The following is a 57,671-nucleotide window of genomic DNA, read 5'->3' on the forward strand; positions in this document are numbered from 1 at the left end:
TGTGGAACAAAAAATCACGGGACTTAAACCTGACACCGAATATAAATTTGTAGCTTGGGTATACAATGAGCCTGGGGAATCCATCGTTCTCGGTGTATTTAATTATGGCGGAAACGCAATTGATACGACTGTAAAAGATAACCAATATGTACGCAAAGAAATTACTTTCCGAACAGGCACTACAAATACGGATGCACGCGTGCGCATCTATAAGCCTGGATCAGCTGTAGGCCTTTCATATGCAGACGATACGGGTTTGATTGAAAACACGCCTTTCGATGCTGGTGTAAGCCAAACCTTCTTGAAAGAAGTCCAGTTCACGACACCGGTAAATCTCTTTACTGTTGGAGAGCAAGGGATCTTGAACTTGACCGGAACACAGCAAAATGGTTCGCCGGCTGATCTATCAACTGCCGATATCCAGTTGGTTTCCAGCGACCCTCAAGTTCTGCGTATTAATAGCGTAAGCAATGGCTCCGCTTCCGTGACAGCCCTTGCAGCAGGTCAAGTCACTGTATCGGCAACCGTCTTCAAGGACGGCATTACGAAAGCGACATCACAAATCTCGACGGTCTTCCCTAACGGTGGAACGGATACTGGGCCGGCAGGCTGGGCTCTGAAGACGTACGGTTCTAATAGCAAGGGCTTCGTCACGACGAATCCCGAGGGTACTTATTCGGTCGTAGGCGTGGGAGACAATGTTTGGGACAAAACGGATGATTTCGTTTACCTTAGCAAAAACGTTCATACGTCCGATCCTAATGCTAAAGTTACGTTTACGGCTACGATTGACTCCTTTGACTTCGCAGATCCAGCCTCGGTCGGCTTGATGTTCCGCGCCAAGGACACGGCGGATTCCAAGCATGTTCAGTTCCGTACGGATGGCACCGGTAAGGTGCTCCGCTATGTATTCCGCAATAGCGAGAGTATTCTGGATTCGCAAAATCCGCCTGCCCAACAGAAATATTGGGGTTCGTCGACAGGCCTGCTACTGGACTATGCGGGCAAGAGCATTAACACCCCGTTCCAGATGAAATTGGTCAAAGAAGGCAATAAAGTAACGGGTTATTATTATAAAGAATCGCAGTGGTTATCTATCGGCTCCACTACGGTAGAATTTGAAGGAACCGACTTCCTCGCGGGGATAGGAATGTTCTCGGGTAGCGGGAAGCCGCCGGTTAAGGCAGTGATCTCGCAATTGGACATACAAGTTGAAGATGTGCTTGCTTCCGTTTCGATGACAGCGGATAACATGTTTGTAGGAGCTGGAAGCCCGGCCTCACTAACGGTGACTGGCTATGTATCCGATGGATCTCTTGCCGATTTGGGCCAGGCAACCATCTCGTACAGAAGTGACAATAACGCAGTGGCTACTGTTGATAGCAATGGCAAAGTAACCGCAACTGGGGAAGGCATTACTTCCGTTCATGCATCGGTTACCCTAGGCGCTGTAACGAAGGAAACGAGCGTAGGTTTGCTAACTGATCTCAGGGCTCCAAATACAGTAGCTGAGGCTGTCTATGGGACACAAACGACGGTGGTGGCCCTCTCGGCTACTGATAATTTGTCCGGCGTCGCTAGAACTGAATATCGGCTCGGTGATAATGGGGCTTGGAACCCGTATTCGGGACTTATCATAATTCCTCAAGGTAGTGCAAATTTAATCCAGTATCGTTCTGTCGATAAAGCAGGCAATGCAGAAGCAATCAAAGCTATCGTTATTGGCAGCCAAGACATAACTGCTCCTTCTTTGTCCGTCACGCTAGATAAAACAGTGATTTGGCCGCCAAACAAAAAAATGATCGCCATTAAAGCCACTGTCAACGCTAGCGATGCGGATTCGGGCTTGGCGTCGGTCATCTTGACCTCTATCACTTGCAGCGATCCCACCAGCAGCCCAAGCGATATTCAAGCAGCAATCGGCACTTCAGCTACATCGTTCAGTCTGCGTGCCGAAAAGGTTCGCAGCTATACCATAACCTACACAGCTACTGACAACGCTGGCAATAAAACCGTTGTTACGAGCGTTGTCACTGTTCCTCATGATATGGCCGGGAACTAAAAATGTATTCTGATAATGGAATCCACAGTGAATTGTGCGTGAGTTAGATTCTTGCGTATTGACTTTTTAGGTTGGTTTGTTGGTTGGGAGCACATGGTGACTACCGATTCATGTTTAGATGTATAAACTACAGCTAAATCCCTCGAACCTGACGCATTTCCTTGATTTGATGGAAAAACTACATTTAATTTGGATGGAAATTCAAGAGTAGAGATAATCGAAGGAATTTACCTACAGGAAATACAGTTAATCTTTCGATTTCGATAAATCCACTTTAAATAGTTGGAAAAAATCCAGTTAGTTTACAGGAAACGGAAATAAGAGGCTATCTCAAAAAGTCTACTATGACTTTGAGACAGCCTCTTTGCTGTTGGCAAGCTAGTTCGGTATCAATTCATTCGATTTTTGCCCTCACAATGGCATTTCGTTGCCCCAATCGATCCGCATAGCATGTCCCGACGCCATGGAAGCATCCGCCCGAAACCCAACGAGGTGCCCGAGGATGGCATGCTCTAAAGATGTGGAGAATTGAGCGGAAGTGTCTCCTCGCACGACGCGCACAAAATCTTCAACGAGTCGGTAATCCCCGCCACCATGCATATCCCGACTAACCGGAATATCGACACGTTGCTCGCTGTAAACGCCGCCTTCCCGCAGATGCGGGTGACGCACCACGAAGAAACCTTCCTCGAGCTCCCCATAGATCTCACCCTTGGTCCCCGTAATATGCACGGTACGACAGGCCTTCGCTGCTCCTCCCACCAGATTGTGAACGGCGGTGCTTCCGTTCTCAAACTCCATCATCACCGCTTGGTGATCGGCGATGTCGTTATCGCACCGCCAGACGCAGCGACCGAACGGATTATCCGTGCGCAGGCTTTCCAGCTTCTCCTCGTAGCTGAGCCTCACGCCGTCTAGGTAGCGCGGCCACACGTAAACCGGCCACAGCGGTTGGTCAACGTAAAGCTTCTTTGCTGAGTATACGCAGTTCTCTTCGATTGCACAGTCAGTCAAGCAGCGAGTGCCCGATCCTTGAGGAGCCCGCGGCTCGCGAAAGTACGAGCGTCCGCCGTAGCTGCTCACCTTAACAGGCAGCACCTTAGATTGAAACCATGTGATGAGATCGAGATCATGGCAGCATTTTTGCATGAGGAAAGACGAGCCTCCGCGCTCCTTATTCGCGAATTTGCCGCGAACGAATGCCGTTGCCATGTGGTGAAAGTCGACATTCTCTTCGGTCTGAATGTGCAGGATATCACCAATTGTCCCTGCCTCCAGCTCCTTTTTCAGCTCCACATAGAATGGGGCATAACGCAGCACGTGGCAGATCATGACCTTACGACCATACGCTTGGGCTATACGATACAGCTCCAGCACCTCGTCCTCCGCAATTCCGATCGGCTTCTCTAACAACAGGTCGTAGCCCTTCTGCAGCAGCGGCAAACTTGTCGACACGTGCTGCGCGTCCAAGGTCCCGTTAATCGCTGCATCTGCCAGCTTCGGCCGTGCTACGAGGGCTTCCACATCTGCGAATACCATGTCCTCCGCTAATTCATATCGTTCAGCCGTATGCGCACGTCGGAGCGGATTCGGATCCACCACCCCAACTACCCGCATCTGTTCCGGATGCTTCAGCGAATAGCTCGCATAATTCATACTGCGGCTTCCTGCTCCAACGATGATGACTTCTATCGGTTTATTCTCAGCTTTCATGACGATCTCCCCTTTTGGTTAACTCCGATGCACCACTTATTGCCCGATTGACTCTTTCCCGAAGCCCAAGCAGCCACTGCGCATCTGAAGGATACTGGCTAAAGCTCAGAGGTTCCGTGAGTCCGTCCTCGATCAAAGCCAGCACCTGTTCGCGCCCGACTAAGCCCTCTAACAGTTGCAGCGCCCTAAGGTCCTGCAAGCCCTCATAGAACACTTCCATGCGGATCGACTCTATCGGTCCTTTCGCCCCTGGGTATACGAGGAACGCATCGCCAGATGGAAAGGTTCGGCCGGCGTCCGTCACACGATACGGATCAATTGCTTGCAGCGAATACTGCGTATTCCAGAAGTTGTAGCCCCAATGCAAGAAGCCGACAATCTGGAACTTATATAGCTGTACGCCGATCACTCGGTTTCGGGCTGATGGCATGTTGAAGAACCGATTGGATACTTGCCTGTACTGTACGCAGCAGTAATACGTCCACAGCTTAGGTACTTGTCGCTCAAGGAACGGTTCGATGTGATCGTTCGCTGGAATGGGCCCTTTTACAAGCCCTTGTTCATAGTACTCCACATTAGTCAGCGCATCGATAATTGGGAAATTCCCCAAGTGAGCTTGCATCAACTCGCTCGCACTGCGATACCAGGGCATATGTTCAAGCAAAGGCTCATCCGAAATATGAAAATAGCACCGATTCTCAAGCCCTTGCTCTCGAAGGAACACCATTAATGCCGGCAGATATTGATTTAGAAACGACTTATATGCCTCTCCAGCCGCGTCCGTCTCCCAACCGAAAATGCGCCGCAGCTCTCCCTGCTCCACCGCCTCTACCTTTGGGGCGTGCTTTGCGCCCCATTGGGTGAACAGGTGCGAGAATTCCAAATAGTGAATGCCAACCCGATTGCAGAGCTCGATCCAACGAAGCAGTCGGCCGAAGCCGAATTTGTACGTGCCGTCCAGCTCTCTCTGCACATCCACCAGTTGAACCGTCGGGCGCTCACCGCCGACTTGGGTATCCAACGGTGGCGTGAAGTGGGGCGTGAGTACCATGTTCATGCCATGCCGCACAGCGGTTTGCATGTATTGCTCGATCAGCCCCCAGTGTGCATCACTGAACACCTGGACCCCGTAGTAATTCACCAAACAGTCGGCATGAAACCACTCCGTATGAATCAATGACTGAGGCGGCAACATGGCCGGGATGACCTCCAAGTGAAAGCTTTCTTCACCGAGCAGCTCCCCGGTCAGCGCTGCAAACTTGACTGTTATGTCATATTTGCCCGCCAGCGTCTCCTCGTCTACTTCCACAGTGACCCATACAGATCTCCATTGATAATGGATACCTACTACACCCTGCTCTTCATCGATAGGATAAAGTGGATCAGGATAAAGGCCTGGAGTGACCCGCAGCACGTTGTCGTCATGGCGGCGCTGGCAGGGGAGTTCCGATGGTGCCAAGCCAACTTCACGCAAAGTAATGGCCGCCTGCAAGGTAGAAATGACACTCACACGGATCGGCTTGGTCAAAGCAGGTGCCCGATAAGCAACTTGGAAATCGAACGTCTCCCCGCGCAAGGCGGAGCCCCGTGTATAAGACTCATCCCGAAGTTCCTCGTCCGGAAATACTTTTACTAAGGAATGAAGACACTGTGTCTCAAACACAAATACATCTTGCATATCTATTCCCCTTTGTTCTCTCGACATAGGTTCAGCGTAACCCCCAGAAAAAGCAAAAGAAAGTGCAAGATTCGCACTTTCTTTCACTAAATCAATGAACAATTTGAACTTTTATGTACGATGAAGATGGGAATAGCTTTCCCTACAGTGACAGTGATTTCTTGATCCGGTAATCCTTCGGCGTCGTGCCGAAACGCTTCTTGAACAACTTGAAGAAGTAGCTCGGGGAGCTGAAACCAACTTTCTCGGAGATCTCATTCACCGGCAGGTTATTGTTCTCGAGCAGCATGACCGATTTCAGCAGCCGAATTTCGTTGATATAATCTGCAACAGAGATTGTCTCCTGCTTCTTGAAGATGCGGCCAACATACGCAGAGGACATTCGAAGCATATCGGCGATCTCCTGCAGGCTTAGATTTGGATCGGAGTAATTCGCCTGAATCATGTCTTTAATCGTATCGATGATAAAATGATCTTTCGTCTCCGTTCCGCGTTTCTGATCCTCGAAGATCGCGCTGAGGATGGCGCCGAACTCCGAAAAGATTTCATCCAAAGTCTCCTTCTCGAATACGAGGCGATCGATAGAACGAAGGTCGATGAGCAGTGGCGACAGCTTGTTCTGGTTGATTTCACGGACCGTCTGTTTGATCAGGATGCCGAGTTGTATCACGGATTGCACGACGGCGTCGGAACTCATCCCGGATATCAGCTGGCGCAGGTGCTCCAGCTCCTGGAAGACGCTGTCTGGATGACTCGCCTTAATTGCCTCTGCGAATTTTCGCTCGAGCTCAAGCGGGATGTGTGCCTCAAGATTGGCGAGGTTACTCTGCACCATCTCCGGCGTAATCACGGAGCCGTGGCCAAAATTCATTTTATATAGATGGTAATCGAGCGCTTTCTCGTAGCGAGCCGTCAGTTCGTGATAGTGGGCCGCAACATCCCCCAGCGCTACCGTGAAGGTGACGTGGTAATAATCGCCGATGACTTGCTGTGCCTGCTGCAGCAACTTTGTAATAGCCGTATAACTTTCCTTCGGGCGCGTACCGGCTTCGAAGATCAACACTAGATGCTCACCACGAATGTCGACGACGTCCCCTCGTAGCTCCTCCGAAACAAATTCCCGAATAATATTGGACACGGCAAATGTCAGCAGGTTCATATCCACACCGAGTTTTCTTTCTTTCAAGTCTTGGTAATGATCAAATTTAAGAACCCCTAAGATGCTCTCCTTTTCCAAATCGACGTTCATATACCCGCCCCGAACGCATTCTGCCAATTCCTCAGACGTAAAGGATCGGCTGTCGGTCACGAGTTTGCGCAGGTAGTAAGAATTCACAATGGCTTCGTTGCTGTCGTGCTTCGTCTGCTCGCTCATGAGCTTCTCAATCAGATGGTTATAGCTATGCGAGATGTAACTGATCTCGTCCCCCCCGTTCGTACGTTCCGGCTCACCGCCGGGCAGCCGCTTCGTTTGCTTTAGCAGCACATTAATCGGCGAGTACAGACGGTTAGAGATGATCAAGGAGGCAACAACGGCGAGAACGAGACAGATGGCGGCAACCGTAATGAAGACGATCTTCAGCTTATCTACCGCAGCAAGTACGCCAACATAAGGTTCAACATCGACGATCACCCAGTTGACAGAGCGGTTTACGATGTAGTTGACGATTTGCTTCTCGCCGTTAGCCATATACGTAAACTGGGATACCTGGCGGCCCGAGGAAGCGATCTGCCGATACACTTCCTCCTTCAAGTTCCCCAGATCTTTGTCGTCTTGAATGTTCGGACTGTACATTTCTTTATTCTGGTCCAGAACGAAAATACGGTTGGCCCGATTCGAGGACTGCCTGTTCATCAGCTCCAACTTTTCAAACAGCCATTCTGGCTTAACATTAATAATGAGCGTGCTCTCCTTTTTCGTATAAGCTTCTAGAGAGTCATATATAAACAGAGAGAATACTTGCTGTGAACGCTCCGGATGCTTAAGGTCCGGGACGTAGCGGAGGGGCATCATCTGCATTTTATAAATGGGTTTGCCACCGCTCATATATTCACCGATTCCATTCATTAGGTTGCTGGTTGAGCTCGTGATCGCATCGTCACCACTCGTGAAGTACATGTTCCGCTTGCTGTTATAGAAGACAATGGAGTGAATAAAGGAGTTATATGCGATAGTCTTGGTCAACTTGTTTATACGGTTGGTATCTTCAAATGTGTCTTGTTCACCGCTGAATAACAAATGGGCCATATCCGTATCGTAGAACATAGAGATGGCGAAATTTTTCACCGTGTCATTCATGTAAGTAATGTTGTAGTTGATCTGAGATAGTACCTTCTCGTTGGCTTCTTGCTGAGAATCTAAGCTGATCTTCTTTGAATACAGAAAAGCGGACAGCAAGGAGGCCAGCATAACGGAAATAATAAGCAGATTGATCGACAGAATGATACGCATGAAATATTTCCGTTCCCGGTACTTACGCAAGTAGTTGTTCATCGGTGCATCCCCTTATCTCCGAGTTCCTTTACAAGTTCGAATCACTTCAGCAACCATTTCACGCTTAGTTGACCTTTACATAGTTCAACATGAAACGCGTAGTTCCTTTTCATACATATACACCCCTCGGATGACCGAAGGGTGTACGTTGATGCAGCTCTACTTGCGCTTAGTAATTACGTGTCAGTTGCAGATCCGTAATGACCGCCTTCGCCTCAGGCCGGCCAGCGCCGGAATATAGCGCAATCCCAGCAAGAATGTTGGCGCCATCCGTGAAATTGACCGTCGTTTGGCCGAACAGAACGTATTGGTTGCCGTCCAGATAGAAGCCTTTCACGATATTCCCTTCTTTGGTCAACATGATAGGCAACAGGCGAGGAATTACCCCTGTAGTAGCCGGTATTTGCTTCACGCCGGTTTTGTAGTGGTTAATTAGATCGGTCGAACCCGATGCTGTATTTCGGAACACGATTCGGAGAATATCGCCTGCCCCGTCCATCCGGAATTCCGCATGCTCGGAACCGGCCGTGTCCTGCTCCCGGAACATAAGACCGATGGAAGCTGGGTCGTACGAACTGAATTCGATGTTCGCCTTCAGCGTTAGCTTGTTGCCGGCTGCATTGGAGTTAAGTACCGATTTCTTCAAGTAGACGAAGTCGTCAGAGGTGCCCCAGACGTTATCCCCTTTGCCAACGAGCGTGTACGTATTCGTTGTGCTATTCAACGTCGTAAACCCACTTGCATTTGTTCCGTATGCCTTGGCGGTGAAGTCCGTTGCAGGCGGCGATCCAAGAGGATATACGGTGACGATTTGGCTTGTCGCCTTGGCGATAATCCCTTTCCTAGCAATCGCCGATACGGTCGCCTGACCTGACCCCATAGCTGTGTAAGAAACAACACCTCCGGTGGAACTGTCAATTCTCACTATGCTAGGATCGCTCGAAGCAAATGTGATCGTCGCTCCTGTCCAGCTAGCGCTACTACCGTTCTGAAGCGTTCCGTTCAATATCATGCTTCCTGTAGCACCCGCGGTTGTGCTTGTAGCCGGTGCTCCGACGAATGCCACGTCCTTCAGGTTGTTACCGTCGCTAAGCCCCGAGTTGAACATTCCCGATTCGATCAAGCCGACATCGTCCGCGAAGGAGTAATGGTTGGCGTACGACTTGTTCTTGAAAATTTGCACGCGAGGTTTAATCGTGGTTCCGTTCGCAGCAGTAAGCGACCCCGTTGTAAAACTTAGCTCCTGGCGCACGTACTTTCCACTAGTCGAAGGTATTGACACTTTCGGCATGGTCGATGCAGTAGCATCATAATTCTCTGCTCCAAGTAAAATTGTTTCCGTCGAAACCGGTGTCGCTATATTCGGATCGGTTGGGATGTTGTAGATCCAGGCGGAATACGTATACGCCGTATTGGGTTTAAGACCTGAGATGGATTGCTCGATCCCATCTCCTACTGTTGAACCTCCTGCAGGGCTGCTGCCATCTCCCAGCCGAAGCTTGTTATTCTTGCCCCGGTTGATCCAATTTGGCTTTGTCGGCATTGGAGAAACTGGAATGGCATATTGGGTATCGGAGCCGACCGTCGTTTCCGTTCCCGCTGACGACCAGGTCAGCCAATTGGTGAGACCTCTTTCGAAAGCGCTATTCGTAATCCGATTCATGTACAGCGTGTCAATTAACTGCCAAGTAGGTGAAACCGGATAATTGGAGTGATTGTAAGACGGAATCCAGTTGGAACTATTGGATCCACCCCCCAACTCATAAGCACCGGCGTCAGGTGCGGTCCCGCCCCAGGTGTACGTACTGGTAATGCCTGCGATCGCCGCCCCGCTGTCAATTGCCGTGGAGCCTGTTTGCAGCCGGAAATCGTTGCCGTTTCCTCCTGCCGGGTTGATGAAGTTCAGACCGACAGACGAAATAGCATTGTAACCCTGGGCGACGGTAGTAGGAAACAGCTTGCGGTCCGAATCAATCGCGAAAGCTTTATCTGTCAAAATGTTGTTGTAGAAACGGGTGCCGTAGAAATCATCTGGATAACCAGCCGCTCCGTGAAACCCGAAGCTTTTATCATTATTGACAATTGTGTTGTTGTGGACGAGTTTGAAATTGCCTGGCGCCCCCATTTGAATCCCCGTATCATTGTTATAGATGACGTTGTGATGGATAATCGCGTTCTCCGTGTAGTTGTCAAAATACATGCCGACACTCGTGTCGTCTCCCTTACTGTCGTGAATCCAATTATGGTGGAATTCGCTATTGCCGAGATCAGAACCCCAAGCATAGATCAGACCGCCGTCACGGGAGAGCTTCATGCCCCGGTACATATCGTTGTAGCTGATCACTCCACTGCCTTGGTAGATGGATAGGAGTCCTCTCCCAGATTCGCGGATCTCGTTGTGATCGATGACGTTCTCGGCTCCGCTTGATAAACGGATCAGCGAATCGTGCGTAGCCATGTAACTTCCGTTATGAATGCTATTGTTTAAGATCCGATTGCCTTTGCCAGCTAAATGGATCAGCGTTCCCGTGGAATAGGCAATCGTGCTGTTTTTCAATTCATTGTAATCGCCTACCATATTGATGCCCCGCTCGCGTTGACTCTCAATCGACGTGCCGTGGCTGTAATCGGAGAAATACAAATATTCCGCTTTTATCTTGTCGAGCACATTATATGAGGACGGCGTGCTGCCTACCGTACCCATCAAAATGTTCGCCGCCATCGTTCGGATGCCGGAGATGGTAATGTAGGATTTGCCTTTTAGATTAAAAGCGGTTTGGCGTGTCTTAGCCTCAACATTCGCGGGAACACCGCCAGACGGATCCCACAAGTAGAGGTTTGTTGCGTCTGTATGCCACTCACTTGCTACGTCAAGTGCTCCTAATACACCGGATAGGAAATACGTATTTCCTTGTCGTGGCGAGTAATACGATTGGTCATTCGTGACCGGATTCATCGTGAGTGTTTTGGTTACGTTGTTGAAGGCGGAAATGGTCGAAGTTTGCCCGGTGTAGGCGTCCCCACCTCGCTCCCAGATCGTAGCGCCGGTCCAATTAATGTTAGGCAAAGTGCTGTCCGTGACTGTGTAGTAGGTAGTCATATTCGTGGCTGACTCTATGTAGGCCATCTTGTCTTTTAACGCGTTCAGGTTGTAGGATGTAATATTGGGCCAACGGGCTTCCCAGAGCAAGGTTGGATCAGCTGATAAGTTCCCATTTGCGTCCTTAGGAACAATAAAGAACTGCTCCTCAGTCTCATCTATAAGCGAGCTCCTAGTGTAAGGCGTTTTGTACACCGCAGGTGTTCCAGCAATCCCCGCGGATGTCCATGTACCGGTAATCGGATCGGTGCCGCTGACGACAACATTCGCTCCGCTTGCCGCCTTAATCGTGATCCGAGAAGCGTCCGCAGTTCCGCTTGGCGGCGTAATGGTCTCGCGATAAATACCGGATGACACTTCACAAGTGTCTCCTGGTTGCAATTCGTTCGCGCAGCGTTGAATGGTCTTGAACGGAGCCGACAGGGACTTCCCATTATTTGTTGTATCGTTGCCTATTGCCTGTGATACGTAATAGGTGGTTACCTCAGCGGAAACGGGTTGAGCGGGCAATGCTCCCATGACCAATGCACAACTCATCATAGCGGCAAGACCTATGCGGATTGTAGACGTTACCTTCATCAATTAGCCCCCTTTTCATCACTAATTACAGTGTTTCAACCTTGTGTTTGTGTACTCTCCTTTTTCTCTTGATGAACTGAAAAAACCTGCAACCGTATGCTAGAAATAACGATAACGGGATTTCTGGTATCTACTTGGGCTGAAATCTGAAATGTCGGATTTCCCCAGAAATAGATACCATTTTTCCGGATATTTAGGAAAGGCAGAGCTGAGGCCAGCTCAGTATCCCGATTCCATGGCTCTGCTGGTAGATGAACTGGAAAAAATACAGCTATTTTCGTTCAAATCGCGAGAACTAATTCAATAAGTGGAAAATATCCAGTTAAATGTCACCCTTTTCACGAAAACGGGCAACTCGCCTGAAATTAGCTGTATAAAATCCAGTTACTTCTCCCATTTCAGCAAAATGAGCACAATTATATGTACATTTTCCATCTATTTAGGTGCAGGGAAATAACAGTGCAGATGGAATTTTGGTACAGGAGAGACAAAACCGCAAATGCAATGCAGAGGCTCGACCTCAAGCGAGCAGATGCATCTGCTCCGCCCGCACTTCGCCACTTAAGGGGCGACCGTCGATATATGCCCGCAGATCACTTACTACCGCCTTCGCAATACGGCCCATGCCATTATTGACTGCACCTGCGATATGTGGAGTCAGAATCACGTTCGGCAGCGAACGCAGCGGATGATCTTCTAGCGGCGGTTCCGGATCCGTGACATCGAGACACGCGAATAATCTCCCTTTACGCAACTCACCTGCGAGCGCGTCCTCGTCGATAACCGAACCGCGGGCCGTATTGATCAGCACACAGTCATCTTTCATCATCGCCAATCGTTCGGCGTTAAACATCCGGTACGTCTCCGGTAGTGACGGTAAGTGAATAGAGACAACGTCGCTCTCTCGCAGCAGGTCCTCAAGCTCCAGCTTCTGAGCGCCCATCTCCTTAGCTCGCTCTTCGCTGACAAACGGGTCATAGAGCACGATCCTGACATCGAACTGCCGAAGCAGATGAATGTAGTGGGAGCCTGCACGCCCTGCTCCGACGACCCCGATCGTGAGACCATATACTTCGCGCACCCGCGAGCCATCGCCCCAGCCGCCAGCTGCCGTCTCCCGGCTAAGCCGCCACATGTCCTTGAGCGACACAATCGTAAAGCCGAGCGCCGTCTCTGCCACTCCTTGGCCAAGCGCTTCGGTCGCGTTGGATACGCGAACCCCCCGCTGCCACAGCGCCTCCGTCACAATCGGCTTGACAGTTCCGGCCGCATGCAGCACGATCTTCAAATTCGGTGCGTTCTCCAGCACCCGCTCTGTCAGTGCACAGCAGCCCCACGATGTGATCGCCACATCTGCACCGGCAATCAAGGCACGCGCATGCTCCTCGGAGGGGTTCCCATTTTCCTCATTAAGCGAAACTTCGCCTAGCTCTCGGAGCTGAGCCAGATGCTCTGGCCCGAAGATCCGCTCTCGTTTGTCTTTTCCTTGCAGTATAGCAATCTTCACTTGAAGTCCTCCTTCATTCTTCTGTTCCACAAAGTCCATGAAAAACCAGAGCTATTCCGGAAAAACATGACTGTTTTTGGGGAAATAGCCCAGGTATCCATGGTCCGTTCGTCAAACTTTATTTCTTGCCGTTCGCCTTCAACCACGCATCAAGCTGCTTCTGACGCTCAGCTACGATTACATCGGCGCCAGCTTTTTTCAGCTTCTCTTCATAAATAGGCAAGTATTTGTCCGTTTCGAGTGTACCCGTCGCAAGAGCAGCATAGTACTCATCGTTGACCGCCTTGACGTTCGCTGTTTCCGTCTTCACAGGATCCGTATTAAAGACAAATCCAGTGAGTGGGGAAACTTCGCCTTCTGCGTTAACTTTTGCAGTTTGCTCCAGCTTGTCAGCCGGTGAACCTTCCGGTAAATATTCGTTGATGATGCTGCCGAAGATCCAGTCCGTGTTAGTGAAGTACCCGGCATCCTGGTTTATTTTGATGAAGTTGCCTGTCGTCTTCGTATAATGTTTACCTTCAATACCGTAAACGAGCGTGTTATACAATTGCTTATCTGTATTCACCAGTTCAAGGAACATCATCGCTCTTTCTGGATTTTTGGAAGTTCGGGAGATCGCATTCAGGGTGCTAGCCGCACCGCTAAAGACTGCCTTAGCAAGCGGAACAAGCACAACATCGTTGCCGGCGTTCGCTGCTTTGAACTCAACCTCGGAGCCTGGCTTGCCAGTAAAATCGAACCAAACTGCAGTGGTGCCTTTGTTATACGCATCTGCCGCATTTTTTAACGTAGCAGCGTCTTTATTAATGTAGCCCTTGGTGTACCAGGAGTTCGCCAGCTTGAAGTTGGTTTTCATTTCATTTGTCACATCTGGAAGGACTTTGAATGTCGTATCGTTTTTGTAAACTGGCCCTTTCCCATCGATGTTATATAGTGTACCCGTATAGAAGCCGCGAGTGGTGCCAAATGGTGTGATCCCAGGCTCGTTGTCCTTGATCTGCTTCAAGAATGGCTCAATATCTTCCATTTTCTTGATCGTGTTGATGTCCAGTTTATACTTATCTACAAAACGCTTTTGAATGACCAGTCCTGCTCGAGTTGCTGAGACTTGATAGTTAGGCACTGCGTAGATTTTGCCGTCCAACTTCGCATCGTTCCAGAACTTCTCTTCCAATGTTTTGTAAAGTTTCTGTCCTTGATTCTTTAACAAATCATCAAGCGGTTGGAATACACCTTTCTTTTGATTCAGATCGAATTTAAACAGCCAGTTCGATGTCCAGATAATATCCGTTACTTCGTTAGCAGCAACAATCGTGTTCAACTTCTGCTCGTAAGTACCGAAGTCTATCGGCATCAATTTAATTGTTGCGTTAATTTTCTCTTGCGTAATCTTATTAACGGCATCACTTACCAATTGCAGATCCGGATTAGCTTTGTTTTGCGGGTAGTACCACGTCAGCTCAACGGGGTCAAGCTTCTTAGGCGCCGCCGAAGCGGATGTACTTGGAGCTGCACTGCTTGACGGGGAAGCAGTGCTTGTATTGTCTGAACTGCTGCCGCAGCCGGTTACGGCAATGGCGAGAGCGGAGCTAACTGCGAGTGTGGACATCCACTGAAAACGTGATTTTATGTTCTTTTTCAATGTAGAAACCTCCCTTATTATAGTTATCAAGCTTATATATGAAAGCGGATGTGATAAGCCGATTCATTCGGACTGCCTCTTCGTTCCCTCCTTCCCGGCTTTGCCCATCCGAGGCTTGCTTCTTAACCTTTAATGGCGCCGATTGTCAGTCCCTTAACGAAAAAACGTTGAAAGAACGGGAATACCAGCAGCATCGGACCAGCCGATAGAACGGCAACAGCAAATTTAGCCGACGTTTTCGGAAAATCCCCCATATCGACGTTGAGCGAAACCATGGCCGTAGCAAACTCGGGACGCGATGTGATGAAATCAAGTGTATTCATGGTCCTTACGAGCAGCAGCTGCAGCGGCACCAGTTTCTCATTGTTGATAAACAGAAGTGCGTTGAACCATTCGTTCCAATAGTTAAAGAGAATGAACAATCCAAGCGTAGCTAGAGCCGGCTTCGAGAGCGGAAGAATCAGCTTCGTATAGATCCGCCATTCGCGCGCCCCCTCCACTTTCGCGGATTCGATGATTTCAGTTGGGATTTTCGCCATAAACCCTTTCATAATCAGTACATAAAAAGGGCTGAGTAATCCCGGTATAATGAGCGCCCAGATCGAATTTTTCAAGTGCAGTAGTTGGGTTATCAGAATGTAGAACGGCACAAGACCGCCATTGAAAAGCATCGTGAAGAACACGTAGAACGATGTGAACCGCTGCAGCCCGTAATCCTTCCTCGACAGCACGTAACCCATCGTGGAAGTCAGCGTTAGACTGATGCAGGTGCCGATGACAGCGACAAGCATCGTCACGCCATAGGCGCGAAGGATGGTCTCTGGCGTTTTTAGAAAGTAGTGATACGCTGCGCTACTAAATTGATCCGGAATGAGACGAAAGCCATTATGTAGGATCGATTGTTCGTCAGAGAACGAGATGACAATCACGAGGGTGAATGGAACGAGCATGGCAATCGTGATTAAGATGAAAATGGCATGAATGATCAACTGACTCCATACTGCTTTGGACTGATGGACTAGCACTGAATGTTCCCTCCTTAGAACAGAGAATTGTCCTCATTAATTCGTCTTACGATTAAATTGGCGGTGACAACTAGAACGAAGCCAACGAACGACTGATACAAGCCGACGGCCGAAGCCATACTCACGTCAGCAATTTCGCTAAGCGCCCGGTAAATGTACGTATCGATAATATCTGTCGTCGCATACGTCATCCCGTTGTTGTTCGGGATGAAGAAATGCAGCCCGAAGTCGCCTCGGAACATGTTCCCTATACTGAGGATAAGCAGAATAATAATCAACGGCGTCAACTGAGGTATCGTAATATTCGTTACCATCTGCATTCGCTTTGCCCCGTCGATCCTGGCCGCTTCATACAACTCTCCGTCAATTCCGAGGATACCAGCGTAGTACACCATCGCGGAGAAGCCAATCGCTTTCCATAAATGCACGATGTTTAGAATGTAGGGCCAATACTCAGCTTTAAAGTACCACGAAATTTTCTCCATGCCGGCTGATGCCAACCAACTGTTGATAAACCCGTTGTCATGATCAAGGAACGCCTGCGTGATGTAACTCATGACGACCCATGAAAGGAAAAAGGGCAGAATCAACGCGGTCTGATAAATCTTGAGCCATTTTTTCGCAATTTCATTGAGAAGAATGGCTACGGTGAGCGCTGCGACTGTCGTTAACAGCATGTAGCCCAGGTTATACAACACTGTGTTGCGGGTGATGCGGAATGCGGTTTCACTTTTAAACAGAAACTCGAAGTTTTTGAAACCAATCCATTCACTGCCCAAGATGCCCTTGTCATACCTATAATTTTTAAATGCAATGACGACCCCAAACATCGGTATGTACGACATGATGAAAATATAGATAACTGCGGGGAGCGAGAGCGTAAACAATTCGATGTTCCTGCCGAAAAACCGGAATGCCTTCTTGCGCTTCATTGGATGCCTTCCTCCTTGCTTGTAACGATTTGCTTGGCTTGCTGCCTGAGATCAATTTAGCTGAAATATCATCGATAAAACAGTGCAAAAACTGTACTTTTGTCGCCACTTTGAGTAAACGATCTGTATTTTACTAACTGAAGTCCAAGTGGGCCGCAGAATGCTGCGAGAGCACGGGCATGGAGACCTTTGGCGAAAACGCCAAAAAGACTAAGAACTACACGGTGTGGTCTGCACCGTCGTTCTCAGCCTTTACAAATATTGATTTGGGGTCACTTCTTCCCCTTCGCCTTCAGCCATTCATCCAGCTGCCTTTGCTTCTCGGATCTTATCATTTCACTTCCAGCTTTAGTCAGTTTCTCTTCGTAGATCGGCAGATATTTCGTCGGATCCACCGTTCCTGTGGCGAGCGCTGCATAATACTCGTCATTCACCGCCTTCACGTTGGCAAGTTCCGCCTTCAAGTCGTCCGTTCTGAACACAAAGTCATAGTAAGGGGATACCTCCGCCTCTTCGTTAATGCGAACAGTCTGTTCGATCTTGTCAGGTGGCGCCCCTTCCGGCAAATATTCGTTACGAATGTTGCCGAATACCCAATCCGTGTTAGTGAAATACCCTGAATCCCAATTCTGCTTGACGTAGTTTCCATCGCTTCGTGTATAGTGCTTTCCTTCAATTCCATAGACGAGCGTATTATACAACTGCTTATCGGTGTTCACCAGTTCGAGCAGCTGCATCGCTTTGTCCGGATGCTTCGACGTTCGGCTGATGGCATTCATCGAACTGACTGCACCGTTGAAAGACGGCTTTGCCAGCGGAACAAGCAAGACTTCGAAGCCACCGTCACCGGCCTTAAACTCCGCTTCAGAGCCCGGTTTTCCCGTAAAATCGAACCAAACAGCTGTGTTGCCCTTATTGTAGACGTCCGCAGCGTTCTTTAGTGTAGCGGCATCCTGATTAATATATCCTTTGTCGTACCAGGAGTGAACTAATGCAAAGTTTTGTCTCATTTCCGGCGTGACATCAGGGAGAACTCGGTGGTTAGCATCGCCACGATAAACAGACACGCGCCAGTCGATGCCGTAGATATGGTTCATATAGAAGCCTCTTGTCGTGCCGAACGGAACGATGCCTGGCTCCCCATCCTTCAGTTGTTTCAAGAAAGGTTCGATATCGTCGATTTTGTGGATCGCACTTAGATTGAGGTTGTATTTGTCGACAAACCGTTTCTGGATGACCAAGCTTGGGCGCATAGCGGCAATTTGGTAGTTCGGCACGGCAAGTTGCTTACCATCCAGCTTGCCGTCGTTCCAGAATCGTGGAGACATCGACGTCTTCAATCTCTGACCGTAGCGCTCAAGCAGCTCGTCCAACGGTTGGAACACGCCTTTCCGGGCATTGGCATCCCATGGGAACAGCCAATTCGAGGTCCAGACAATATCCATCGGGTCGCTTGCCGCCACGAGTGTATTCAACTTCTGCTCGTAGCTCGCGAAATCGACGGGTTGCAGCTTGACGCTCGCATGAATTTTATCCGCGATTAGCCTATTGACTTCGGCATTTACCAGCTGCAAGTCAGAATTCGCCTTGTTCTGAGGGTAATACCAGATCAACTCGTCCAGCTCGATGCTTCCATTGCCGTCTGTCTCTTGCCACTTCGTGCAGCCACTCACGACGAACATCAATAACGCGACTAAGCTTAGAACCGCAAACAATATGAAACGATGTCCAGGAACCGTCCTTCGGATATTCCCGACATACTTCTTGTTCAAGCTCATTCTCCCCTCTCCCTCTCCGATTTCAAAAACACTACTCCTATTATAACCTGATCTTCTCCCAGTGGACACAATATGAAGTTAGTGAATATTGATGATTCTTTAGAGACATTCTACTAAAAGGACACTGTCTCCCGAGCTTATAACAAACACAAAAATCCCCTTACAGCAGAAAGGATCTAAGTTGATTAACTTAAATACTTTCCACTATAAGGGGATGATTTATTCTAGGCTGTTGCTTCGACTTCTTCATGAACGGTTTTGATTTGAATCATAACCGTATTCGCATCCGTCAACACTTCAATGCCATCTTTAAAGATCAAGTCGGAAACGAGAAGCTTATCGCCAGTATCAAGACCACTGATATCCACTTCCATGGAAGTCGGCAAATCACCAGGCATACAACGCACTTCTACTTCATAGATTTCAATCTGCAGAACCCCACCGGATTTAACACCGATTGCCTCTCCAGAAAACTGGATAGTAACTTTGCTGTCCATAATTTCAGTCATGTTCACATGATGAAAGTCGATATGCAGTAGATTGCCCGACATTGCATCCTTTTGGACGCTTTGAACAATGACAGGAATTACTTTCTCATCGGATGTATTACCTTGCAGAATAGCTCGCGGATTTTTTTTCAAAATATCCAGCATTTCTTTTTCATTTACTTCTACAGACAAAGTATCTTTACCAATCCCATACAACACAGCCGGGATGCGTCCCTGTTTTCTTGCTTGATTCATCTGGGACTTTGTTTCACCAGTGCGCTTGTTCAGTTGAATAAATTTACTCATTTTTTGTTTCCTGCTCTCTTTGACCATAAATTCTTGTCAAAATGAGTATAACATGACCATAAAATCTAGTCAAACTTTGATGGAACCCACTCGTTACATTTCATACTCCATAAATGGATCAGGGATCTCTATTTGATAAGCCTCAGCATCGCTAACACCAACGGAAAGGACAGCTCGGCCATTGCCTGATCGTATAAGCCCACCACTAAAAATGACATCCTCTAAATCTGGCCGTTTGCCAGGACCTCTTGGAAAATCACTTCTTGTTGCAATAATTTTCATAGCTGTTTTCTCACAGGTCTCAGGGTTGATTGCAAAGACCATGGAATAATAATGCTTGTTTCCTGAGGTATCAAAGCAGGCTACATGTCCCAGAACGCCCACGTGTCCATTCCCCAATAAATGTGCTTCGTTCGCACCGCCCCATTCTTCGGGGTCGAATTGATCTCTAAGAATTTCTGCATGGATGAAGGTTTGCTCATTAAGCTCCTCCAGCGAATCGATGATCGTAAATCCAATTTGCCCTCTTCCGCCTCTTGCTCCTTGCGGTCTAGTAAATACACCTACTTTACCGTCCTTAAGCTCAATGAGTCGTATATCCTTCATTGTACCGGGTCCAGATGAGAAGTGACATAATGTATCTATGTGAAACCCACGATAAAATTGAGTAACCCATGACACAATTTTACTTGGATTATCGACTGCTATAATGACTTCAACTCCGCCAACTATGAGTTCACCTTTGATGATGGTCATACATGGATCCTGTAAGTTATAAGTGTGCGTATGTATGCGGGGACTCCAAATCTGATCCTTACATGTAAAAAAGAAGACTTGAGAGAACTCACTATCCCGTTCCTCAACTCTTCCTAAGATGACTCCCTCCCCGTCGTACTGAAACGGGGCCGTTATATTGTATACATCTCGATTTCCTACTCCGGAGAACACTAGTTTTTGCACTATTGTTACTCGAGGGTTATCATAAAACGTTGCCAGCAACTGTTTACAGCTCTCTGACTTAATCGATTTCCTTGTCATTGACGTCCTCCTGATAATCCATCGATGCATCTATCGTCCAATCACTTTCCTCATCCATTTCGATGCCAATGAGCTGCCCAGGCTGGACATTAAAATACAGACAAAGCTTCAGCAATAAATCCCTAGGATACTGTACCATCTCATCCTTATACATACGACGAACGGAGTCAAAGTGGTAGTTAATCTCTTTAGCGAGCCTACGTATCGATAATTTAGGGTCGTGATTTTCCATGACTTCTTTTAGTTTACTGCGTATGACTGACACACATTCACCTCCTACTTAAATATATAGGGTATGTCATGGAGAGTCAATAAATTGACAAGAAAAAATGGTCATGTTATAGTGAAAACAGGAAATAATTTGGAATTTTCAGATAATAAAATACTCTTTCCCCCAAAAGAATTAAAGACGTATCTTTAGATTCTTTTTTTTGTGTTCCAAAAATCGAGATCCAACCTGGAGGCTCATTATATGAAGTTTACAAACAACAATCGGAATATCGTTTTTCTAGGCACTAGCCTGCCGAGAGAATGCGGCATAGCTACTTTTACACAGGATTTATTAGATGAACTAAAACACATTAAAGGCTTCAACAAGCCTCGTATCATTGCAATCAATAACAACGAAACTTACGACTATGATGACCAAGTGATGAAAGAAATTGGCCAACATCAACTGTCAGATTATATAGAGACAGCCGATTATCTTAGCACATCAGACGTTGATCTTCTCGTTATTCAGCATGAATTCGGTATTTATGGTGGAGAAAGCGGTGAATATTTAATTCCATTCGTCGAGAAACTGACTATACCGTTTGTCGTCATATTTCATACCGTGTTAACGAAACCTTCTGCCAAGCAGCTTCACATCATGAATCGAGTTGCAGAGCTAAGTGTTAAAGTTGTCACAATGGCGCAGTCTACGGTAACCGATCTGATCTCCATTTATGGCGTTGATGCCGCCAAAATTGCTTTCATTCACCATGGCGTCCCCCATGTTCAGACCGGATCAAGAGCAGAGCTCAAAGAGCAGTATGGCTTTGCAGGTCGGAAAATTTTATCCACCTTTGGGTTTTTAAGTCCTGGCAAAGGAATTGAGTACAGCATTGAAGCTATGCGGGGAGTGGTCAAACAGCATTCGGATTCTCTCTATATAGTTTGGGGGAAAACGCATCCAGTCGTTAAACAAGAAACAGGCGAGGTATACAGACAAAAGCTGATGGATCTTGTAGAAGAATTTGATTTAACCCATAACGTTCGCTTCGTCGACAAACTTCTAACGCAAGATGAAGTGATTCAATCCCTGGTCATGTCAGACATTTATATGACTCCTTATTTAGGAAAGGATCAAGCTGTTAGCGGAACATTGGCGTATGGAGTCGGTTATGGAAGAGTTATTGTCTCCACTCCTTACCGATATGCCGAGGAAATGTTGGCAGATGGCAGAGGTTTACTAGCTAATTTTCGCGATTCGGCCTCTTTGGAAGCATGCATCCTTCAAGTATTGAATGACCCTTCTAAAATAGTTGAAATGGAAAATCGTACATTGGAACTCGGAAGAACTATGCTCTGGAACGAAATAGCAAAAACCTATGCCGCCATCTTCCTAGAAAAAATAGTAGCTTCTGAATCAACTAAAGTAAAACACTTAGGAGTGATGTAATGCAAGTACAAACGAAATTGGAGTTTAAGTCCGATTACTTGCACAGGATAACGGATGATACAGGCATTTTTCAACATACTAAGTTTGGCGTACCTGACCGGTCGAAAGGCTATACTACGGACGATAACGCACGAGCATTAATCGCAGCAGTTTTATTGTACAACAGCCATAAAGAATCAAGCACATTAGACCTTATTCATACTTATGTTGCCTTCATTCACCACGCACAGAATGCAAATGGGAATTTTAGAAACTTCATGGATTATAACCGTTCCTTCATCGAGGATAACGGCTCAGAGGATTGTCAAGGACGTACACTATGGGCATTAGGATTCGCGCTCGCCCATTCTTCCCTTCTGCCTTATAATGTACTTAATACCTGCCGTTATTTAATTAATCAGGCATTACCGCATATTGATAAGCTAGGTTCTCCGCGTGCTGGAGCTTATGCGATAATCGGTCTAAGTTATTTAATAGAAACCCCTAATGCTTTAACTTACTCCTTCCCCTATCTCCATACGCCAAGTACGGCAGAAGAAAAGGCTTTTCTACCAAGAGCATCCATCATCAATTTGATCGAAAACATAGCGGTTCGACTGCACAAACAATATATACACAATAAGGGAAACGGTTGGAATTGGTTTGAAGACAGCCTTACCTACGGAAACGCCATGCTGCCATGGGCACTATTAAAAGCATCACATATTACGGAAAACATTCGTTTGAAGGAAACGGCTAAGGAAAGCTTGGATTTTCTAGTATCCAAAACTTTCGCTGAAGAAGGATATTATAAACCAATAGGCAGCCATGGCTGGCAATTACGGGGTGAAAAGGCTGCTCTTTACGACGAACAGCCGATTGAAGCCTGTGAAATGCTTCTTGCTTGTAAAGAAGCTGCGCTCGTGCTCCAAGACTCAGCTTATTTGAATATTGCAGCTTTATGCTATGAATGGTATTTAGGCCATAATTCATTAAAGATCTCTCTCATTGACCCTCAAACTGGGGCTTGTTACGATGGCATCCATGCCACAGGGTTGAACCTTAATCAAGGTTCCGAGAGCATTATTTCCTACTCCATTGCCCATATGGTGATGCATCATGAATAAATTTGCTACCATCCTTGCAGGCGGGGGCGGAACTCGTTTCTGGCCGCTGTCTAGACAGGAAATTCCAAAGCAGCTTCTCAACATTAGCGGAAATGATATTATGCTGAACGATACGATCGAACGATTCAAAGGCATTATCCCACAAGAAAACACCGTTATTGTTACGAATCGCTCTCAGGCAGTTCTGATGGAGAGCATCATGCACAGCAGTGTTTCGAAAAGTAATATTTTGATCGAGCCCGTAGCCAGAAACACGGCAGCAAGCATACTTTTCGCGGCGTTATCAATAGAAAAATCACACGGTGATTCCATCATGGTCGTCTTGCCTTCCGATCATTATATAACTGATGAGGAACAATTTCGGCTTACATTAGATGAAGCCTGTACGGTCGCAATGAAGACAGACAAAATCGTTACCATTGGAATTAAGCCAACATTCCCTTCTACCGGATACGGCTATATTTCATTTGATAAAGAACCTATTTCTTCAAATCCTGTTGCAGTATTCGAAGTAGCTGAATTTGTAGAAAAACCGAACTTTCAGAAAGCACAAAGCTATCTGTCATCAGGTAATTATTTATGGAATAGCGGCATATTCATTTGGAAAACTTCCGTCATTATTGATAATTTCAAGCGTTACCTGCCTCGACTCTATAAGACAATGCTTCCAATCAGCGAATTTCTGGGCACGGATCAAGCAGAGGAAATCATTACTAACATTTATCCAACGCTTCAAAATATTTCGATTGATTACGGGATCCTTGAGCGCTCCGATGAAGTCGTTGTACTGTCTGGTCAATTTGGCTGGAATGATATCGGCAGCTGGGATGCGCTCGGCGCTATCTTCCCTCCGGATGCATCAGGAAACATTATTAAAGCAAACCATATGGGCATAGATACACGAAATTCGATCATATACGGAAATGGCAGACTAATCACGACAATTGGTGTAGACGGCTTCATTATTGCAGATACTGGGGATGCCCTTTTGATATGTCCCAAAGACAAAGCGCAATCTGTTAAAGATATCGTCGATCTGCTGAAGGAGAAAGGAATGACGGAATATATCTAGTCCAAGAAAATTTGCAAGAGGAAAACCTAGAAGTCGACAATTAAAGTAAATTGCAATATCTAATAACTGACGTCATCGGAGATATTCGGTGGCTTTTTTCCTATTCCTAGCTACGACATTTGTTTTTGACATGATCCTTATCCGATAAAAAAGAGCCCATCCCCAAGTAGTTACATCTACGAAAGGATAGCCTCAATATTTATCACTGCGATGAGTTCCAAAAGATTCAAGTGATATTAATTAATTGGAGGAATACATAATGAAACCTTTTACTGAACTAACCTTTACAAACGTTGAGGATTTACGTCAGAAAAATAGCCGTGTTAAATGCTTACCAATTTCCAGTAAACCTTCCGCTGATGCTGATCTTCCAGTTCCGTACTAGTCTATCAGTCTACAACTTTATTTTTTGTAGGTGCTTTCTTGTCTACCCTATCCCCATCCCTTCTTGAGACAATAAGCGACCTCACTATGGGAATAATTTTTCTTTAATTTGTTTGATTGTAAATCCTTCTTCTTCTTTCATTACACGAATTTCCTCAAGTCGCTTAAGCGCTAATTCACGTGGGTATCTTCTTGTCAATCGTGTATCCTCTTGCTCAAATGAAATCATATTCTCTTCCGTGTAGTATTTGATGGTACTGTATCGGACGCCAGAAAGTTCAACCAATTCACTGATACTCACATACTCTGATGTTGCAATTTTATCTAAACTTCTTTTTCTCCCCATATTTTTTCTCCCTTAGGTTGCTGCAATACTTGACGTTATGATCCAGAATCAAGATTTTGGATAGCGATATCAATCGTTCTAATTTTTTTGTAAATGTCCTCTTTGCGCAACATATCTAGTTTTTGCTTTAACGTTTTTTGTTCGTAGTCAGAAAAGTAATTGGTTAGCATATTTTTATTATTTAAAAATAACACCAAGGCTACGGTATGGTCGTCTACATTGCCATTTTCGAGTAACTCCGCTCTGATTTTCTCCACGATGTGGTTCCGTGTATGTGCAACATCCGTATATTTTTTTACCGGAACAATGAATAAAACTTCCGTATCTACAATCTCTAGAACTCCTTTATCTACAAGGCTTTCAATAACCATTTTGTAAATTTCTCTCTGTTTAAAATAGTAAAAGTAAGAAACCCACGCCTTTAGCTTCTTTGGTTTCTCTGCAGTTATAATTTCGAGTATTCTGTCCAGATATTTTTCACCGGTGGATGCTGAGTTAGTGATTCTGATCGTATCATCTTTTTCAAAGGTAACGTTGCCATTAATAGCAAGTTCCACGATACAAGCCATTACCGAATATAAGGCAACATGCATACGAAAAATAGACTTAAGTTTATTGGTTTCACGATCTAATGCGAGTAAGACAAACTCTTGGGCAATTGATAAATTCTTCAACATTGTCGTATCATCCTTCCGAAGATTTTCACTTACTACTTACTACTTACTACTTACTACTTACTACTTACTACTTATAATATTGTACAAAATGCAAAAAGTCAAAGCTTCATTCGAATCTCGTATTATCACATTTTATGACGTAAAATAGGCGCTCACTCAGAGAATGAACGCCATGATTTTTAGTTAAGAAAGGACAGCTAATGCTTCCTTCCATTTACGACGCAACCGTGCCAGGACACTTTCTCGTTCCTCGAGTTGGTCCACAAGTTCCGATACTGCTCGCTGCACCTGTGGCGCAAAATTACTAAAATCACGATCTGGATTGAGCTCAGCTCCTTCACGGATAACTGCATCCGATAATCGGAGTGCAGGCGATGTCGGCACAATACGCATCCGTAGCCGAACTGCAACCCTCCTTAGTTGCTTGCCGCAACGACCACCACCATGGCCGCCGTAGGTAACAATCATGACTGGCTTATCCCTCCACTCATGGTAAAGATGATCGATAGCGTTCTTAAGTGCTGCCGGATACCCCCAGTTAAACTGTGGTGTGACGAAAATCACGCCATTCCCACTCTTGATCTTCTCGCTCCACGCCTGCGTATGCGGCTGGCTGTAGCCTTGCAATGCGGGAATTCCCGGTTCATCGTCCATCGGCAATTGCCATTTTGCAAGATCAATGATCTCATACTCGTAATTTGAATATGCTCGGCCGACAGACTCAACCCACGCCGTAATTTTCGGGCAATTTCTGCCTGCACGTACGCTCCCCATAACCAGGAGTACTGTCTTCTTCTGTTCCATGCTCACACCTTCACTTCTTATATAGTTCTGAAGCTGACCAGCATACTCTTATTCAGTAACACCAGAGTCATCTTCTTTTCGTTATATTAGTACGTGATACAAACAATATAGTTTGTGCCACGTACAATGTCAATGGCTTTTATGATAAAATAGAAATTGACTTACAGTCTGTTTAGCGAATATCTGAGCTTATCTGGAGTGAATAAAAGTGAACGAAAAACCTTCTGATTTTCATGAAAACCTTTCTATTATGGATAGTTTGATTCAATTATCCTTCCTTGTTCAAGGAGTCCTTACCCGAGTCGGAGCTGAATATGATGTTTCCATCATACAGATTCGATTGTTCGGCATTTTACGTGATCGTGAATTAAGTATGTTTCAACTTGCACAGTACCTCAGCCTCGACAAATCCAGCATTACCGGATTGATAACTCGCGCGGAGCGCCGAGGACTCGTTGAACGCAGTAATTCCCCCATCGATGGTCGTGTTATTCATGTAAAGGTGACCGCCGAAGGACAAGAAATGATTAAGGTCGTAAGTAGTAATATTGAGAGGCAAATAAAAGCAATAACGGCTAACCTTTCGGAAAAAGAGAGCTCACAATTTATTACTCTTGCTTCAAAAATGTTGCTTCCTTATAGCCAACAATAAAGACAAACCGGCAGCCAATGAGAATGGCTGCCGGTTTGTCTTTATTATTTTATTGGTATGGAAACGGTGGTATTGTTGGAATCACTGCCAATCTCAATGAAAATCACAGTGTTTTCTGCACAAAATCCGTCACATACTTTTCTTTAAAGCCAAGAGTGTCATATAGACTTCTGGCATAATTTCCAGCAACACACCAAAGATCAACGTTATTATGGCCGCGTTGATAAATTTCGTTACATAAAAAGATAACAAATTTTCTTCCAATCCCATGCCCTTGAAAGTCTGTTCGGACGGAAATACTACTGAGTACGTTACCAGAAAGATGGCTATAAGCGATGATCTCCCCATTAATTTCATAGACAAAACGGTCTCCCGCACTCTCTTTCCATGCTATACGTTCTTCTTCACTCGGCTGGGCAATTACAGAATCGGGAAAGCGCCCGACACGGACGCGCATTTCATGAAATGCCGTGGCATACAACGACTGACTACTCAGATAGTCTTCGTCAGAGTACTTTCTCACTGGTAGCATCTCCAGGGGAAAGGGATTTCCGGTTCGCTGCATAAAAGCCGATGAAAAGGTATTGTCATAACCAAGCTTACTCGCAAACGCAATAGATGATTGATGGCCAGCCTGATAGGAACTCCTTATTTTGTGGGTTCCGCCTTTCTGCAATCTCATTTCGGCAAATTTTACTGTTGCAGTACCAATTCCTTGCCTACGAAACTGAGGATCAACAAACACAGTTATGTAAGACAGAGTTGAAGGCTCGTTCACTTGTGCGAGTGCAACAAGTTTCTCTTCAATAAAAACGCTAATAAATAGTTCAGGATTTTTTGCAAGCAACCGATTTAGGTTTTCACCCGCGTCGACGTCATAGCTTAATATTTCGCTAGCGACAGTATAATCTTTTTCATTGAAGGGCTCATATCGGATATCTTTTATATTCATGAGTCTTTGACTCCTCCGTTTCTACACTTCTGACAAGAATATGATTATCTTGCTGTAACATTTCACAATAACTTAATCTGTCTCCATATGATTCTTCTTCCTTTGCTATATACCAAATTTTACCCAATATTAACCTAAAATGATATATTGCAGGAGCAACTATTCTCGTATAACAAAAAAACTCCCCCAATCGCATAAAGCGATAGAGAAGTTTTCATACACCATCAGCTATGTCACAAGCCCTAGCTTCTTTCCAGCAACATCCAACGCATTAATAGCAAAATCCAGATCTTCTAGCGTATGCTTTGCCGTCACAATGAACCGCACGCGGCCTTTATCCATCGCTACCGTTGGGAAGACAATACCTTGGGCGAACACGCCTTGCTGCAGCAGTAAATCCGAGAATAACATCGCTTTGGCCGGATCGCCCACGATGACGGGTACGATTGGTGTTTCGCTGGCGCCGGTATCAAAACCAAGCGCCTGCACCTTCGTGCGGAAGTAGCTAGCGTTCGACCATAACCTGCCGATCAGTGATTCGCTTTGCTTGAGCACGCGAATTGCTGCCAAGCAGGTTGCTGCTACCGAAGGCGGTGCTGAGGTGCTGAATAGGAAGGGGCGCGCTTTCTGAATTAGATAATTCTTCAGCACTTGGTCTCCGGCCACATAACCACCAACCGCACCAACCGCTTTCGACAACGTGCCTACCTGAATGTGAACGCGTCCGTTCAAGCCAAAGTGGTCCGTGGTCCCTTTGCCGTTACGTCCCAATACGCCGCTCGCATGTGCGTCGTCAACAAACACGATGGCGTCGTATTTCTCCGCCAACTCAACAATTGCCGGAAGCGGTGCGATATCACCGTCCATGCTGAACACACCGTCGGTTACCACGACGCGTTTTGCAAATGACCCGCACTCGCGAAGCACCGCCTCGAGCTGGTTCATATCCTTATGCGCATAGATGCAGCGCTGCGCTTTTGTCAGCCGGATGCCATCGATGATGCTGGCATGATTCAACTCGTCGCTGATGACAACATCATCTCCACCCAGAATCGTCATCACACCTTGATTCGTAGTGAAGCCTGATTGGAACACCAATGCGGCTTCCGTTCCTTTGAAAGCCGCCAACTCTTGCTCCAACTGGTCGTGAATGTCCAGCGTGCCGGTTATGGTTCGTACGGAACCGCTCCCAACACCGTATTGTTCAATCGCTTGGATAGCTGCCTTTTTCAAATCCGGATGATTCGTCAACCCCAAGTAATTATTTGAAGACATCTGCAGTACGCGACGACCACCGATGTTCATCCAAGTGTCAGAACCGGACTCCCATACAGAAATTGGACGATAGCGCCCCTCCTTCTTCAATTGTTCCAGTTCATGCTCAAGTGAGCTCCAATTGGCCATGTGCGATTTCCTCCTTCTGCCGCAGCGGCATACTGTCATGTGTGAATATCACTTTGCCACATAGCCCGGATGCCATTAGCTCAAACGCCTCTTCATAACGGTCCAGTGTAAATGTATGTGTAATAAGGGGGCGCAAGTTAATGCGTTTCTGTTCAATTAGACCCTTTAACTGATACCAGGTTTGATACATGCGTCGGCCAGTTATCCCTTCTATTCGAAGACCTTTGAAGATAATATGTTTGGATAAGTCCAGTGAAATCTCTTTGGTCGGAATACCTAGTAAGGATAATCGAGCAGCCGGAGCAGCCGCTTCGAATCCTGCGCGAATGGCATCTGCATGGCCGGACATTTCCAGCACGACCTCAGCTCCTTCGCCACCGGTAGCAGCCATAATCGCGTCTGCAAGTGAAGTTTTGGTGCTGTTGATCAGGGTGTCTGCTCCCATCTGCCTTGCTAACTCCAATCGGTATGGATTCACGTCGGCTGCGATGACCAAACCAGCACCGCTAGCCTTCGCAACGGCTACAGCCATCAACCCGATCGTCCCAACGCCGATGATGGCAACCGACTTGCCAACGATATCCCCGGAAAGCACTGTTTGTACTGCATTGCCTAACGGATCTTGCAAACAGCCGATCTCATAAGGCATGTCCGCGTGGTTATGAATCACATTAGTCGCTTTCACGACCGCATACTCCGCAAAACAGCCAGGCGTTGTAATCCCGAAACTGCGCGTGTTCGGACAGACGTGTGCGTTGCCTGTACGGCAAGTTTTGCATACACCGCAAACCATGTGCCCTTCAGCCGAAATATGATCCCCGGGCTTTACATGCTTCACATCGTTGCCCACTTCCACGACGATACCCGCAAATTCATGACCAAATACATTCGGCGTAACGACTGCGCTTTCGGCCCAAGAATCCCATTTGTAAATGTGTACATCTGTACCGCAGATCGAAGTCGCCTTCACTCGGACCAACACTTCATCTGGCCCATAGCTTGGAATCGGCAGCTCCTTCAAAACGGCTCCCGGTGCTCGATGCGTTTTGACCAACCCCATCATCGTTCCCATCGTATAGTCCTCCTTACTACAATAATACGTTATAGTATATTTTTGTGCGTTATATAACTCTCATACATCATATTATACACATGTGCGTTATATTGTATATAGGATATTTGCCTATGAATTAAAAATTTTCTATGAGTCGTTTGCCAATCGGTAGGGTTGGTTTATAATGAGGAATAGTAAATCGACCGTTTTCGTTAGGTAGGCAGGAGGAACCATTAGTGGAACAAGAGCAAGAACAGATTCATAAGAAAATCGGAAAAAGCCTGCAAGCGATTCGTAAAGCGAGGTCGCTCAGCTTAGATCAGGTGGCAGAGCTAACCGGTGTGAGTAAAGCCATGTTGGGACAAATCGAACGCGGAGATTCGAATCCGACCATCTCGATCCTTTGGAAGATCGTGAATGGCCTTCATATTTCTTTTACATCGTTGATTGAAGATGAAGAGCCGAAGGTAACGCATTTTCGCTTCTCGGACACAGAGCCCTTAATGGAAGAAGACGGCCATTATCGAGCGTTTCCACTCATTCCTTTTGACCAGAAGAAGCAATTCGAAATATATACGGTCGAGATGGATCTCGACTGCAGCCATGCATCGGAACCTCACAATGAAGGCGTTGAAGAATACATCCTGATGATGCAGGGTAGTCTTGAAGTGACGTTTCATCAAGAAACTTTTCAGTTGACGGTGGGAGATGCTATTCATTTCTCAGCCGATCAAGCGCATACGTACCGAAATACTGCAAATGGTAAAACCATGTACCATACGATCATTGTGTATCCTTCGTAAGGTACCGCTTTGCAGCAGTAATCCTTCGTCTCTAGCAATCAAAAACCCACCGCAGATTCAAATACGGTGGGTTTTTCGTCATACCGGGTACAACTACTAGACGTTTTGTTGAGACCTAAGCATTTCCTCAAACAAGACGAAGTGACTGTCTAGAATCTCATCTGGTGTTAGTTTCACGCCTGGAGCCGCAAGCCCCATGTTTGATTCAAAGGTCATGCTCATACCTCCGCAGACATGATGGATGGCAGATGTCAGATTGAACGAAGGATGAGCGATCCCCTTGTCGACCACTAATTGATTTCGTTCAACAAAAGGTAACCCCTGTTTGGCAAAAGCAGCACCAAGCTGCTGATTAAACGCTTGTTGCCTCTGCATGACTACATAGGGCAAATAATGAATCTCCACAAAGTGATTGGCGTTATTCGCGCCCCCATGCAGCTGCACGGTCAGATCCGGCACTTCCCCATCCGCGAGCTCTAGCAGCGCACGGGTTTCCTGCGCCATCGGGGCAAAGAAATTGTCATGCATCAAATTCACACCATCATCGTTAAAATAAGAACCGAGAACATCCGATGCCTCTTTAATCGGATGCACAGCCTTGCAGTCCGGCCACCCACAGAGCGAACCGTCTTTCCACGTTCCTTGCATGTAATACACAGACTGCTCAAATGGCACTTCGATGAGTGAATCGATCGGCAAGCGGTCTCGTCCATCTGGATTCATACACGGAATAAGAAGCAACCGGAATTTAGGTGCATTTTCTAAAATGTAATCATGTCGTTTGCCTCTGAAATCGGTTCCAGTTTCAAGGAGTTGAATGAGGTTCATGACAGCTACTATCCCTTCTAGCTCTCCTCCGTGAACGCCTCCGATCAGCAATAACACAGGCTTGTTCCCCTTGGTTTTATCCGCGTAATGCCTAGGATTTCCTGCTCCGCAGGCTGAATTGTAATTCGCTTTGCGGTTAAAACTCTCCTTCTCACCGTATGCGACGGCATAAATGCTTCTTCCTCCTGCTGATTCCGTAAGCACGCTCGTAGTTCCCTTCTTCACACTGTGTACAATAGCTTCAATCTCCGATAATTGACTCTTCCAGAACGGGATTTGCATCCTCTTTCCTTCCCCCTCACCCTTTGACTGACCCCATCATGGCGCCTTTGACAAAATGCTTTTGAATAAACGGATAGACGAGCAGAATGGGCAATGTACCCACCAAAATAACGGCATACTTGAGTGACTCCAGCACGACTTGCTTATTGCCGATCGCCGAACTTACGGTCGTATCCGTCATTTGACCGACGAGTACAATATTTCGAATGGTCACTTGCAGTGGAAACAGATCAGCATTCCTAATAAAGATTAGAGCATAGAAGAAATTCCCCCAAATTTGTACGGCATAGAATAACGAGATTGTCATGATAACTGGTTTAGAAAGCGGCAAAACGACATGGATTAAGATGCCAAGATCGGATAGTCCATCTATTTTTCCAGACTCCTCCAGTTCCTTTGGAATGCCTTGAAAGAATGTTCGCATAATAATCAAATACCAGGAAGACACCAAACCGGGAAGCACCATAGCCCAGATGGTATCCAGTAACCCGTAATTGCGGACAACAAGATACGTGGGAATTAAGCCACCGGAAAACAACATGGTAAAAACAATCATTAGCATGAATGCTTTGCCAAAAACAAGATTCCTTCTTGATAAAGAATATGCTCCCATCGTCGTGAAGATCAGCGAAAGTGTGGTTCCCAGCACGACATAAATGAGTGTATTTTTGTAGCCGATAAGGATGCGCTCGTCACGTAGAACGGCGGTGTAGGCGTCAAAGTTGATGCCTTTTGGCCATAGGCTAATTTGATTCGTAGTCACGCTTTCAGCGGAGCTTATAGAAACTGCTGCCATGTGGACGAAGGGAAACAGCATGGTACAAGCAAAGATTCCCAGCAGCAGAATGTTGGCCATATCAAAAAGACTTTTACGCTTGAGCATACTGTGTCACTCCCTTACCATAGGCTAGTTTCTCCGAATCTGCGGCTGAGTTTATTGCTTGCGTAGACAAGTATGAATCCAATGATACCCATAAATAAATCAATAGCCGTCCCATAGCTGAAGCCTCCCTGCAAAATACCAATCCGATAGACGTATGTGGAGATAATGTCTGATGTATCATACGTAGCTGCGTTGGATAACAGAAACACCTTCTCAAAGCCGATTTCGAGCACTTGCCCGATTTGTAAAATAAACATAATGACGATCGTTGTCGACATCCCAGGCAGCGTCACATGCCATATCTGCTTGAACCTTCCCGCCCCATCCATTCTCGCCGCTTCATACTGCTGAGGATCAATGGTCGTGATAGCTGCCAGGAAAATAATAGAACCCCAACCCACCTGCTGCCATATTTCCGAGGTCACATAGATGGTACGAAACCATTCGGATTCCTGCAAAAAACTGATCGGTGGGATGCCGAATCCTTGCAGCATGTGGCTGACCCAACCAGAACTTGGTGACAACAACATGACGATAATACTAGATACAACAACTGTAGATAAAAAATAAGGCAAATAACTCACCGATTGAACGAATCGCTTATAATGCTTCCCACGCAGTTCATTTAGCATGAGGGCGAGAATAATAGGTGCGGGAAATCCGAATAAAAGCTTATAGCCCCCTAAGAGAACGGTGTTCTTAATGATGATCAAAGCATCCCGATTCTCAAGAAACAGCTTGTAATACTTAAGTCCAACCCACTCGCTTCCAGCGATTCCCTTAAACAAATTGTAGTCCATGAAGGATATGACAATACCGAACATAGGGACATATTTAAACAAGATATAATACACCAGTACGGGGGCCAACAATAGTAAAAAAGTCCGGTCTCGACTCATATGCCTGAAGATGGATGGTTTCAACGACAAGTCTCCTTCCTGAAGCGCGAAGGCCGAAGTCAGGCTAGCTGACATTCAGCCTTAGCATTATTGCAGCAATAGATATTAAACACCTCAACGTTATTTGGTGTTCTTTTTCAATCGATCCAGACCAATTTGATACGTGTCAATGAGCTTTTGCGCACCTATTTTATTAAGCTCGGCAATGAATTTATCCCACTCCGTTATTGGTGTTTCACCCATAATAAATTTGGCTACGGAAGACTCGTAGTATTTATTCAGTTGGTCCTCGATCACCGAGATCGAGCTTTTCTCTTCGCTGGTAAGCGGAGGTAAAGCATTGATCACAGGGAAATGATATTTTGCAGCTTCATCGAAGGAATACCTTTCATTTTCGTTGCTGAGCGACTTCGACGACTCAAAATCGACGACACCATACGCGCCTGTGGTCATTAGACCCAACTCTTTGCGCAGATCGTTAGGCGTTTTGAATTGTGGCAAAAACTTGCGCTTCCCGTTCTCAACGGTGTAAGATTCCCCTTCTTTCCCCCAGCTAAGGAGATCCTTCCCATCTTTCGAGTAAATAAAATCAAGATAACGCAGCACAGCGTCCAAGTTCTTCGTCTTCGAGGAAACGGCAAAGCCAAATTCTTCTAGATCTGCTTTTGGAATGTAACCCTTGCTGCCGAATCCAACGGGTGGAGCCATGAATTTGAGATGCGCCCCATTCTGAAGCTGGTCGTTCATGATCTCGATTTGACCAATAAACTGAAGGGTCATGAACGATTTGTTCGTGGCAATAAACTGCGTCCACGCCTTATAGTCCATGGAAAGCCAATCCGGTGGCGTTAACCCTTCCTTATAAAACTTATTCAAGTATTCCACCATTTTTTTGAATCCAGGATCGGTTGCCCCGTACTTGATTTTCCCGGTTGCTTTATCTTCAAAGAATCCCGGGTAAACGCCAAACGAAGGTCCGAAATATTTTAACGTATTAATGCCATGCCGGAAAACGAACGGGTAGCTGTCTGGGTACTGCGCTTTGAGCTTTTTAGCTGTCTCATATAGTTCATCCCAGGTTTTCGGCTCCTGTAGGTTTTGTTTCTTGAAAATATCATCCCGATAAAAATAAACGAGCTGATTACCCGCCCCCATCCCATCATTAAGAACATGGTACATTTCTCCACCAGGAGACGTGATGCGTTGGGAGACTTCTGGTCTGGATGCTAGGAAAGATTTCAAATTCGGCATTTTGTCCAGATGCTTGGAGAGATCAAGGAATGCGCCTTGCGGACCATACTTCTGAGCATCCGGCGGGAATACGGACATCAGATCCGGCATATCGCCTGAAGCGATGGCAAGTGCTAAGGACTCCGGTCCCGTTTGCGTTTCTTGATTAATCGTAATATTAGTCCGTTCCTTTACCCATTTCCATACGGCCCAATCTTTTTTGACCGGCCATGCGGGAGATAGTTCAGTTAACAATCGAAGTGTTGCAGGTTCCGGCAATTTGGCTTGTGCGGTTGCGCTGGCAGATGCGCTTGGATTTGGAGCGGCACTTGAGGATTCAGCAGGACTTTGCTGACCTGTACAGCCAGTTAATAACGCGGTCATCATCGTAACAGCAAGTGCGCCTCTTTTTACATTTCTCTTTGGTATCAAGTTACATGCACCATCCCTTTTCGTTAGTCTTTAAACTAGCAGCATTGAATGCGCTTACTATCGCTGACTCCTTGCTGATATCGTCATCATAAGGGAACATTTCACATGAGGTAAATCAGCAGAACCGAACAAGTTGCAACTACTTTCCGCTTTTCTAATAATAATACCATCTTCTGCAAAAAAGCTTATACACCTCCATGAACGTAATTTCCAGACATTAAGGATACATGGCTATATAATCGAACAGATACTCACTCTTATATCGCTGCGTGGTAAATCGAAACGTATCGATCGAGGGTATAACCGTATTCGTCGAGAAATGGACGTTGCTCACGGTGTATTCTCCCGTTACCGGATTTACCGTACCTGTATCCTGCGAACTTGGGATATAACCCTTGAATGCATCTGCCTGCATGACAAGCGTATAGGTTTTCAGGGCTGTATCCATCTCGATCCGAAGTGTGATCCATTGATCGTTTGGCAGCTTATAATCGGATGCTTTTGGAATCTTATAGCTGGTCGTCCCATTCCAATATCCGAAGGTTCCATCCGAGTAATAGGTGAACCTAACGGCTTCCGTTCCAGATCCGTACAACCTAAGCTCAAAGTTGCCGAACAAATTATCCTTCTTTTTATACATGAATCGTGTTTCAAATGTGACTTTTCCGCCTAACCCTGCGTTTGTTCTCGTGATACGTGGACTAGCTGTGTAGTCATCTGCCGATAAACTGAGGTAATCTTTGACCCATAGTGCGTTCCCACTGGCATCCGGCGAAGGAACGATTTGAACCGATGTCTCAGCGGAGGCGTTATACACATCCCAATTACCACCTGTTGTCAGATTACCGATACTCCGATCGTCAAACGCTTCATAGTAAGCACCGCTAGCACTTGCACTATGCAAAATGACGTCCTTTTGTGGGCCTATGAGCGATTCATTCCCTTTCCAATCTGAGGCTCGAACCTGAAATGTATAGTTCCCCGGATGCAAATTGGTTACGTCATAGCGATACACATCACCGGAAACCGTCGCAATTCGGACGAAGTTCGTTTGCGAAGCCTCTTTCTGATAGATATGATAGGTTGATACATACCCGGAATTGTCCGATGCCTGATCCCACTCCAGTCTTGCTGCATTGGAAAATAGCTTGACGGCTCTTACTGTGTCCGTCGTTTCCCATACAGGCGCTGTCGTATCGCTTGAAGTTGGATGCAGGGTCACATAATCAAATAGGTAATTCCCTGTATTGGCTTGCACGAAAAACACAAACTTCTCAATGACGGAAGCATTTGCATTATTATAGAAAGGAAGGTCATTCACACGATAAATCCCATTTACCGAATCCACGGTGCCTGTATCATCCGGTGAAGGTATATATCCCTTAAAATCATCAGATTGCAAACTAATCGAATACCGATCTGTGTTCGTGTTAATATCGAAGCGTAGTGTCACCCATTGATCTAACGGCAGCTTCATATTCGTGAATACTTTGGGAATCCTGACATTGGTGGAACCATCTTTAAAGTAACCTAAGGTTCCGTCAGAAAAATAGACGAATCTGATGACATCTTTCGTGTTATCTCCAAGTTTTAGCTCGAAATTGCCATTATCATTGCTCTGTTTCTTATACATGAAGCGAGTTTGGAACGAGACTTCCCCACTTAAACCCGTATTTGCTCTTAGGAGGAAAGCATCGGTTGTGGAACTGCTACTAGAGATATCAGTTACTTTCAGAACATTCCCCGAGCCCGTATCCGGCGTAGGCTGGATCGTGACTGACGCTCCGTTATTCGTCGTGATTGTCCATGGACTGGAAGGTGTTGTACCTACACCTAAGTGATCGAAATCGTCATAATACGCGCCGGTGGTTGTCGTAACATCTGGTATTCGGATCCGTGCTATCGGTCCGTCGACAGACACATTTCCCTGCGCATCTGCTGCCTGTACCTTGACCGTGTAAGTGGCGCCAGGTGTAAGATTTAAGAGGTCATACGCGGTAAATTGTCCTGTAACCGTTCCTGCGATATGAAAATCGGCTTCCGCCTCTCCTTTGACGGCAATACTGTATGTCGCTACGTTGCTGGAATCATCAGATGCCGGGTTCCATTTTAAGCTCGCTGTCGTCGGAAAGAGGTGATCCATCCACAAAGAGGAAGTAGAGCCCCATGCCGGCGCAATCGAATCAACCGTCGTAAAAGGGAGTGGATCGCTCTCTAACGAAACATTGCCGCTCGTATCTACCGCATTCGCAGTAATCGTGTACGTTGCTCCAGGCGTAAGTCCCGATATTGTCGCAGTCATGGGTACTGTACTTGGATTGTTTGGCACGATCTGGTTTTTCACGCCATTTACATAGAGCGTATACGTGCTCACTCCACTCGGGGCATTATCCGTCGATGGCATCCAGCTGACAGTTGCTACTGTACCTCCCGACTGGGAGACCGCTTGCAGCTGACTCGGTTTGGAAGGTCGATCCTCATCTGATTTGACTTCGATTAGTCCGACCCAATCCAGATTCATCTTACCGCTGGCATGCCACATCATCACATCCACGGGACCAGCTGACAGCTGTTGTCCGGTTTTCACGCGGAGCCCCTGCCAGTGGGAGGAGCTGCTTCCGTCCCCACTCGTCTTCGGTGCCGCAAAATAGTAGGATTGATCTCCAACCGTAGCCAATCGCCCCGCTTGCGCCCCCGTCGGCCCCGTCCATTCTGCGGTATATTTCAGGAGAAGATCATAGTTCCCAGCTCTCGGTACCTGAATCGTCCATTTCACCCATTGCCCTGCCGTATCCCATTTCTCGATCCCAGCTCCACCAGATAAGAATGTTTGAGTCAGTTTTCCGAGATTCTTGCCGCCAGATGTACTGTAGGTCTCTGCTTCCTGTGCAGAGAAGTACAAATTCTGTTTATTCAAGTCAGGATTGCTCCACTGTTCGGTATTTGTAGGTGTAGTTGGTCCAATTTTCTTTAGTTTTAACCTACTGGCTGTACCTTGCAAGATGACCGCTGCATTGGCTTCCAGGTAGACGCTTGGCAAACGTCCATGCTGATCGAATAGTAAGCCAGATGGGATTTCTTCGACCTTATACAACCCTGCGGCATTGCTCAATTTCCCCCAAGCCACGGTTGCTCCAGACAAGTCTGTTGCTGTCTCGAGCACGACTTGATTAGCAACTCCGTCAATGAGTGTATCGAGCGTAACGTTAGCAGGCGTACCAGGTTGAACCGGATTAATGATGAAATCCCGCTGTCCTTTCTCAACGCGGATATTCAGTATGCTCCCGGTCTGTATCCAATGGACGCCGCGATTGGCCATATTCACAGTTTGTGTGCCGCCAGTTGGAAGCACTTCACCGGTATTTACATCTTGCAGCGTGGTGACAGCGAGACCTGCTGTGTGGATGGCTACTTGCGATTCTGGCGAAAGACTTGATACGGAAAGGCGATTCTGCCCATATACCACGGTAGCTGTCTGTTCGCTATCAATAAGCGTGACGTCACTTCCCCCGTTTACACTTTTCTTGACGACCTTCTTTCCATCGACGAGCAGGATCGAGTTTCCTTTAACCGCAATAGCTGTACCATCGAACAGGTAGCTGCCGACATTCACTTCTCCCGTTGCTTGCGCTATGCGTACATAGACGATGGTGCCGTCCGCAAAGCTTAATTTGGTGTAAGTGGGATAGGTTTCCGAAACCACGTTCTGAGGGGCGCCGACATCCCGTTTATACGCTGCCATCGTCGCGACGAACGTCGTTTGCTCTGCTTTCGGCGCAATGAACGCTGCATGCTTCTGCTGCCCATCGCCATATACCTTGGTTGGCAGCACTTCTTTTCCACTCCAATCAAGGAAACGGTCCTCGAACTCCGTTCGTAACGTTTGCGGGGTGTGGAATTGAACCTTGAGCGCTGCTTCCCCTTTTAAAATCGTCGCTCCGTTATTGCCGTCAATCTGCAGATCGTCTTCCGCATGGAGCCGCCAAGCAAATTCGTTACCGCCTGACTTCGCCGACTGTAGTTGATCAATAACAACGAATTGATTGGGTCTAACATAGATGATACTGCGTCCTGCTTTGGACATCACGTTGACATTTCGATTATAAGCATCCGTCGCATCACCACTAACCGCATCAAAATCGGGATGTGTAACGAACCCGGTCACTTTCCCGGCTGCATCCATTTCGTTAATTTTCTGTCCGTATTTACCATCTATCGTAATTGCATTGGAGGAAAAGGTTTGTTTTGAGTAGTTTTTGTCGTGGAGGGTGCCGTAATCATCGTAGTATCCGCTCTCAATCGCAAGTGGTTCTCCGAAGGCATTTAGTACGAAGCTGTTCTGGTCAGCATGGCTATGATTATAACTGCCAAAGGGACTGGATCGGAAATAGAGCGAAACCGCATCTGGATCGGAAAGTTTGGAATGCATGGCCACAAGGCCAATGTCCTGAAACCACTTGGAATCCGGCAGATCGATCGGCGGCTTTACAGGGACAGTTGCATCCCCATAGAAATAGTTGTTTAAATCAGGGTACATCCCCGTTCCAACCGTTTGAGCAGCCCATTGCAAATGAGGATCACTATTCATTTGAGCTAACCGCGTATAAGCGGAGACAGTTGGGCCGTATGGGGTTTCTTGCGTACCGTCACCGAAAATCCCGCCAGGACTCCCTTTTGGCCATGCGTAGAGGGGATACAAACCTTCGTTGCGAGAATACGCTTTTTTGTAAAGATCAAAGCCGGTTGCAGATAAAAGAACATCCATAAACTCCCTGCCAAACATGGAAGACCATTGCCAATAGCCGGTTCCCTGTCCCCATCCACCCTGCTCTCCGCCCCATGGCGGCATCATGTTGATATAGGCGGGCACTATGAATCTGAACCAAGTCTCTGCCTCTGGGAGATCATGCAGCATCGCCACCGAAATAATCCCAAGGTACCCGAATGATGTCCAGCCGTGGGAATCATATGGCAAGCTTGGAATCGCAGCGAGCTTCGTCATTAGCGTTGAGGCACGCGCTTTTATCATATTTTTAACAGTAGCTTTTTCCTCGTTTGATAAATAGCCTTGAAGCCAGTCGTAAGCGATTGCGGACCTATAGGCAATATAACGGTGTACCTGATCGTTCGTGGTATACCCCGTCGGTCCGTTATCCGCAGTGCTCCAACTTGCAATATCGAGCAAGCGTGTTTTTGCTTTGGCACCAGCATCTGTACCGGCATTCGTGCCCTGGCCAATGAGGTAAACGAAAGCCGCATCGAGCATTTGATCGACTACTTTATACGTGTAGTCTTTCAGGCCGGTTTGCCCTAAAGTAGGTGCATCCGGTGCGGTTGAGGATAAACCTGCAACGGAAATGACTTTTGCATCATAGAAGACTTTACCGGTTGTGTTAGCTAGATCTTGAAATGAGAGCAAAGTCTCTTGTTTAGTCCACACTCTCGGATGCGCAGTACCAACTAAACTTAGGAGCTCCGTAACGGGAGGTACTGAAAACTCGACGTTAGCTGTCTCGATTCGGAATTTCCGTATCGTACTCCATTCCGACCAATCGCCGGTCTGCGTCTGGTACTTCACTCGCCAATACCAGGTTCCGGACGTAAATTCATCAGGGAAATTGTAATAGTTTACAGAGAGGCCAGGGTTCTGGAAAGCAACTGTCGTCATTCCAGCGTCGGCGCTAACCTGCAGATGGTAATTGACTACACCGGAGACAGCCGGCCAACGAAAATCGGGTGGATTCTGACTCGTTACCTGCAAATTGGCCGGGCTAAACTTCACAGCCAAACCTTTATCGGAGGGCCATGCGGCTGCAGCATGGGCAATGGAAGGTGAGCCAATCAGCCAAGTGGGGAGAAAACTAGCAAGGACAAAAATAACTAACAAAAGCAGTTTCCGTGTTTTTTTATGAGAACCTATCAATGTTATCAATCCCTTCGTTAAAAAATGGACAAGCATCGCCGAATCGTACGACTATTCTTCCATTGGTCAAAGAGATTCTGTAGGAACTAAGATGCTATGTGCAAATGGAAGATCCGCCGGCTCGCACCGGCGAATCTATTCCTAACAGGGCTAATGATTAGACGTATTTACCACTGAATAACAATAATCGGATTCCCAGTTGTGTCAGCTAATCGCTCCTTCCTAACCCAGTTGGCTATAGCGGTAATTGTATAAGTACCGGGCAATAGCTCTTTCTTCACTTCCCCCAGAATACTCGTTCCAAATGTCCGCCAGCCGTCTGCATAATAAGAAACTTCGCCATTAATCGGATTTCCTTGCGCATCTTTCAACTGTACCACGACATTCGCTGTCTGGAATTGAATGGCTGGATCATCGGTCGTATTCTGCTGCTTTTGCATGCGAGTTCCTTCGTAGGACACCGCAAAGCTATAGGTTCCAGGCAGCAGTTCCTTGCTGACTTCCCCGTAGACGACGGCTCCGACTGTTCGCCAGCCATCGGCATAGTAGCTTGCACTTCCTCCACCAAGCGGATTGCCTTGGCTATCTTTGAGGATCAGCCTGGTATTCACGGTCTGAAAAAGAACAACAGGACTCTCGGCCGTATTCTGCTGCAATTGCAAGCGTGTTCCTTCGTAGGACATCGCGTAGGAATACATACCGGGCAACAGTTCCTTGCTAACTTCACCGTTTGCCGAAGTTCCGAATGTCCGCCAACCGTCTGCATAATAGCTGGCTTCCCCCCCACTTAGCCGATTGCCTTGGCTGTCTTGAAAGAGCAGCTTGACGTTCACCGTTCGGAACTGGACAAGCGCATCACTTCCCGTGTGTTGGGAAAGCTGCAAACGGGTGCCCTCGTACGAAATGGCGAACGCATAAGATTTGTCAGGCAGCGATTGGCTAACTGAGCCTGAAGCATCTGTGATGCCAAATGGCTTCCAGTCACCATCATAATAAGAGACGACACCTCCGCTGAGCGGGTTGCCTGTGCTATCTTTTAGCAGAACCTTGACAGTAGTTGCTGCAAGAGCAAAATTAAGCTGTTTAACGGATTCGATATTCCCTGCTTTGTCGGTTGATTTATAGAGCCAAGTATAGGCGCCTTGCTTGTCAAATGTAACGGGAGATGTATAAGTCCGCCAGGTTACCCCGTTATCCAAGCTATATTCGGATTTGGCCACGCCTGATGCGTCATCAGTGCCGGTAAGTGTAACCGTAACTGGACTCGTGTAAGTGCCGTTCGGTCCATCTGGCTGTAAAGGCGATAAGCTCGCGGTCGTCACCGGTGCAGTTTGATCCGGTGCATCTTGTTGATACAGCGTCACATAGTCGAACGCGTATTTGCCCGTAAAGCGATTAGCGCTGAAACGGAAGGAATCGATTCCCTCTTTGACCGGATCCGTATAAAAAGGAATCCCTTTCACTTGATAAACACCTGTTGTCCGATTTAAAGTACCATAATCATCAACAATGCCGGTATAGCCTTTTAATGCATCCATTTGTACGGATAGGTCAACCTTTTTAAGTGCTGTATCTAAGTCAACTCGCAGTGTAACCCATTGATTCTGAGGGAGAAAGAAACCTACCGGCTTAGGTATTTTGAACGCCGTGGATGGCGTGTTCCAATAGCCGAAAGTACCATCAGAGAACCCAGAGAAACGTAGAATGTCCGTACCGGAACTGCCAAGCTTGAGTTCAAAGTTGCCTAGATTCGTACACATGCGATCATTGGAGTCGGTGCATAGCCGATTATACATAAACCGGGTTTCGAAGACCGCCTTTCCATTGATCGCCAAGTTGCTTCTTGTCACAATTGGATCTTCTACGTATTCATTATCAGCCGGGAACGTCGAATCTTTCACAAGCAGTATCTTACTGCTGGAAGGAACTAACGGTTCAACGGTTACCGTCGAGGTCGAATCTTTTTTCAAATCAACCTTCCAGTTTGGAGCAGCTAAAATGCCAGATGACCTACTGTCAAACGACTCATAGTACTCGCCGCCGCTTGCGGTTGCTGGCATGGCAATCGTAAGGCTAGGACCGTTAGCTGTACGGTTTCCTTGCGCATCTGCTGCTTCAACTCGAAACGTATAAGAAGCTCCCGGTACCAGACCGTCTACATCGTAGGCATTCAGATGCCCAGCAACTGTTCCGGCAACCGTTCCGTCTGCCCGATAGATAGAATAGGAAACTACTTTGCCCGAATTATCTGTTGCCGGACTCCAAGTCAGCCTCGCAGTAGAAGTAAATAAATGCTCTGCTTTTAGCGTACTCGAGCTTCCCCAGTCAGGCGCATTCGTATCCGATGTCGCAAATACCAAGGGCGCACTCGTTAAGGATCGATTATCACTTGTATCCGTTGAAGTTAGGGTAATCGTATACGATGTAGCCGGTGTCAAGTCTGTGATGGTTTCTGATGTGGTGCCACTAGGAATAACCTTCTTCTGGACCCCATTTACATAAAGGTTATATGCCTTAACCCCTACATTATCGGTCGATGGCGTCCAACTTAAGGTCGCAGTCGTATCCGTTTGAGCGGTGATTTGAAGATGACTTGGTGCGGTTGGTCGCACTTCATCTGACTGATTCTCCATCAAGGCAATCCAGTCCAGGTTCATAGGACCACCCGTTAGCCACATCGTGACATCGACTGGTCCAGCTTCCAGCTGCTGACCGGTTTTGACGCGAAGCCCTTTCCAAACCTCAGGCGTTCTTCCCCAGTCGGGCGTTCCCGTAGCATCATACGTCGTCGGCGCCTCCAAATAGTAGGGCTTGTTGCCGATCATGGCCAACCGACCCGTCACCTTACCCGCAGGAGGATCCCATGCCACATATTTCATGACGAGATCATATTTGCCGGACCTAGGCACTTGAATCGTCCACTTCGCCCATTGTCCTGGCTGTTCCCATGCCCCTAAGCCGATGCCGCCAGAAAGAAATGGCCTATTCGCATATTTACTAAAACTCTTCCCACCCGAGGCTGCAAATGATTCGGCTTCCAACGACTGCATATATAGCGTATTTCGCTTCGAATCCGGATCCGTCCACAACTCAGCAACGGCAGGCGCATTGGTTTGAACCTTCCTTAACCTTAGGAGTCCAGGATTACCTTCTAAAATGACTGCGGCGTTGGCTTCGAGGTATATGCTTTCACGTCGTCCATGTTGCTCAAAAAACAGGGCGCTTGGCGCTTCTTCCACCACATATAAACCAGGTGAATTGGACAGATTACCCCATGCAACAGGCGCTCCTAACGTATCGCTATACGCTTGCAGGGTTACTGTACTGGACACGCCGTCGATAATCACAGGCAGCGATACGTCCGGAAGCGGACTTGGCACTGGAGCTTGATTCAGTTTAAAGTCTCGCTGACCGCTCTCTGCGTGAACAAGAAGGTCGTTCCCATCCGAATCCCAGTAGACGCCGCGCAGCGCTCTCGCTTCTGGGGCAGAACCTCCGCGAGGAATCTCTTTCCCATTGCTGCCATTAACTAATTTATTGATCCCTGGTGCATGAATGCGCACTTGGGTATCGGATAGACTTGAAACGGACAGTCGATCACGTCCATAGGCAATCGTGGCTTTCTGATCACTTTCGATTAACGTGATGCCGTCCTTGACGACCTTCGTCCCGTCGATGAGTAAGATGGAATTGTCTTTTACCGCAATAGCGCTTCCATTAAAACGAATCTGACCCGCAACGATTTCCCCTGCTGTGTCCGTCATCCGGACATAGACAATGGTGCCGTCTGCGAAAGTGAGTTTCAAATAATCGCCATGGTTTTCGGATATAACGTTCTGAGGAGCTGAATCCCTCTTGTACGCTTCTAACGTCGAGACAAACGTCGCCTTCACTGTTTTCGGCGTGATGAATGCAGCATGTTTTTGCTGTTCTCCACTGAAGGCTTTTGTCGGCTGAAGCTCCATTCCGCCAATGCCAAGGAACTGTTCCTCGTATTCCGTGCGCAATTGCTGCGGTGCGTGGAACCGGACTTTCAGTGCTGCTTCGCCTTTCAAAATGGTCGCTCCCGCTTGATCCGCATCAAGGGTCAGATCGTCTTCGGCATGAAGGCGCCATTCAAACTCATTCCCCTCCGCTTTCTTGGATTGGAGGTTATCAATCACGACGAACATATTCGGTCTGATGTAAATAATGGATCGATCAGCTTTGGACAACGCAGTGGCGTATGCGACGGATGCATCCCCGCTGACCGCATCAAAGTCGGGATGAGTCACGAAGCCCACTACTTTGCCATCCGCATCGATACTATTCACAGGCTGACCGTACTTCCCATCAACCGTAATTGCGTTAGATGCCAACGTCTGCTTAGCATAATATTTATCGTGATCGGTGTCATAGTCATCATAGAATCCGCTCTCAATAGCAAGAGGTTCTCCAAATGCGTTGATTATAAAGCTATTTTGATCAGCATGACTGTGATTAAAACTTCCAAATGGGCTTGATTTAAAATAGAGGGAAACGCTGTCTGGATCATAGAGCTTCTCATGCATCGCGACTAGCCCAATATCCTGAAACCAACGGGAATCCGGCATATCTACCGGCGGTTTAGCATGTACGTCAGGCGCACCGTAAAAATAGTTGCTTAAGTCAGGATACATACCGGTTCCGACGGCTTGAGCCGCCCATTTTAGATGAGGGTCCTTATACATTTGCGCTAAACGATTGTAGTTGGACACGTTTGGACCACCAGGCGAATCTTCACTGCCATCACCGAAAATACCTTTCGGGCTGCCTTTTGGAAACGCATATAGTGGATATAAACCTTCGTTGCGCGAATAGGCTTTCTCATACAAATTAAAGCCTGTGGCAGCAAGAAGGACATCCATAAATTCTTTGCCAAATAGAGAGGACCACTGCCAGTAGCCTGTTCCCTGGGCCCATCCCCCATTTTCGCCTCCCCAAGGCGGCATTAAATTCATATAGGAAGGAACAACAGAGCGGAACCAAGACTCGGCATCATCCAAATCGTGAAGCATAGCCGTTGCAATGATCCCTATGTACCCGTATGCTGTCCACCCATGGGAGTCGAATGGATTTTTGGGAATCGGATGCTGAGTCGTCAGAGCGTCAACCATCGTTTTCGTTCGAGTGAGCACCATGGCTTTAACTTTATTGCGATCGTCTTGATTCATGAGGCCGTAGAGCCAATCGTAGGCCATAGCTGATTTATACGTAATATAGCGGTGAATTTGATCGTGAGAGGCATAACTCGTTACCCCTGACGTATTCCACTTGGCAATATCTTTCAAACGATCTATCGCTCTTTTCCCCACTGTTTCATTGTTCGAAATGAGATAGACAAAAGCCATATCCATCATTTCATTGACGACACTGTCGGAATAGGCACGATCGACAGTAGTCGGTTCCTTGGGCAAAGCCGTACTTACATTGGTTAGAGCCCAGGCTAGCTTGGCTTCATAGAAAGCTTTCCCCGACGTTTGAGCTATGCTTCTAAACGATTCAAGCGTCTCTGGTTTGGTCCAAATGCGTGGATGTTGGCTGCCGACTTGACTTAATAGCGTATCGACTGACGGTACGATAAAAGGAACGTAATCCGCATCAATTCGGAATCTGCGAATCTGACTCCAATCCGACCATCCTCCAGATGGCGTATGATATCGAACACGCCAATACCAAGTCCCTGTTTCAAATAGGTGAGGAAAATTATAGTAGTTCACATCAAGTGCATCGTTTTCGTAAACAACATTGGTTACTGTAGGGGTTTGACTCACTTGGAGGTCGTATTGATCCGCTCCCGGCACCGAAGGCCAACGAAAATCGGGCGGGTTCTGCGTTGTCACAAGTCGATCCTCTGGTGCGAATGGCGTATTCAGCCCTGTTAAGACAGCAGACGGCCAACTCGATGCTGCTTTTGCAACGTTCGAGTTAACAAAAGGTGTTAAATCAAACAAACTGGTAAGTAAAATGAGAATCATACCTAAAGCAAGCCTTGTCTTCGAGCTCCTCGACAATCCAATCATCCCCTTCTTCAAACATAGCTTATCTCCTGCCAAATCTCGAAGATATGAAATCGCTTACAAATTGTTCCCCCTTTCACTAGGATCATCGTACCTCCTCTAAAATGGTTCGTATATTAACGGAAACCTGTGATGATCAACTTTTTTTGACTCTTCATAAAAAAATGCCACTTTTCGTAAAACAGCCTATCTTTTCAGTCCCTTAAAAAGAAGAAAAAACGGATAAGCCAGCTATGTGGCTTAATCCGTTTCTATGCTGCACTGCTTAGGAATCCGTTCTTTTTCGATATTCGCTCGGTGTAACGCCCGTGTATTTCTTGAACATCCGATTGAAGGATGTAATGTTCTGATACCCCACTGATTTGGCGGCATCATGGATTTTAATACGGCTATCAGCTAGAAGATCTGTCGCTTTCGCAATGCGTGTTTCATTGATATAGTCCACGATATTCTTGCCGGTCTTAGCTTTGAAGTATGAGGATAAATACCCGCTGCTCATCTTGAGCTTTTCCGCGAGAATATCCAAGTAGATCTCCTCCGATAAGTGCTCTTGGATATAATCCATTACGAAAGATGTAATTGGGTACTTCTCTTCCTTCTGATCTTGGACAGCCTCTGAAGACAGTGTCACCCATTCGAGCATCAGCTGTTCCAGCTCCTCCATGGTACTGCACTGCTGAATACGCTCCCCTACTTTGCCGTAAAGAGAGGCCAGTCGCTCGGTATCGATCGGGTAGGACGCGATTGCGTTTCGAATTTTACCTGCAAGGGTGTCGGCAAACCCCTGCATGACAGAAGCTGTCAATGCCTTGCTTCGCCATTTGGCAAAAAGACGTTCTAACAGCGCAACAAGCTGCTGCGTATTTCCTTCACGTAATTGCGTTTCCAGCTCTTTTTCTTGATCAGGTGATAAGCCAATTGATATCGGCACCGATCTGCGCTCCTGAATAAGCTGAGTTTCGTTCATCAGCAGCCGTTCTTCAAGCAGCGCCTCTGCCTCCTCAAAGGCCGAAGTCAGCTGCGTAGATGCCGTATAAACGGAAGTTACGGCAATCGTGATGACCCCGAACTCTTTGTCATGATCAAAAACTTGCATCATTGCCCCAAGCAGATCCGTGATTTGTGCTTTGTTATCTGTGAAAACGAGACTGAGAATTTGATCCTTTTCAATTTGAAAAGTCATAGAGTCCGGGTAACTTGGCTGAATTGTGCTGTCAATATACGTTTTCATATAATAAGCCCATTGTTGCATGGTCGCGTTGGAAGATGATGAGTTGAATGATGGCTGAATTTGAAAAAGAATAAATATGAAAGGTTTATCGGCAAAATCAAGCTTATGCGCATCATGCTCATGTCCACGAATGGCTTTCAAGTGATTCATGAAGGAAAGCTGCTTACGAAGCATTTGACTGCCATGAATTTCATGGGAGATAATATTAAATTCCTTAATGTTAGACTGTAATGGTGTTGGTTCGTTCATCTGTCGCAAGGATTCAATGACTTTCTTTAAGGGGTTGTTAATACGAGCTGCAAACAAGAAAGAAAAGATCACACTAAGTACAATCGCTGCCGCAAGAATGGCAACAACCGTAATGCTGAACTGAGATTGATTCGCGATCCGCTCGACGGGAACCCGGTACAGATAGGTGTAACCAGTGCCTTCGCCTTTCATCGTAAAATGGTACTTGCGATCACGAATAAAATCACTGCCTTCGGCCTGCTTAAGTTCGTCAAACGCAAGGGCGGCTTCATGCGTCGTGCTTTTAAATAGTGGCTCTCCATCTTGGTTATAAATAATCAAATCGTTATAAAGGCTTTGGTGAAACGCTTTATACATTTTCGCAGCATCGAGAAACACAATCATATAGAAATCTTCGCTGTTTTTAATCAACAGCGGGATCATGTCCCCTAGCGGTTGAGGACGGTCTCGAAAAATATGATTCGTCATTGGCGCAGCAGGCAGCATACGGTTGGCAAACGATTCCGTAAACTGCCGGCGCCAGAAATCAAGCGGATACGATTCGCTTTTATAAAACACTTGGAACATCAATTCGGCGTTCGTACTTGTACCTTTTTCCACTACAAGATCGCCTTGTTTGGCATAAAAAACGATGTCATCAATAAATAGGTAAGGATTTGTTGTGAAGCTAGATATTTCCCGAATAACGTCCGGAAAGCGGCTATAATTGGGGGCACTGCGCAACCTTTGTACTTCATCACTGTAAAAAAACAGATACATCTGCTTTTTGACCAAGTCCAAATGCTTTTCATAATTGTTCTTCGTATTTTCGAGCATCAGCGTGTTGTACTTGACGATCTCCTGCCTCACATTCTGTTTGGACACCGAGACAGCGTAAACGATCAGGGAGGCGAGCAGCAGAATGATGCATAGAAAGCCTGCAATTAGCCGCATAAAGAGCGAATTGGACTTGTTACGGATGAAAATAATCGGTTGTAAGTTTTTCATGCAATCCCCACTTTTTATGCAGGATATATTCGTGTTCACATCGTCGACTTGTGTCTATCTTAGCAAACAGGCCCACGGGTGTAAATCACTCGATTCATTCCTCTTGATAGATCTCGATAGCACCCATTAATCCATAGGGCTGCAATTGATATGCCGGCGTATAATTTGCTTCATCCGGATGAAAAGACCACCAATCCGTCCAGCCCTTATCATTTGGTCTTTCATGAAGCGGCCCTAATACATTGCGTGGACTTCCGACTACCTCAATATCGATACGGTTCTGTCCGTGCACAAGCCAATCGGTCAACTCAACGGTGCCAGCAGACCGCCATGGAATGGCTTGTCGATGTGTTTCATTGATGGTTATCTGCAGCGTAACAGCTTCATAGTCCCCTAGCTTTAGCATCATTCGTTTGCCTTTACTAATGTCTGCCTCCACATCAAAATGATAGATCATGCTTCCACAGTAGTGAGGATACCCCTGCTGCGTCCAATCCCCAAGCGCAAGACGCGTGGGTTCAAGAATGAGACTTCGATCGTGATCGAGGGCGAAGTCTCCAATCAAGAAGGCATTCTCCACTTCCATGTCGTGTGTATACGCGCAGCGAATCACCAATACATTCTCGCCTTCATGCAATGACGGCAGTTTTACAGATGACATTGATCGATCCAGATACCAGCCGTCCGGTTTTTCCGAAAGAGGTTGTCCGTTCAATTCAACGTGAAAACGCTCCAGCTGCTCAAAAACGAGTTGCGTATCCGACTTCGGCGTGTTCTTTACATGAAAAGTAAAGCGAAATGCAACCGAAGTGCCATCCGATGGATGTGGCTCGTGTATCCAGAAATGCCGTTGAAGCTTTCCGTTTGCATAAACGGGCCGCATGCCCAACTGCTGTCGGACCGCTTGTTGTGCTTGCCACACTTCCATGGTGTCAGACCAAGCCGCTTCTCCCAGCCGGTACTGGCAAGCGTCCATGACAAGAGCGTTCGGATGAGTTCGGGAAAAGCTCGTACTTCCCTCCATAGTCGTAAGTAGTTTCATCCCCTGCTTCAGTGGACTATGTTTCTTCGCATACGGAATAATTTCCCTGCTTACTTTGGAGATTACATACAGCTTGGATTCCGCAGGACCGAAGCTTGCTTCAAAATGCAGGTAACCGTCGTTAGCTTGCGCCTGCTTTGCGACGACCTCTCCTGATAGCAAATCCCATTCTTCGACCCCTCCGCTTCCTTCGATCCTAACCTCCACTTCGTAGGAAGCTTCGCGATCATTGTTAACGACGAAGACGATCGTACAATCCGGCAGCTCACGCCGCATGTACAAGAGTCTCTCAGATTCCTCTCCATCTGATTCCGTTAGACGCACAGTCCGCGGCGCAATCCGCTCGATTTCAAGGATCAATTCATTCCAACTATTCCTATGCTTGAATCTGTGATGGCTAGTTAGATGATGCAACTCGTTAGATGGCACCGCATCCAGCATAGTCGGAACTTGGCCATATGCCAGAACGACTCCCCCAGTATCCATAAACGTCATCAATAGCGTAAAGGTTGACGGAAGTAAATTGCTCAGCGAAGGCAGAATTACAACGGGATAGCTTGCCTGACCGATGCCGAAGCGCCCCTCAACCACGCTGCCGTCTTCTTGCATACACAGCTCATCGCCTAAGTCAAAATCGACATGCTGACCGAGCAAATACTGAACAAAAGCATTAAACTCACGGTTATAGGCGTTAAGCTTTTCGATATTACCGCCATCGTTACGCCATTCGTTCGCTTTCACATCGCAACCGAGCTGCGACCATACGGTTGTCGACGGATGAACGACAAGCACATCTCTTCGGACACGTCCCTCACATAAGACTGCACCCAACCGAGCAAAATATTGTTCCAATACATGATTATGAGGCCACCAATTCGTATTGTAATTAAATGAAGGCGGATAATCCCGTTTTCTGCATCCTCGTAGTGTGTACAGGGACAAATGGTAGGTCATTAGGTTGACCCCAAGGACAAATTGCCAATCGCCAATCCATTTACGAGCCTCGAACGTTAAACCCCATCCCGTTACACCGTAGGTTTCCGTAATCACCCTTTTCTTGCCATATTGATTTGCGATACTCGAAACGTGCTTGACGCCCAAACTTTCGTCCGTTTGTTCGCACAGAATGTCGATGCCAGGGATGTCCATATAGCGATAATTCGGCATGAGAGCGCCTTGATGCCGGACTGCGCCAACCAGGTCTGCCTCATCGCAGAAATGACCTGTAAAAGCAAGATCATTTTCCCTGCACCAATCACCGAGTTGCTTCGTAAAAGATTGAGAGAACATCTCGGTTACCGTTTTCCAATAATCGAAACGGACTTTAGCTGAAGGTGCACCGTGATAGTAGAAATACGGCAGCGCATCCCAAATAGCGTAGCCATTTTTTTCCGCAAAAGCTTGCGGCAATTCATCCGACCACGTAATCCAGGTCATTTCTGGTGCTTTCAGCTCCTCTTTAAAACCAAGCAGGCTGGGTTCATCCGTAAATATCCCAGGAACTGTACGACCGAACTCCCCTCCAACCGCAGCCTTGTATGTCTCATACGTCGTCTCAATGAAAATTCGGGTGGCTTCGGGATTCAAGTGATCCGGATACGTATCCCCGTGACACCATTCATTAGGGGTTGCGACGATCCGGCGAAAGACCAAATAGACTTCATCCTCAGAGAGAGTCATCGAATCCATACTTGATGGAGTTAACCTCTCGCAGGCTAACAGTTCGTTGCCGGACAACTTTGCACGATACACGGCTAGTACGGTGTCATCCTGTTGTGAACTGTGAGATACCGTCAGTGTTAATGCTTTCGCCCGCACGGCATCGCCGCCAATGCGCGGCACAAGGCCTCCTCCCATCCCGGAAGAATAACGATCCTCGTCGTACAGCCACGCGTGAACACCTTCCGCTTTTGCTTTAGCTACGGATTCCTTAACTCGGTCCATGAACGCTTCGCCCATATACGGTGTCTCAAGTCCTTCCCGCACATGCATCATGAATCCGCCCATGCCCTGTTCCTTAAAGCCCTCGATTTGACGGTCCAGCTCCTGCTGTTCCAAGGTGCCATTCCAAGACCAGAACGGTACTGACCGGTAATCCACAGGAGGATTCTCAAATTTTTGCAACAATTCAGATTTATTCAATGCCATTCTCCCTTCTTACTAAAACATTTTATGCCATACATCAGATCTTACTATAGGGATCATTATGGCAGGACCAAATGGTAAACGCTTTCCCTTTTCCACGATTTCTTTGAATAAATCAACGATTCCATGTATCATAAAATAGAAATGCAGGACAATTGAAACTTGCGGAGGTCTATATGTCCGATTATCCGATTTATGCTACCAAAGAAATGCTCGACGAAACGTTTCCCTTCAAAATAGAAATTCGCAGGCCGCACTCCATGAATCGCATTCTGCATGCGCACGAACATCTCCAACTTTGCTATATGCTGTCTGGCAGTTGTCTACATTGGGTGGCCGGGCAGCAATATGTGCTCACAAAAGGTGATCTATTCTCGATCCCCCCGAACCTGGAGCATCGCTTGGAACTCCGCGAATCAATGGATTTCGTTATGATCCAGGTCGATTTTATGCCCCACGCCCTCAATGACAGCCTGCGAGATTTGGCGCATATGGAGACATTCGTTGATTTTGCATATATTAGACCTCTTATCACCGATGCGGATTTGCTGCCCAAAATGACACTTCCTCCTCCTACGCAAATGGTGGTTGAAAGCCTTCTCCATGTCATTCTCACTGAATGGGTGACTCAAGAAGAAGGTTACCGGCTAGCCATTAAAGCCGAACTGCTCAGACTTCTCGTCATTACGGTTAGACAATATAAACGGTTTATTCATGTGCAAAGTCAGCAGGATAGCCACAGAGTAGCTTTGCATAGAAAAGCTTTCTATGAGGCCATTCATTTTATGGAGTCGCATTACCATGAGGAGCTTCATTTGGAAGACGTCGCTGCCAAAGCGTTGATGGCCCCCTCGTATTTCAGTCATATGTTAAAGCTAGTTAGAGGCAAAACTTATATTGAGCTCTTAACGGACATTCGGATTCTGTCAGCCATGGCGCTGCTCAAAGATACCGATTTGAATGTGACAGAAATTGCTGCACAAGTCGGCTATAATCACATCAGCCATTTCAATCGAACTTTTAAAAAGCATACTGGTATCACGCCAGGAGATTACCGGAAACATCAAACGTAAAAAGACCGCCATTTTTGTGGCGGTCTTCTGCATCTTATACGTTTTGTGGCATGTGTTTTTACATACGACAAAAGTGATGGAGATTAGTAGAGAAACTTTAAATAAGCATTTCTCAACAAAAGAAGAAATTGAATTTCTCGTGAATGGTTTACGTGATGAATACTTTCCTTTGATTTAAATAAAAAGAAGAGGCTCCCATGGATATGGTGTGCCTCTTCTGTCTAACCCCTGACCGTCGCGTTTCTTAGGAATGGTATTGGTCGTCACTCACTTTTTCCAACCATTCGACCGTTTTACCGTCAAACCGTTCTTGAATGGCCGTATGCGTCATTGCTGTCGTAGGCGAAGCTCCATGCCAGTGTTTCTCACCAGGCGGAAACCAAACTACGTCGCCAGGATTTATTTCCTCAATCTGACCTCCCCAACGTTGAACCCTTCCTTGGCCTGCCGTTACAATAAGCGTTTGCCCCAGTGGATGCGTATGCCAAGCTGTCCGTGCACCAGGCTCAAACGTGACGCTTGCACCAACTACACGTGCAGGTACGGCTGCTTCAAATAGTGGATCAACGCGAACTGTGCCAGTAAAATAGTCAGACGAGCCTTTACCTGAAGGTTGCGAACCAATTCTTCTAATTTCCATTTTCTAAGTCCCTCCGTTACCGTTATGACCATGTGATTCCTTCGCTAGTGTAACAGATACCGAACTAATGATGCCAATAGATACGACTAATATATGAAATCATCCGCGACTACTAACTTGATCTTCATGAGTCAATAAACATTCCGCATAATCCGGGTCCGTCAAGAGCGGGCTCCCGATGGCGATACAATCAGCTAATTGATCCTCAAGAATACGATTGGCGAGACTGCGGGTGTATATCTTTCCGACAGCAATAACCGGGATATGAAAATGTTGCTTAATCGCAGCAGCATAAGGCACCTGATAACCAGTGTGTACATCACTTGGTTGTATAGGCAGAAGTCCCCCTGTTGAGACATGAATCGCATCCAATTCACACTCAAGAGGCTGTAGCATCCGCACCAACTCCTCAGTGGTTAGTCCCCCCTTGAAATAGTCAGTGGCAGAAATTCTTAGGGTAACCGGATATTGTCGACCGACTTCTCCCCTAATGGCCAAAAGAACCTCTTTCAAAAATCTTGCCCGGTTCTCCGAATTGCCGCCATAGTCATCCAACCTTATATTGGATAGAGGAGAAAGGAATTGATGAATTAAAAAGCCATGTGCCGCATGAATTTCAATGCCATCGAATCCTGCTTCGACTGTCCTTTTTGCTGCGAGACGATATTCCTCTATGACAGTTTGAATACCGGCCAGAGACAGCGGCTCGGGCGTGCCGTAATGATCGTCGAACGCAATAGCGCTCGGCGCAACCATAAAATTCGTAACCTCTGGCGAGGATTTCCTACCACCGTGAGACAATTGGATAAATGCCGGCGTTTGATGGGCATGGATGGCATCGGCAATCTTTCTTAGTGGTGCCACATGCTGATCTGTAAAAATACCAATATCATTACTCCACAGTCTTCCATTAGAGGATATAGCGGTTGATTCCAGGATAACTAGCCCTACATGCTTGGCCCTTCGTCCATAATGTTCTATGTGGTGATCAATGGGAAAAGCATCAAATGTTCCTTTATATTGCTGTAAAGGTGCCATGATTAATCGGTTCTTCAGGTGTAGGCTGCCCAAATGTATAGGGTCATCCAGAGTCCATGTCATATCTTTTCATTCTCCTTCGCGAGTTATTTATGACTTCATTATAGTGTTGATACCATGCAAAACACATAGTATTATTAAGTTAATTAGCATTTAATGTCTAATTTAATAAGTTGTTTATTGGATATTAATTTATATATTTAGGTGAGGTGATTTTCTAGTGGACCAAGTTGATACTAAAATCTTATCGTTGATGCATGAAAATGCCAGGATATCTATTTCTGAAATGAGCAAATTGATTGTCATGTCGCAGCCCGCTGTAACGGAAAGACTCCGGAAGCTAGAGGAGCAGGGAATCGTAACGGGTTATCGTGCGCAATTATCCCCACAGAAGCTTGGCAAACATACTTCTGCTTTTGTTATGTTTAAAACGAATTGCTGTCCGGATTTTATCAAATTCTGCGAAGCTTCTCCTGAGATTGTCGATCTTTACAGAATTAGTGGTGATTACAACTTTCTATTAAAAGTGTTCACCGAAACAACTGAATCACTCGCACAATTTCTTGACGCTTGCAACCCTTATGGATATTCAACGACTTTAATTGTGCTCTCGACGGCATTCGAAGACAAAAGCCTTGTAACAAGCATGATGTAATAAATCTCGAGGCAGTTGGCGAGGAGCAGAATTGTTCGGCTAGTCCTCTTCCGTCTGACCTAGCCCCTCCATTACAAAAGATAGATGCAAAGCGGCGGCGTCTCCAACCATTGCATTTCCGCCCCGCTTTCTGTGGCCGCCTTGGCCGCCACCCGCACAGCTCCTGCATCGTTCAGCAGCGCCGTCCCTAGCCGGTAGCGAGAATCATACGTTCCGCTGAACGATTTGGCGACGGATTCGGCTCGCTGCTCAAGCATTCTTTTTATGCACAGTACAGCATCTTTGCCGAAGGTGCGATACGTGCCTTTCACTACGCCTTTATCCGCGATTGCATTCTGCACTTCTCCCGCATGCATCATGCCGAAAGAGAGTACCGCTGGCACTAACGGATTCCACTGTGTGGCTATCGCAGTCTTTGCTTCAATTACGAATTGAGCCGTCATCATCAAAGCGTCGGCTGCGAGATGGGGAGCGGCATGATGTCCCGCCAATCCCCGGAACTCGTACGTAAAATGCGACGAAGCTGCCATCATGAAGCCTTCCCGCAGCGGCTGGGCTGACTGCCACGAAGTCTGCCGATGACTCCAGCTTTGAATCTCATCCCTACCCCTCGTCTTACTTCAATACCCCAGGCTTTTAAATGCCGGGCGACAACTGTTGCGGTTCGTTCAACATCGAACATGCTTTCCGGATAGCGATGCAGTTCACGGCGCAGCGAAATCATGTCGTTCTCATACGCATCCAGATGCGCTTTCACTCTCTGCCTTGGCAGCATGGCGATTTACAGGAATCGGAAGCTTCAAATTTCCGCGCAGTGTGGTATCCTCGTACTTAGTA

At 46.8% G+C, this 57,671-nt stretch carries 39 protein-coding genes (2 of these 39 running past the window's edge); 8 read left to right on the forward strand and 31 right to left on the reverse strand.

Going from position 1 to position 57,671, the window contains the following annotated elements:
* Positions 1 to 2,062: the 3' portion of an OmpL47-type beta-barrel domain-containing protein gene (locus HQN88_RS04105; protein WP_173108974.1), read on the forward strand. Its footprint begins 2,057 nt before the window's first position; the window shows 2,062 of its 4,119 coding nt (coding positions 2,058-4,119); the start codon falls outside the window, past its left edge; the stop codon is at positions 2,060 to 2,062.
* A gap of 411 nt (positions 2,063 to 2,473) precedes the next feature.
* Here the strand turns inward: HQN88_RS04105 and HQN88_RS04110 are convergent, their stop codons facing one another.
* The 12 genes from HQN88_RS04110 to HQN88_RS04165 all read right to left on the reverse strand — a co-directional run bounded on the left by HQN88_RS04110 (position 2,474) and on the right by HQN88_RS04165 (position 20,607).
* The gene (locus HQN88_RS04110) at positions 2,474 to 3,775 is read right to left on the reverse strand and encodes a Gfo/Idh/MocA family protein (protein ID WP_173108975.1); all 1,302 of its coding nucleotides are present in this window, start codon (positions 3,773 to 3,775) and stop codon (positions 2,474 to 2,476) included.
* Positions 3,765 to 5,453, reverse strand: coding sequence for a DUF4091 domain-containing protein (locus tag HQN88_RS04115; RefSeq protein ID WP_173108976.1), 1,689 nt, complete (start codon positions 5,451 to 5,453; stop codon positions 3,765 to 3,767). Before HQN88_RS04115 ends, HQN88_RS04110 begins: the two co-directional genes overlap by 11 nt.
* Before the next feature lie 142 nt (positions 5,454 to 5,595).
* Entirely contained in the window at positions 5,596 to 7,947 is a 2,352-nt protein-coding gene (locus HQN88_RS04120; RefSeq protein ID WP_173108977.1) for an AraC family transcriptional regulator, read from the reverse strand.
* A gap of 169 nt (positions 7,948 to 8,116) precedes the next feature.
* Positions 8,117 to 11,626, reverse strand: coding sequence for a right-handed parallel beta-helix repeat-containing protein (locus HQN88_RS04125; protein ID WP_173108978.1), 3,510 nt, complete (start codon positions 11,624 to 11,626; stop codon positions 8,117 to 8,119).
* A gap of 520 nt (positions 11,627 to 12,146) precedes the next feature.
* Positions 12,147 to 13,133, reverse strand: a complete 987-nt coding sequence (locus tag HQN88_RS04130) for a hydroxyacid dehydrogenase (RefSeq protein WP_173108979.1) — start codon at positions 13,131 to 13,133, stop codon at positions 12,147 to 12,149.
* Positions 13,134 to 13,251: 118 nt separating this feature from the next.
* Entirely contained in the window at positions 13,252 to 14,775 is a 1,524-nt protein-coding gene (locus HQN88_RS04135) for an ABC transporter substrate-binding protein (RefSeq protein ID WP_173108980.1), read from the reverse strand.
* A 122-nt stretch (positions 14,776 to 14,897) separates the two neighbouring features.
* A complete protein-coding gene (locus HQN88_RS04140; protein ID WP_337995218.1) occupies positions 14,898 to 15,800 on the reverse strand; it encodes a carbohydrate ABC transporter permease in 903 nt (300 codons plus the stop codon).
* Between the two features lie 14 nt (positions 15,801 to 15,814).
* Positions 15,815 to 16,732: an ABC transporter permease gene (locus HQN88_RS04145; protein WP_173108981.1), complete on the reverse strand. Its 918-nt coding sequence runs from the start codon at positions 16,730 to 16,732 to the stop codon at positions 15,815 to 15,817.
* Between the two features lie 272 nt (positions 16,733 to 17,004).
* Positions 17,005 to 18,510, reverse strand: a complete 1,506-nt coding sequence (locus HQN88_RS04150) for an ABC transporter substrate-binding protein (protein ID WP_173108982.1) — start codon at positions 18,508 to 18,510, stop codon at positions 17,005 to 17,007.
* Positions 18,511 to 18,734: 224 nt separating this feature from the next.
* Positions 18,735 to 19,304, reverse strand: coding sequence for a 50S ribosomal protein L25 (locus tag HQN88_RS04155; protein WP_173108983.1), 570 nt, complete (start codon positions 19,302 to 19,304; stop codon positions 18,735 to 18,737).
* Positions 19,305 to 19,397: 93 nt separating this feature from the next.
* Entirely contained in the window at positions 19,398 to 20,372 is a 975-nt protein-coding gene (locus HQN88_RS04160; RefSeq protein ID WP_337995219.1) for a DUF1861 family protein, read from the reverse strand.
* The gene (locus HQN88_RS04165; protein ID WP_235550500.1) at positions 20,323 to 20,607 is read right to left on the reverse strand and encodes a helix-turn-helix domain-containing protein; all 285 of its coding nucleotides are present in this window, start codon (positions 20,605 to 20,607) and stop codon (positions 20,323 to 20,325) included. Before HQN88_RS04165 ends, HQN88_RS04160 begins: the two co-directional genes overlap by 50 nt.
* Positions 20,608 to 20,814: 207 nt before the next feature.
* Here HQN88_RS04165 and HQN88_RS04170 point away from each other — a divergent pair, with 207 nt between their 5' ends.
* The 3 genes from HQN88_RS04170 to HQN88_RS04180 are packed head-to-tail and all read left to right on the forward strand — an operon-like array spanning position 20,815 to position 24,183.
* Positions 20,815 to 22,005 (forward strand): glycosyltransferase family 4 protein, encoded by a 1,191-nt coding sequence (locus HQN88_RS04170; protein ID WP_173108985.1) that lies wholly within the window; start codon positions 20,815 to 20,817, stop codon positions 22,003 to 22,005.
* A complete protein-coding gene (locus HQN88_RS04175; protein WP_173108986.1) occupies positions 22,005 to 23,111 on the forward strand; it encodes a glycoside hydrolase family protein in 1,107 nt (368 codons plus the stop codon). The genes HQN88_RS04170 and HQN88_RS04175 overlap by 1 nt, the downstream gene beginning before the upstream one ends.
* A complete protein-coding gene (locus tag HQN88_RS04180) occupies positions 23,104 to 24,183 on the forward strand; it encodes a mannose-1-phosphate guanylyltransferase (RefSeq protein WP_173108987.1) in 1,080 nt (359 codons plus the stop codon). Before HQN88_RS04175 ends, HQN88_RS04180 begins: the two co-directional genes overlap by 8 nt.
* Before the next feature lie 469 nt (positions 24,184 to 24,652).
* On the opposite strand, the gene HQN88_RS04185 is transcribed toward HQN88_RS04180, so the two are convergent.
* The 3 genes from HQN88_RS04185 to HQN88_RS04195 all read right to left on the reverse strand — a co-directional run bounded on the left by HQN88_RS04185 (position 24,653) and on the right by HQN88_RS04195 (position 26,394).
* The gene (locus tag HQN88_RS04185) at positions 24,653 to 24,913 is read right to left on the reverse strand and encodes a MerR family transcriptional regulator (protein ID WP_173108988.1); all 261 of its coding nucleotides are present in this window, start codon (positions 24,911 to 24,913) and stop codon (positions 24,653 to 24,655) included.
* A 35-nt stretch (positions 24,914 to 24,948) separates the two neighbouring features.
* Entirely contained in the window at positions 24,949 to 25,590 is a 642-nt protein-coding gene (locus HQN88_RS04190) for a GOLPH3/VPS74 family protein (RefSeq protein WP_173108989.1), read from the reverse strand.
* Positions 25,591 to 25,773: 183 nt separating this feature from the next.
* On the reverse strand, positions 25,774 to 26,394 hold the full coding sequence (locus HQN88_RS04195) for an NADPH-dependent FMN reductase (RefSeq protein ID WP_173108990.1): 621 nt from the start codon (positions 26,392 to 26,394) through the stop codon (positions 25,774 to 25,776).
* Between the two features lie 208 nt (positions 26,395 to 26,602).
* On the opposite strand from HQN88_RS04195, the gene HQN88_RS04200 reads away from it, so the two are divergent.
* Complete coding sequence (locus HQN88_RS04200; protein ID WP_274320508.1) at positions 26,603 to 27,046, forward strand: MarR family winged helix-turn-helix transcriptional regulator; 444 nt, start codon at positions 26,603 to 26,605, stop codon at positions 27,044 to 27,046.
* A 103-nt stretch (positions 27,047 to 27,149) separates the two neighbouring features.
* Here HQN88_RS04200 and HQN88_RS04205 read toward each other — a convergent pair whose 3' ends face one another.
* The 3 genes from HQN88_RS04205 to tdh form a co-directional block, all read right to left on the reverse strand.
* Complete coding sequence (locus HQN88_RS04205) at positions 27,150 to 27,998, reverse strand: GNAT family N-acetyltransferase (RefSeq protein ID WP_173108991.1); 849 nt, start codon at positions 27,996 to 27,998, stop codon at positions 27,150 to 27,152.
* A gap of 228 nt (positions 27,999 to 28,226) precedes the next feature.
* Complete coding sequence (locus HQN88_RS04210; RefSeq protein ID WP_173108992.1) at positions 28,227 to 29,402, reverse strand: glycine C-acetyltransferase; 1,176 nt, start codon at positions 29,400 to 29,402, stop codon at positions 28,227 to 28,229.
* Positions 29,380 to 30,474 (reverse strand): L-threonine 3-dehydrogenase, encoded by a 1,095-nt coding sequence (tdh, locus tag HQN88_RS04215; protein ID WP_173108993.1) that lies wholly within the window; start codon positions 30,472 to 30,474, stop codon positions 29,380 to 29,382. The genes HQN88_RS04210 and tdh overlap by 23 nt, the downstream gene beginning before the upstream one ends.
* Before the next feature lie 218 nt (positions 30,475 to 30,692).
* Between tdh and HQN88_RS04220 the strand changes: the two genes are divergently transcribed.
* Positions 30,693 to 31,259, forward strand: a complete 567-nt coding sequence (locus tag HQN88_RS04220; RefSeq protein ID WP_173108994.1) for a helix-turn-helix domain-containing protein — start codon at positions 30,693 to 30,695, stop codon at positions 31,257 to 31,259.
* A gap of 96 nt (positions 31,260 to 31,355) precedes the next feature.
* On the opposite strand, the gene HQN88_RS04225 is transcribed toward HQN88_RS04220, so the two are convergent.
* The 8 genes from HQN88_RS04225 to HQN88_RS04260 form a co-directional block, all read right to left on the reverse strand.
* Positions 31,356 to 32,369 carry a M14 family zinc carboxypeptidase gene (locus HQN88_RS04225; protein WP_173108995.1) on the reverse strand — a complete coding sequence of 338 codons (1,014 nt, stop codon included), beginning with the start codon at positions 32,367 to 32,369 and terminating at the stop codon, positions 31,356 to 31,358.
* Positions 32,370 to 32,385: 16 nt separating this feature from the next.
* Positions 32,386 to 33,252: a carbohydrate ABC transporter permease gene (locus HQN88_RS04230; protein ID WP_173108996.1), complete on the reverse strand. Its 867-nt coding sequence runs from the start codon at positions 33,250 to 33,252 to the stop codon at positions 32,386 to 32,388.
* A 14-nt stretch (positions 33,253 to 33,266) separates the two neighbouring features.
* Positions 33,267 to 34,151 (reverse strand): ABC transporter permease, encoded by an 885-nt coding sequence (locus tag HQN88_RS04235; protein WP_246320071.1) that lies wholly within the window; start codon positions 34,149 to 34,151, stop codon positions 33,267 to 33,269.
* Positions 34,152 to 34,271: 120 nt separating this feature from the next.
* On the reverse strand, positions 34,272 to 35,813 hold the full coding sequence (locus tag HQN88_RS04240; protein ID WP_173108998.1) for an extracellular solute-binding protein: 1,542 nt from the start codon (positions 35,811 to 35,813) through the stop codon (positions 34,272 to 34,274).
* 217 nt (positions 35,814 to 36,030) lie between these two features.
* Positions 36,031 to 41,700, reverse strand: coding sequence for a DUF4962 domain-containing protein (locus HQN88_RS04245; RefSeq protein WP_173108999.1), 5,670 nt, complete (start codon positions 41,698 to 41,700; stop codon positions 36,031 to 36,033).
* Positions 41,701 to 41,903: 203 nt separating this feature from the next.
* A complete protein-coding gene (locus tag HQN88_RS04250) occupies positions 41,904 to 47,789 on the reverse strand; it encodes a DUF4962 domain-containing protein (protein WP_173109000.1) in 5,886 nt (1,961 codons plus the stop codon).
* 250 nt (positions 47,790 to 48,039) lie between these two features.
* Positions 48,040 to 50,241, reverse strand: coding sequence for a helix-turn-helix domain-containing protein (locus tag HQN88_RS04255; RefSeq protein WP_173109001.1), 2,202 nt, complete (start codon positions 50,239 to 50,241; stop codon positions 48,040 to 48,042).
* 94 nt (positions 50,242 to 50,335) lie between these two features.
* Positions 50,336 to 53,425 (reverse strand): glycosyl hydrolase, encoded by a 3,090-nt coding sequence (locus HQN88_RS04260; RefSeq protein WP_173109002.1) that lies wholly within the window; start codon positions 53,423 to 53,425, stop codon positions 50,336 to 50,338.
* Positions 53,426 to 53,604: 179 nt separating this feature from the next.
* Between HQN88_RS04260 and HQN88_RS04265 the strand changes: the two genes are divergently transcribed.
* A complete protein-coding gene (locus HQN88_RS04265) occupies positions 53,605 to 54,501 on the forward strand; it encodes an AraC family transcriptional regulator (protein ID WP_173109003.1) in 897 nt (298 codons plus the stop codon).
* Between the two features lie 244 nt (positions 54,502 to 54,745).
* On the opposite strand, the gene HQN88_RS04270 is transcribed toward HQN88_RS04265, so the two are convergent.
* Both HQN88_RS04270 and HQN88_RS04275 read right to left on the reverse strand, forming a co-directional pair.
* Complete coding sequence (locus tag HQN88_RS04270; RefSeq protein WP_173109004.1) at positions 54,746 to 55,141, reverse strand: (R)-mandelonitrile lyase; 396 nt, start codon at positions 55,139 to 55,141, stop codon at positions 54,746 to 54,748.
* A 99-nt stretch (positions 55,142 to 55,240) separates the two neighbouring features.
* Complete coding sequence (locus HQN88_RS04275) at positions 55,241 to 56,242, reverse strand: oxidoreductase (protein WP_173109005.1); 1,002 nt, start codon at positions 56,240 to 56,242, stop codon at positions 55,241 to 55,243.
* Between the two features lie 157 nt (positions 56,243 to 56,399).
* On the opposite strand from HQN88_RS04275, the gene HQN88_RS04280 reads away from it, so the two are divergent.
* On the forward strand, positions 56,400 to 56,834 hold the full coding sequence (locus HQN88_RS04280) for an Lrp/AsnC family transcriptional regulator (RefSeq protein WP_173109006.1): 435 nt from the start codon (positions 56,400 to 56,402) through the stop codon (positions 56,832 to 56,834).
* Positions 56,835 to 56,905: 71 nt separating this feature from the next.
* Here HQN88_RS04280 and HQN88_RS04285 read toward each other — a convergent pair whose 3' ends face one another.
* The 3 genes in view from HQN88_RS04285 to HQN88_RS04295 are tightly spaced (each overlapping or abutting the next) and all read right to left on the reverse strand, a layout consistent with a single transcriptional unit that may run on beyond the window.
* On the reverse strand, positions 56,906 to 57,367 hold the full coding sequence (locus tag HQN88_RS04285; protein ID WP_173109007.1) for a peptidase dimerization domain-containing protein: 462 nt from the start codon (positions 57,365 to 57,367) through the stop codon (positions 56,906 to 56,908).
* Positions 57,364 to 57,609 carry a hypothetical protein gene (locus HQN88_RS04290; RefSeq protein ID WP_173109008.1) on the reverse strand — a complete coding sequence of 82 codons (246 nt, stop codon included), beginning with the start codon at positions 57,607 to 57,609 and terminating at the stop codon, positions 57,364 to 57,366. Before HQN88_RS04290 ends, HQN88_RS04285 begins: the two co-directional genes overlap by 4 nt.
* Positions 57,566 to 57,671: the 3' portion of an LLM class flavin-dependent oxidoreductase gene (locus HQN88_RS04295; protein ID WP_173109009.1), read on the reverse strand. It continues 1,241 nt past the right edge of the window; the window shows 106 of its 1,347 coding nt (coding positions 1,242-1,347); the start codon falls outside the window, past its right edge — the gene reads right to left on this strand; the stop codon is at positions 57,566 to 57,568. The genes HQN88_RS04290 and HQN88_RS04295 overlap by 44 nt, the downstream gene beginning before the upstream one ends.

The sequence above is a fragment of the Paenibacillus qinlingensis genome (genome assembly GCF_013204845.1).
Classification (GTDB): domain Bacteria; phylum Bacillota; class Bacilli; order Paenibacillales; family NBRC-103111; genus Paenibacillus_E; species Paenibacillus_E qinlingensis.

Excerpts from the sequence above, each read along its gene's own strand:
- HQN88_RS04110 (WP_173108975.1), bottom strand. The coding sequence starts at position 3,775 with ATGAAAGCTGAGAATAAACCGATAGAAGTCATCATCGTTGGAGCAGGA.
- HQN88_RS04115 (WP_173108976.1), bottom strand. The coding sequence starts at position 5,453 with ATGCAAGATGTATTTGTGTTTGAGACACAGTGTCTTCATTCCTTAGTA.
- HQN88_RS04120 (WP_173108977.1), bottom strand. The coding sequence starts at position 7,947 with ATGAACAACTACTTGCGTAAGTACCGGGAACGGAAATATTTCATGCGT.
- HQN88_RS04125 (WP_173108978.1), bottom strand. The coding sequence starts at position 11,626 with ATGAAGGTAACGTCTACAATCCGCATAGGTCTTGCCGCTATGATGAGT.
- HQN88_RS04145 (WP_173108981.1), bottom strand. The coding sequence starts at position 16,732 with ATGAAGCGCAAGAAGGCATTCCGGTTTTTCGGCAGGAACATCGAATTG.
- HQN88_RS04150 (WP_173108982.1), bottom strand. The coding sequence starts at position 18,510 with ATGAGCTTGAACAAGAAGTATGTCGGGAATATCCGAAGGACGGTTCCT.
- HQN88_RS04155 (WP_173108983.1), bottom strand. The coding sequence starts at position 19,304 with ATGAGTAAATTTATTCAACTGAACAAGCGCACTGGTGAAACAAAGTCC.
- HQN88_RS04160 (WP_337995219.1), bottom strand. The coding sequence starts at position 20,372 with ATGCATCGATGGATTATCAGGAGGACGTCAATGACAAGGAAATCGATT.
- HQN88_RS04170 (WP_173108985.1), top strand. The coding sequence starts at position 20,815 with ATGAAGTTTACAAACAACAATCGGAATATCGTTTTTCTAGGCACTAGC.
- HQN88_RS04175 (WP_173108986.1), top strand. The coding sequence starts at position 22,005 with ATGCAAGTACAAACGAAATTGGAGTTTAAGTCCGATTACTTGCACAGG.
- HQN88_RS04180 (WP_173108987.1), top strand. The coding sequence starts at position 23,104 with ATGAATAAATTTGCTACCATCCTTGCAGGCGGGGGCGGAACTCGTTTC.
- HQN88_RS04185 (WP_173108988.1), bottom strand. The coding sequence starts at position 24,913 with ATGGGGAGAAAAAGAAGTTTAGATAAAATTGCAACATCAGAGTATGTG.
- HQN88_RS04190 (WP_173108989.1), bottom strand. The coding sequence starts at position 25,590 with ATGTTGAAGAATTTATCAATTGCCCAAGAGTTTGTCTTACTCGCATTA.
- HQN88_RS04195 (WP_173108990.1), bottom strand. The coding sequence starts at position 26,394 with ATGGAACAGAAGAAGACAGTACTCCTGGTTATGGGGAGCGTACGTGCA.
- HQN88_RS04205 (WP_173108991.1), bottom strand. The coding sequence starts at position 27,998 with ATGAATATAAAAGATATCCGATATGAGCCCTTCAATGAAAAAGATTAT.
- HQN88_RS04210 (WP_173108992.1), bottom strand. The coding sequence starts at position 29,402 with ATGGCCAATTGGAGCTCACTTGAGCATGAACTGGAACAATTGAAGAAG.
- tdh (WP_173108993.1), bottom strand. The coding sequence starts at position 30,474 with ATGGGAACGATGATGGGGTTGGTCAAAACGCATCGAGCACCGGGAGCC.
- HQN88_RS04225 (WP_173108995.1), bottom strand. The coding sequence starts at position 32,369 with ATGCAAATCCCGTTCTGGAAGAGTCAATTATCGGAGATTGAAGCTATT.
- HQN88_RS04230 (WP_173108996.1), bottom strand. The coding sequence starts at position 33,252 with ATGCTCAAGCGTAAAAGTCTTTTTGATATGGCCAACATTCTGCTGCTG.
- HQN88_RS04235 (WP_246320071.1), bottom strand. The coding sequence starts at position 34,151 with ATGAGTCGAGACCGGACTTTTTTACTATTGTTGGCCCCCGTACTGGTG.
- HQN88_RS04255 (WP_173109001.1), bottom strand. The coding sequence starts at position 50,241 with ATGAAAAACTTACAACCGATTATTTTCATCCGTAACAAGTCCAATTCG.
- HQN88_RS04265 (WP_173109003.1), top strand. The coding sequence starts at position 53,605 with ATGTCCGATTATCCGATTTATGCTACCAAAGAAATGCTCGACGAAACG.
- HQN88_RS04270 (WP_173109004.1), bottom strand. The coding sequence starts at position 55,141 with ATGGAAATTAGAAGAATTGGTTCGCAACCTTCAGGTAAAGGCTCGTCT.
- HQN88_RS04275 (WP_173109005.1), bottom strand. The coding sequence starts at position 56,242 with ATGACATGGACTCTGGATGACCCTATACATTTGGGCAGCCTACACCTG.
- HQN88_RS04285 (WP_173109007.1), bottom strand. The coding sequence starts at position 57,367 with ATGATGGCAGCTTCGTCGCATTTTACGTACGAGTTCCGGGGATTGGCG.
- HQN88_RS04290 (WP_173109008.1), bottom strand. The coding sequence starts at position 57,609 with ATGCTGCCAAGGCAGAGAGTGAAAGCGCATCTGGATGCGTATGAGAAC.